General features: G+C 50.5%; 49 protein-coding genes and 1 pseudogene (1 of these 50 only partly in view). 38 read left to right on the top strand and 12 right to left on the bottom strand.

Annotated elements, in window-relative coordinates; translation table 11 throughout:
* Nucleotides 1-130: 130 nt before the first annotated feature.
* On the bottom strand, nt 131-892 hold the full coding sequence (locus ACJJJA_RS07170; protein ID WP_444888359.1) for a TlyA family RNA methyltransferase: 762 nt from the start codon (nt 890-892) through the stop codon (nt 131-133).
* A gap of 124 nt (nt 893-1,016) precedes the next feature.
* Here ACJJJA_RS07170 and nhaA point away from each other — a divergent pair, with 124 nt between their 5' ends.
* The 5 genes from nhaA (at nt 1,017) to ACJJJA_RS07195 (ending at nt 5,671) form a co-directional block, all read left to right on the top strand.
* On the top strand, nt 1,017-2,510 hold the full coding sequence (nhaA, locus tag ACJJJA_RS07175) for a Na+/H+ antiporter NhaA (protein WP_444888360.1): 1,494 nt from the start codon (nt 1,017-1,019) through the stop codon (nt 2,508-2,510).
* A gap of 97 nt (nt 2,511-2,607) precedes the next feature.
* Nucleotides 2,608-3,978 carry a hypothetical protein gene (locus ACJJJA_RS07180; RefSeq protein WP_444904150.1) on the top strand — a complete coding sequence of 457 codons (1,371 nt, stop codon included), beginning with the start codon at nt 2,608-2,610 and terminating at the stop codon, nt 3,976-3,978.
* A 9-nt stretch (nt 3,979-3,987) separates the two neighbouring features.
* Nucleotides 3,988-4,368, top strand: coding sequence for an MmcQ/YjbR family DNA-binding protein (locus ACJJJA_RS07185; protein WP_444885694.1), 381 nt, complete (start codon nt 3,988-3,990; stop codon nt 4,366-4,368).
* Nucleotides 4,369-4,407: 39 nt separating this feature from the next.
* Nucleotides 4,408-5,262, top strand: a complete 855-nt coding sequence (trxA, locus tag ACJJJA_RS07190; protein ID WP_252085049.1) for a thioredoxin — start codon at nt 4,408-4,410, stop codon at nt 5,260-5,262.
* 79 nt (nt 5,263-5,341) lie between these two features.
* Nucleotides 5,342-5,671 (top strand): YqfO family protein, encoded by a 330-nt coding sequence (locus tag ACJJJA_RS07195; RefSeq protein WP_444890953.1) that lies wholly within the window; start codon nt 5,342-5,344, stop codon nt 5,669-5,671.
* Between the two features lie 43 nt (nt 5,672-5,714).
* On the opposite strand, the gene ACJJJA_RS07200 is transcribed toward ACJJJA_RS07195, so the two are convergent.
* Together ACJJJA_RS07200 and ACJJJA_RS07205 are read right to left on the bottom strand one after the other, a co-directional pair.
* Entirely contained in the window at nt 5,715-6,242 is a 528-nt protein-coding gene (locus ACJJJA_RS07200; RefSeq protein ID WP_444904151.1) for a hypothetical protein, read from the bottom strand.
* Nucleotides 6,243-6,344: 102 nt separating this feature from the next.
* Entirely contained in the window at nt 6,345-6,884 is a 540-nt protein-coding gene (locus tag ACJJJA_RS07205) for an NUDIX hydrolase (RefSeq protein ID WP_252085052.1), read from the bottom strand.
* 102 nt (nt 6,885-6,986) lie between these two features.
* Between ACJJJA_RS07205 and ACJJJA_RS07210 the strand changes: the two genes are divergently transcribed.
* From ACJJJA_RS07210 to ACJJJA_RS07220, 3 genes are all read left to right on the top strand, one after another.
* Nucleotides 6,987-8,297, top strand: a complete 1,311-nt coding sequence (locus ACJJJA_RS07210) for an efflux RND transporter periplasmic adaptor subunit (RefSeq protein ID WP_444904152.1) — start codon at nt 6,987-6,989, stop codon at nt 8,295-8,297.
* 32 nt (nt 8,298-8,329) lie between these two features.
* Nucleotides 8,330-11,494 carry an efflux RND transporter permease subunit gene (locus tag ACJJJA_RS07215; protein WP_444904153.1) on the top strand — a complete coding sequence of 1,055 codons (3,165 nt, stop codon included), beginning with the start codon at nt 8,330-8,332 and terminating at the stop codon, nt 11,492-11,494.
* A 110-nt stretch (nt 11,495-11,604) separates the two neighbouring features.
* Nucleotides 11,605-12,216, top strand: coding sequence for an NUDIX hydrolase (locus ACJJJA_RS07220; protein ID WP_252085055.1), 612 nt, complete (start codon nt 11,605-11,607; stop codon nt 12,214-12,216).
* A gap of 61 nt (nt 12,217-12,277) precedes the next feature.
* On the opposite strand, the pseudogene ACJJJA_RS07225 reads toward ACJJJA_RS07220, so the two are convergent.
* A pseudogene (locus ACJJJA_RS07225) lies at nt 12,278-12,784 on the bottom strand (nuclear transport factor 2 family protein).
* Nucleotides 12,785-12,996: 212 nt separating this feature from the next.
* Between ACJJJA_RS07225 and ACJJJA_RS07230 the strand changes: the two are divergent.
* A complete protein-coding gene (locus ACJJJA_RS07230) occupies nt 12,997-14,037 on the top strand; it encodes a helix-turn-helix transcriptional regulator (RefSeq protein ID WP_444904154.1) in 1,041 nt (346 codons plus the stop codon).
* Between the two features lie 107 nt (nt 14,038-14,144).
* Here ACJJJA_RS07230 and ACJJJA_RS07235 read toward each other — a convergent pair whose 3' ends face one another.
* Complete coding sequence (locus tag ACJJJA_RS07235) at nt 14,145-15,023, bottom strand: LysR family transcriptional regulator (RefSeq protein ID WP_444904155.1); 879 nt, start codon at nt 15,021-15,023, stop codon at nt 14,145-14,147.
* A gap of 114 nt (nt 15,024-15,137) precedes the next feature.
* On the opposite strand from ACJJJA_RS07235, the gene ACJJJA_RS07240 reads away from it, so the two are divergent.
* Entirely contained in the window at nt 15,138-15,509 is a 372-nt protein-coding gene (locus tag ACJJJA_RS07240) for a nuclear transport factor 2 family protein (RefSeq protein WP_444904156.1), read from the top strand.
* 243 nt (nt 15,510-15,752) lie between these two features.
* Entirely contained in the window at nt 15,753-16,397 is a 645-nt protein-coding gene (locus tag ACJJJA_RS07245) for a hypothetical protein (protein ID WP_252085059.1), read from the top strand.
* A gap of 392 nt (nt 16,398-16,789) precedes the next feature.
* On the opposite strand, the gene ACJJJA_RS07250 is transcribed toward ACJJJA_RS07245, so the two are convergent.
* The 4 genes from ACJJJA_RS07250 to ACJJJA_RS07265 all read right to left on the bottom strand — a co-directional run bounded on the left by ACJJJA_RS07250 (nt 16,790) and on the right by ACJJJA_RS07265 (nt 19,268).
* Complete coding sequence (locus tag ACJJJA_RS07250; protein WP_444904157.1) at nt 16,790-17,293, bottom strand: nuclear transport factor 2 family protein; 504 nt, start codon at nt 17,291-17,293, stop codon at nt 16,790-16,792.
* Between the two features lie 36 nt (nt 17,294-17,329).
* Complete coding sequence (locus ACJJJA_RS07255) at nt 17,330-17,791, bottom strand: cupin domain-containing protein (protein ID WP_444888370.1); 462 nt, start codon at nt 17,789-17,791, stop codon at nt 17,330-17,332.
* The gene (locus ACJJJA_RS07260; protein WP_444888371.1) at nt 17,791-18,666 is read right to left on the bottom strand and encodes an SMP-30/gluconolactonase/LRE family protein; all 876 of its coding nucleotides are present in this window, start codon (nt 18,664-18,666) and stop codon (nt 17,791-17,793) included. The genes ACJJJA_RS07255 and ACJJJA_RS07260 overlap by 1 nt, the downstream gene beginning before the upstream one ends.
* Before the next feature lie 95 nt (nt 18,667-18,761).
* Entirely contained in the window at nt 18,762-19,268 is a 507-nt protein-coding gene (locus ACJJJA_RS07265) for a DoxX family protein (protein WP_444898777.1), read from the bottom strand.
* Nucleotides 19,269-19,698: 430 nt separating this feature from the next.
* Here ACJJJA_RS07265 and ACJJJA_RS07270 point away from each other — a divergent pair, with 430 nt between their 5' ends.
* The 6 genes from ACJJJA_RS07270 (at nt 19,699) to ACJJJA_RS07295 (ending at nt 26,996) form a co-directional block, all read left to right on the top strand.
* On the top strand, nt 19,699-20,484 hold the full coding sequence (locus ACJJJA_RS07270) for an SDR family NAD(P)-dependent oxidoreductase (RefSeq protein ID WP_252085065.1): 786 nt from the start codon (nt 19,699-19,701) through the stop codon (nt 20,482-20,484).
* Between the two features lie 121 nt (nt 20,485-20,605).
* Nucleotides 20,606-22,438 carry an ABCB family ABC transporter ATP-binding protein/permease gene (locus tag ACJJJA_RS07275; RefSeq protein ID WP_444888374.1) on the top strand — a complete coding sequence of 611 codons (1,833 nt, stop codon included), beginning with the start codon at nt 20,606-20,608 and terminating at the stop codon, nt 22,436-22,438.
* 72 nt (nt 22,439-22,510) lie between these two features.
* Nucleotides 22,511-24,229, top strand: a complete 1,719-nt coding sequence (locus ACJJJA_RS07280) for a DUF8614 domain-containing protein (protein WP_444904158.1) — start codon at nt 22,511-22,513, stop codon at nt 24,227-24,229.
* Between the two features lie 309 nt (nt 24,230-24,538).
* The gene (locus ACJJJA_RS07285; RefSeq protein WP_444904159.1) at nt 24,539-25,198 is read left to right on the top strand and encodes a glutathione S-transferase family protein; all 660 of its coding nucleotides are present in this window, start codon (nt 24,539-24,541) and stop codon (nt 25,196-25,198) included.
* A 265-nt stretch (nt 25,199-25,463) separates the two neighbouring features.
* Nucleotides 25,464-26,015, top strand: coding sequence for a hypothetical protein (locus ACJJJA_RS07290; protein ID WP_444885676.1), 552 nt, complete (start codon nt 25,464-25,466; stop codon nt 26,013-26,015).
* 198 nt (nt 26,016-26,213) lie between these two features.
* On the top strand, nt 26,214-26,996 hold the full coding sequence (locus ACJJJA_RS07295; RefSeq protein WP_444904160.1) for a PhzF family protein: 783 nt from the start codon (nt 26,214-26,216) through the stop codon (nt 26,994-26,996).
* Nucleotides 26,997-27,054: 58 nt separating this feature from the next.
* Here ACJJJA_RS07295 and ACJJJA_RS07300 read toward each other — a convergent pair whose 3' ends face one another.
* Nucleotides 27,055-29,640 carry a thrombospondin type 3 repeat-containing protein gene (locus tag ACJJJA_RS07300; RefSeq protein ID WP_444904161.1) on the bottom strand — a complete coding sequence of 862 codons (2,586 nt, stop codon included), beginning with the start codon at nt 29,638-29,640 and terminating at the stop codon, nt 27,055-27,057.
* A 602-nt stretch (nt 29,641-30,242) separates the two neighbouring features.
* On the opposite strand from ACJJJA_RS07300, the gene ACJJJA_RS07305 reads away from it, so the two are divergent.
* The 7 genes from ACJJJA_RS07305 to ACJJJA_RS07335 all read left to right on the top strand — a co-directional run bounded on the left by ACJJJA_RS07305 (nt 30,243) and on the right by ACJJJA_RS07335 (nt 39,281).
* Complete coding sequence (locus ACJJJA_RS07305; protein ID WP_444904162.1) at nt 30,243-31,709, top strand: AlkA N-terminal domain-containing protein; 1,467 nt, start codon at nt 30,243-30,245, stop codon at nt 31,707-31,709.
* Complete coding sequence (locus ACJJJA_RS07310) at nt 31,706-32,227, top strand: methylated-DNA--[protein]-cysteine S-methyltransferase (protein ID WP_444904163.1); 522 nt, start codon at nt 31,706-31,708, stop codon at nt 32,225-32,227. Before ACJJJA_RS07305 ends, ACJJJA_RS07310 begins: the two co-directional genes overlap by 4 nt.
* A gap of 98 nt (nt 32,228-32,325) precedes the next feature.
* Nucleotides 32,326-32,862, top strand: coding sequence for a gamma carbonic anhydrase family protein (locus tag ACJJJA_RS07315; protein WP_252085074.1), 537 nt, complete (start codon nt 32,326-32,328; stop codon nt 32,860-32,862).
* Nucleotides 32,855-33,070 (top strand): DUF1289 domain-containing protein, encoded by a 216-nt coding sequence (locus ACJJJA_RS07320; protein ID WP_108732299.1) that lies wholly within the window; start codon nt 32,855-32,857, stop codon nt 33,068-33,070. The genes ACJJJA_RS07315 and ACJJJA_RS07320 overlap by 8 nt, the downstream gene beginning before the upstream one ends.
* A 58-nt stretch (nt 33,071-33,128) precedes the next feature.
* The gene (dnaE, locus tag ACJJJA_RS07325) at nt 33,129-36,647 is read left to right on the top strand and encodes a DNA polymerase III subunit alpha (protein WP_444904164.1); all 3,519 of its coding nucleotides are present in this window, start codon (nt 33,129-33,131) and stop codon (nt 36,645-36,647) included.
* A gap of 92 nt (nt 36,648-36,739) precedes the next feature.
* A complete protein-coding gene (locus ACJJJA_RS07330) occupies nt 36,740-37,696 on the top strand; it encodes an acetyl-CoA carboxylase carboxyltransferase subunit alpha (RefSeq protein ID WP_252085077.1) in 957 nt (318 codons plus the stop codon).
* A gap of 325 nt (nt 37,697-38,021) precedes the next feature.
* A complete protein-coding gene (locus tag ACJJJA_RS07335) occupies nt 38,022-39,281 on the top strand; it encodes a sugar MFS transporter (protein WP_444904165.1) in 1,260 nt (419 codons plus the stop codon).
* Between the two features lie 180 nt (nt 39,282-39,461).
* On the opposite strand, the gene ACJJJA_RS07340 is transcribed toward ACJJJA_RS07335, so the two are convergent.
* Nucleotides 39,462-40,298 carry a LytR/AlgR family response regulator transcription factor gene (locus ACJJJA_RS07340; protein WP_444904166.1) on the bottom strand — a complete coding sequence of 279 codons (837 nt, stop codon included), beginning with the start codon at nt 40,296-40,298 and terminating at the stop codon, nt 39,462-39,464.
* On the bottom strand, nt 40,295-41,467 hold the full coding sequence (locus ACJJJA_RS07345; protein WP_444904167.1) for a sensor histidine kinase: 1,173 nt from the start codon (nt 41,465-41,467) through the stop codon (nt 40,295-40,297). Before ACJJJA_RS07345 ends, ACJJJA_RS07340 begins: the two co-directional genes overlap by 4 nt.
* Nucleotides 41,468-41,820: 353 nt before the next feature.
* Here ACJJJA_RS07345 and ACJJJA_RS07350 point away from each other — a divergent pair, with 353 nt between their 5' ends.
* From ACJJJA_RS07350 to rpoS, 14 genes are all read left to right on the top strand, one after another.
* On the top strand, nt 41,821-43,152 hold the full coding sequence (locus tag ACJJJA_RS07350; RefSeq protein WP_444904168.1) for a sugar MFS transporter: 1,332 nt from the start codon (nt 41,821-41,823) through the stop codon (nt 43,150-43,152).
* Between the two features lie 336 nt (nt 43,153-43,488).
* Nucleotides 43,489-46,035: a glycoside hydrolase family 3 protein gene (locus tag ACJJJA_RS07355; protein ID WP_444905233.1), complete on the top strand. Its 2,547-nt coding sequence runs from the start codon at nt 43,489-43,491 to the stop codon at nt 46,033-46,035.
* A gap of 199 nt (nt 46,036-46,234) precedes the next feature.
* On the top strand, nt 46,235-47,557 hold the full coding sequence (tilS, locus tag ACJJJA_RS07360) for a tRNA lysidine(34) synthetase TilS (protein ID WP_444904169.1): 1,323 nt from the start codon (nt 46,235-46,237) through the stop codon (nt 47,555-47,557).
* A 125-nt stretch (nt 47,558-47,682) separates the two neighbouring features.
* Nucleotides 47,683-49,317, top strand: a complete 1,635-nt coding sequence (gene pyrG / locus ACJJJA_RS07365) for a CTP synthase (RefSeq protein WP_252085084.1) — start codon at nt 47,683-47,685, stop codon at nt 49,315-49,317.
* A gap of 56 nt (nt 49,318-49,373) precedes the next feature.
* Nucleotides 49,374-50,219, top strand: a complete 846-nt coding sequence (gene kdsA, locus ACJJJA_RS07370) for a 3-deoxy-8-phosphooctulonate synthase (RefSeq protein WP_444888391.1) — start codon at nt 49,374-49,376, stop codon at nt 50,217-50,219.
* A gap of 226 nt (nt 50,220-50,445) precedes the next feature.
* Nucleotides 50,446-51,732 (top strand): phosphopyruvate hydratase, encoded by a 1,287-nt coding sequence (gene eno, locus ACJJJA_RS07375; RefSeq protein ID WP_444888392.1) that lies wholly within the window; start codon nt 50,446-50,448, stop codon nt 51,730-51,732.
* Between the two features lie 85 nt (nt 51,733-51,817).
* Nucleotides 51,818-52,105, top strand: coding sequence for a septum formation initiator family protein (locus ACJJJA_RS07380; protein WP_444898761.1), 288 nt, complete (start codon nt 51,818-51,820; stop codon nt 52,103-52,105).
* Nucleotides 52,102-52,821: a 2-C-methyl-D-erythritol 4-phosphate cytidylyltransferase gene (ispD, locus tag ACJJJA_RS07385; RefSeq protein WP_252085087.1), complete on the top strand. Its 720-nt coding sequence runs from the start codon at nt 52,102-52,104 to the stop codon at nt 52,819-52,821. The genes ACJJJA_RS07380 and ispD overlap by 4 nt, the downstream gene beginning before the upstream one ends.
* Nucleotides 52,821-53,306 (top strand): 2-C-methyl-D-erythritol 2,4-cyclodiphosphate synthase, encoded by a 486-nt coding sequence (gene ispF, locus ACJJJA_RS07390; RefSeq protein ID WP_444904170.1) that lies wholly within the window; start codon nt 52,821-52,823, stop codon nt 53,304-53,306. Before ispD ends, ispF begins: the two co-directional genes overlap by 1 nt.
* Entirely contained in the window at nt 53,296-54,261 is a 966-nt protein-coding gene (truD, locus tag ACJJJA_RS07395) for a tRNA pseudouridine(13) synthase TruD (RefSeq protein WP_444904171.1), read from the top strand. The genes ispF and truD overlap by 11 nt, the downstream gene beginning before the upstream one ends.
* 48 nt (nt 54,262-54,309) lie before the next feature.
* Nucleotides 54,310-54,981 (top strand): protein-L-isoaspartate(D-aspartate) O-methyltransferase, encoded by a 672-nt coding sequence (locus ACJJJA_RS07400; RefSeq protein ID WP_444885658.1) that lies wholly within the window; start codon nt 54,310-54,312, stop codon nt 54,979-54,981.
* Nucleotides 54,978-55,940 (top strand): DUF368 domain-containing protein, encoded by a 963-nt coding sequence (locus tag ACJJJA_RS07405; protein WP_444904172.1) that lies wholly within the window; start codon nt 54,978-54,980, stop codon nt 55,938-55,940. Before ACJJJA_RS07400 ends, ACJJJA_RS07405 begins: the two co-directional genes overlap by 4 nt.
* 221 nt (nt 55,941-56,161) lie before the next feature.
* Nucleotides 56,162-56,899 (top strand): peptidoglycan DD-metalloendopeptidase family protein, encoded by a 738-nt coding sequence (locus ACJJJA_RS07410; RefSeq protein WP_444904173.1) that lies wholly within the window; start codon nt 56,162-56,164, stop codon nt 56,897-56,899.
* Between the two features lie 202 nt (nt 56,900-57,101).
* A protein-coding gene (gene rpoS, locus ACJJJA_RS07415) for an RNA polymerase sigma factor RpoS (protein WP_252085093.1) crosses the window boundary here: on the top strand, nt 57,102-57,671 show its 5' portion. 480 nt of this gene lie beyond the right edge of the window; the window shows 570 of its 1,050 coding nt (coding positions 1-570); its start codon is at nt 57,102-57,104; the stop codon falls past the right edge of the window.

The following is a 57,671-nucleotide window of genomic DNA, read 5'->3' on the forward strand; positions in this document are numbered from 1 at the left end:
TTATTATTTTGAAACGTAATCGATAGGGCCCTCGAAATATGATGACCCTAGCGTAAATTAAAATTATGTCAGGATAGAGCGTTCAAGTGGATTCAGTGGTGTAATACTAAACTTTTTTTGTTCTCTTAGCTCATGCTTCTCTATGTGCAGCCCAGAGTAAGAATTCCCGGTTGCCATCGCCACCTTTAATTGGGCTGTCAATATATTCTTTAATCTCAAGTCCTAATTCATCACATAAATATGCAATTTTCTGGCGTACTTGTGGGTAGAGGTTTGCATCACGCACCACCCCCCCTTTACCAATGCCCTCAGGTCCCACCTCGAATTGTGGCTTTACCAGGGTCAACAGCTGGCCTTCGGGTTTTAGTAAAGAAGGCAGCTGCGGCAGTATCAACGTTTGGGAAATAAAGGATACATCCATCACGATGGCATCAAAGCCAGTATCTGCGAAAGGAGAAAGCTGTGATGCCTCTAAATAACGGGCATTAATTCCTTCGAAGAGGTGCATACGTGGATCATCTATTAGTTTTTGTGCTAGCTGATCTCGCCCTACATCTACCCCTACTACGGAAGTGGCGCCTCTCTGCAACAGGCAGTCACTAAAGCCTCCAGTAGAGCAGCCTACATCCAGGGCGTGCCAGCCCATAGGATTTAATCCTGTGTGATCGAGTATCGCGGCAAGTTTTAGGCCGGCGCGGGAAACATATTGATCTTCGGGTAGTGCAGTGACTTCTAAGGCGCAGTTCTCACTGACGGATTGCCCAGCTTTGCGCGCCAGCTCCATGGGGCCGCCCTCGGATAGCGTGACCCTGCCGGCTTCGACCAGTTTCTTGGCGTGGGTGCGGGAATTGGCGAGTTTTCTCTGTACTAGCAGTTGGTCCAAGCGGGTCATGTTTTGCTACTGGGTCCTGTCAAATGGTTAAGAATACTGTGGCCATGCTAACCTCTGGCTCCCATAGGTAGAAGTGCGGCTCCGTTTCTAGTCGGGCTACTCTTTACTAAAGAGGGGGTTGTCGATGGCAAAAAGCGTTCTGAATAAGTTCAAGATCCGCAAAGGAAAGGTTTTTGAGGCGCCTTTAGAACAGGCTTTTGGGCGCCTGGTGACACCTTTTGAAGAGTTTATCCACCGGCAGAGCAGCAGTGGTATTTTACTGATGCTTTCTGCGCTGGCGGCGCTCATTATCGCAAACTCCCCCCTGGAAGATGTCTACATAACCCTTTTGCATATGCCCATCAGTTTCACTGTGGGAAATTGGGAGTTTTCTTTATCGCTACACCACTGGATTAATGAAGGTCTAATGACGATCTTCTTTTTTTTAGTGGGCTTGGAGCTCAAGCGGGAATTTATGGTAGGGGAGCTGTCCGATTTACGCCATGCGGTACTACCTGTGATGGCGGCAATCGGTGGCATGGTGGTGCCGGCATTGATTTATGCAGCATTCAATGCTGGCGGTGAGGCGGAGCGCGGTTGGGGCATCCCCATGGCCACGGACATTGCTTTTGCCGTGGGCTGTATTGCCTTATTGGGTAATCGTGTGCCTCGCGCGGTTGTGACTTTCTTAGTGGCTCTGGCTATTGTTGATGACTTGGGCGCCATTCTGGTGATCGCTATCTGGTATACAGAGCAGGTAAATATGACCGCGCTGATCGCTGCGGGTTGCCTGGTTGTGATTATGTGGTTGCTGAAGGCGGCTGGCGTGCGTAACTCCCCCCCCTATGTATTTGTGGGCATTCTGCTGTGGTATGAATTTTATCTGGCCGGAGTTCACGCCACCATTGCGGGGGTAATAACTGCAATGGCGCTGCCGGCGAAGCCCAAGTACGATCCAGTGGCGTTTAGTACCTTTGTTAAAGATATTATCCGCAGCTTCGATCGCTGTTTCCGTCCCGGTGATAAAATCATTGCCAATGATGCCTTACGCGCACGGGTTATGGCCCTAGGCAGTGGCGTTAACCTGGCGCAGTCTCCTCTGCAGCGTATGGAAACCCGCCTGCACACTCCGGTTGGCTTTCTGGTGATTCCCATCTTTGCGCTCGCTAATGCAGGTATTCCCTTCGATAGCTTTACTAGCTCAAGTGCAGTTTTCAACCCGGTAACCCTGGGGGTAATCGCTGGGCTGGTATTCGGAAAGCTGATTGGGATTGTGGGGGCTACTTGGATCGGTTGGAAATTAGGCTTGGGCAGCTTACCTAAGTTGGCTAATTTTCAGCATATCATTGGCGTGGCATTACTCGGCGGTATCGGCTTTACTATGTCGATCTTTATTGCCGAATTGGCGTTCAGTTACCAGAACAACCTGCTGAATCAGGCCAAGGCAGGTATCTTGCTGGCTTCTGTAATTGCCGGTATCGCTGGTTTCCTGGTACTGCGCACTGCGCCGGTTACCGAAGAGTTTGATGTACAGACCGATGGTCGGGAACCTGAGCCTGCGGGGGGCAGTGAAGCTCAGCAAGAAGGCTTAGAGAAGCAAGATAGCTCCGCTCAGGAAAATCCCGGTCGTCAACGTTGAGGGGCTTCCCGGCCTGGTCCTGCCATAGCAGGCCGTTTTGGGGTTTTCCCGGCTGAGTAAACTTCCAGATGTGAAATAAATTTCAAGAGAAATAATAATGAAACAAGTACTAAAGGCGGTGTGTCTGTTGCCAATTCTGGCTGCACCTCTATTTCTTGTCGCCTGCGAGGGTAAAGCGCGATCAGAGGATAAGTTACGAGAAGCAGTAGAGGTTAAAGGGCAAAAAACTGCAATAGAAGGGAAAGGGGATATGTCCATGGATACAGTGGCCAGGGACTATGTTGCCCTGGTGTTGGAATTGGGTAATCACGACAAGAGTTATGTCGATGCCTATTATGGCCCGGCTCAGTGGCGAGAGCAGGCGGAGCAGAGCCAGGCCAGCCCGGCGGATATTGCCAAACGCGGTAACTCCCTCATCGCTCTGCTACCCGAAGAGGGCGTGGCGGATGGTTCCCTTGACGGCCTGCGTCTACACTACCTGCGAACTCAACTGGCTGCGCTGGTGGCTCATGCCCGCAGCCTTGCTGGCGAAAGCGAGCGCAACTTTGCCAAAGAAGCGCGCGAGCTTTATGACACCGAGCCCCCCAGGCAAAATTTCACTAGTTTTGATCCACTCTTGCAGGAGTTGGATGAGCTGTTGCCCGGCAATGAGCCCCTAAGTGCGCGAGTGCAGGCGTTTCGGCAGCAGTATGAAATCCCAGTGGACAAGCTCCAAGAGGTTTTTGATGCAGCCATTGCGGAGTGTCGCAAGCGCACCAAGCAGTATATTCCGCTGCCACAGGATGAAAATTTTGCCCTTGAATATGTCAGTGACAAACCCTGGAGCGGTTACAACTGGTATCAGGGAGGGGCGCATAGCCTGATACAGGTGAACAGTGGCTTGCCGATTACCATTGATCGAGCGATCGACCTTGGCTGCCATGAAGGCTACCCGGGCCATCACACCTATAACGCGCTGTTGGAGCAAACGCTGGTGGAAGACCGTGGCTGGGTGGAATACAGCGTGTATCCGCTGTTCAGTCCCCAATCTCTGATTGCCGAGGGCAGTGCCAATTACGGTATCGACCTGGCCTTTCCTGGGGAGGAAAAAAACCGCTTCGAGATGGAGGTACTTTATCCCCTCGCCGGGTTGGACCCACAAAGTGCGCAAAAGTATGAGCGGGTGATGGGACTGGTGGATAAGCTCAGTTTTGCCGGCAATGAAATTGCTCGGCAGTATATCGATGGTGAAATTGCCCCAGACCAAGTTGCGGCACTGTTTGAGAAATACACGCTGATGAGCCCGGCCAAGGCAAAGCAGCGCAAGGATTTTGTCGATGCCTACGGTGCCTATGTCATTAATTACAACTGGGGCAAAAAACTGGTAGCTGATTATGTGGAGCGAGATACAAGCAGTGCACAAGAGCGCTGGCAGCGTTTCGCTAAGCTGTTGTCGTCGCCACGCTTACCCTCTTCGCTAGACTGGTAGGCGCTAACAATGCACAAGGCGGAACTGCGGAGTTATTTACTTGCGCGACCAGAGGCGATTGAGGACTTCCCCTTTGGTCCCGATGTTGCGGTGTACAAGATTAAGGGGCGTATGTTCGCGACTCTCAGCCGCTACCGCGAGGTAGATGCGACCAATTTAAAGTGTGATCCCGATGAGGCTCAGGCCCTGCGGGATATCTTCCCTGGCGTACTGCCGGGTTACCATATGAACAAGAAGCACTGGAATACTGTATTGCTCGATGGCACAGTGCCGGATTATGAAATTGAGCGGATGGCGGATCGCTCCTATGGCCTTGTGGTTAAGGGGCTGCGTAAAATTGAGCGGCAATCCCTTGAGCTGGCTTATGGCACGGATACCCTCTACCGCTAGAAACTCAGCAGATTAGCAAGACATTACTCAGGAGAGTTTGTGAACGATTTTATTGTCGATGTAACGGCAGAAAACGCCCAGCAGGTACTCATTGAAGAATCCATGAATCGCCCGGTTCTGGTGGATTTCTGGGCCGATTGGTGCGAGCCGTGCAAACAGCTGATGCCGGTTTTGGAAAAGCTCGCGAATGAATATGCGGGCCAGTTCCTCCTGGCAAAAGTGAATGCCGACACCGAGCAGATGATCGCCGGCCAGCTGGGGGTACGCAGCTTACCTACAGTTATGCTGCTCAAAGAGGGGCAGCCGGTAGATGGCTTTGCCGGGGTGCAGCCGGAAAGCCAGATTCGTGAAATGCTCGATAAATATCTGCCCAAACCCTGGGACATCAAATTGCAGCAGGCCCAGGCGCTGATAGGTGAGGGCAAGGTGGATGAAGCCCTGCCGTTGCTGCGCCAGGCTTACGCTGAATCCTCCGAGCGGGTGGATATCGCCAAACACTTGGCGGCGTTGCTGCTAGATCAAAACCGCGCTGCGGAAGCAGAAACCGTGCTCAGCAAAATTCTGCTGGCGGATCAGGATGCAGAATACCAGCGCCTGATGGCCCAGTTGGAGCTAAAACAACAGGCGGCGGATACCCCCGAGATTCAGGCGCTGCAGAAGGCCCTGGAGCAGAACCCGCAGGATTATGATTCCGCCTATAAGCTGGCGGTACAGTACAGTCAGGCCAATCGTCACGAGGAAGCCCTGGAGCTGTTGTTGGATATCCTGCGCAAGGATATGAATTTTGCCGATGGCGCGGCCAAGCAGGCATTTCTCGATATGGTGAAAAGCTTGGGTGCCGGCGACCCCATCGCCACCCAATATCAGCGCAAGCTGATGACGTTGATGTTCTAGACGTTTCAATCGTATTGCACTGTAAAGGGGCCTTGAAGGCCCCTTTACTTTATACACCGTTGAATAGTGAATCAGCAGAATGCATAAGCTCTGTATCTATATACCCTCAAGTCATCTGGAAGTTGTCAAGCAAGCTCTGTTTAACGCCGGAGCTGGCAGAATCGGCGACTACGACAGTTGTTGCTGGCAGGTATTGGGTGTCGGTCAGTTCCGGCCACTAGCGGGCAGTCAGCCGTTTATTGGTGAGTCCGGGCAGATAGAGCAGGTAGAGGAATATCGGGTTGAGATGGCGTGTGCCGATGAGTCTGTGGATGCAGCACTTGAAGCCCTCTACCAGGCACATCCTTACGAGGAGCCGGCCTTTGACCTTTGGCGCCTGGATGAGCGTTGTGGCGGCAAAATTCGCTAGTGACAGGATATAAACAGTATCCTGCCATTCGCGAGAGAGGGCTTTAAAGGTTATCCAGTGCCTGCTGGCGCTGCTGACTGTTTTCTTTTAGCGCTTGAACCTCTTTCAAAATCTGTGAAATCCGGCTATCGCCCTCACGGTTCTCCTGCAATAGCTGTGCCTGGGGGCCTTGTGGCTGAGCATCGTTGCTGGGTGTGGAGGGCAGGGTATTGATGGGTTTTATCCGATGTATACGTACATGAGTATCCAGGCCCTCGGGTATCGAATCAGAGAAGTGCCAATTGCCCTCACTGTCCCGCCAGCTAAATACCTCCCTGGCCTGTTTATGTTGCTCTTCTGGCAAAAGGCCACTGGATTCCACCAGGGTTTCCAGTTGCTCGGCAGATTTCTGAGTACTGTCGCTCACCGCTTGAATGGCGCGTTGGCCTTGCTGGCGAACTGCGCCCAGAGTCTGCTGATCGGGAAGCCAGTCTTGGGGAGACATAATCGGTTTGCCATCGGGGCCGGGAATCAACATGGGTAAGCCCACGCCTACTAATAACAGTACCGCAAGCATATAGGCGTATTTCATTGGAATATCCTTTTTAAATGTACTCAGGTGGGTGAGTGCTTCTCCCACCCAGAGTCCTCTTCCAGTGCACTATCTTCAGCTTGGCTCGCGCTGTAGCTACCACTATAGCTTCCGCGAAATAACGCCCCGGTGCAGCTGGTATTGCCCCTGTTCCGTGTCGGTGAAATAGTGCTTGAGAGTTTTATGCATAATCGGGAAGGCAATTTCAGCCCAGGGGATTTCTTCCTGGCGAAATAGTGACACTTCTAGTGACTCCGGCCCGGGGCCAAAATTCGTATCGGTGAGCTCTCCGCGATACATCAGGTAAACCTGATTGATATGCGGAATGTCATAAATTGAATAAAGCTCGTCCACACGAATGCTGGCACGTGCTTCTTCCCAGGACTCGCGCAAAGCACCTTCTTCACTGGTTTCACCGTTTTCCATAAAGCCGGCGGGCAGGGTCCAGAGTCCCAGGCGCGGCTCAATGGCGCGTTTACACAGTAAGACCCGGTCTTCCAGGTAGGGTAAAACACCGACAATCACACGCGGGTTGATGTAGTGGATGGTGCCGCAATTGCCACAGAGGTGGCGAGGGCGGTCATCGCCTTGGGGGATGGAAAATGTGACGGCATTACTGCCGCATTGGCTACAAAATTTCATGGCGTCAGTATACCCATGCAAGATTCCAGCGCCAGCTTCCAGCTTTTTGACGCCTATAGTTGTTAAAGGTGTTGAAGTTCATAGGGCGGTGCCAGCTTTACTATGGCGCGTATTTTATTTTTTTGGCTTGTGCTGATCGCCCTGGCGGCCTGTGGCGGCAAAGACGATAAGCAAAAGGCACCGCCACCGCCTCCTGTAGAGGTGCTGGTGGTGCGAGAACAGCCAGTGATTCCGCGCTTTGAATTTGTCGGCCGGGTGGAGGCCACCGATGAGTATAAGGTGCGCCCCCGCGTGCAAGGTTATATCCAGAGTCGCGATTTTAGAGAGGGGGAAACGGTTAAGAAAGGGCGCCTGCTATTTGAAATAGATCCGCGCCCATTTATCGCTGAATTGGATAACCAAAGTGCCAATTTGGAGCGCGCTGAGGCAACTCTACGGATCGCTGAACGCAATTATCGACGTGGTCGCAAGTTGGTCGCTACAGGTGCTATCAGCCAAGTGCAGATGGATGAATTACTGGGCACTTTTGAGGAGGCGAAGTCACAGGTCGATGCAGATCGGGCCAAAGTGGAAAGTGCCCGCCTAGACCTCTCCTACACAAAGATTTACGCGCCACTTACCGGCCGCATTGGTCGTACCCAGTTTACTGAGGGTTCTCTGGTGGGACCTGATTCGGACCCGCTCACTACCATCGTTAAGATGGACCCAATCTATGTGTTGTTTGAGGTTCCTGAAAACCAACTCTATGCCGTACAGGTGGATGCCGAGCGCCGCCGCCGGGAGGGGTTGCCGCCAACGAGGCTGGATGTGCGTATAGAGCTGCCGGATGGTAATTTTTACCCCTATCAGGGCCGGATTGTATTTATCGATAACCAGATAGACCCCAACACCGGCTCCGTAGCGGTACGCGCACTCTTTCCCAATCCGGGCAGCCTACTGGTGCAAGGGCAATTTGCTCGGGTCTCAATCCGTTTGTATACCGGCAGTGAGGCACTTAAACCGCTGGTGCCGCAATCTGCAGTGCTGGAGGACATGCAGGGGCGTTACCTCTTTGTGCTGGGTAAGAAAAATATTGCTGAAAAACGCTATGTCACTTTGGGGCAGCGGGAGGGGGAGCTTTGGGCGGTCAACCATGGGTTGGTTGCTGGGGAGTCGGTCATCGTTAACGGTCTGCAGCGGGTTGTTGCCGGTAAGCCAGTGACCCCTCAAAACACGCCACGAAACCCCTACGACGCATCAGAAAAGCCGGCGGAGCCCGCAAGTGGTGGCGCTTCTCCCGTAGGTAAGCAAAATACCAAACAGCCTATAGGCTTCGGGCAGGGGACACTGCTCCCCGATGACATGGAACTTCCTGAAGGTGTGGAGGAGGGCGAACGCCACCGATACGAGGGACAAGAGCATGATTATAAATAGCCCGCCTGAAATGGGGGGGGCTTAGCGAATTTATGATCAGTGCCTTTTGCATACGGCGGCCCCGTTTCGCCTTTGTCATCTCCATACTGATCTCTCTTGCGGGTATTCTCTCGTTGCCATTATTACCGGTGGCGCAATTTCCAGAAATTACTCCAGCCACAATAAACGTCGCAGCCAATTACGCCGGGGCCAGTGCTGAAGTTGTGCGCGATAGTGTTGCCGTGCCCATCGAATCCCAAGTGAATGGCGTGGAAGGCATGGATTATATGTCCTCCACCAGTGGCAACGATGGCTCTTACAGTCTCACGGTAACGTTTAAATCTGGTTATGACGATGATATCGCTCAGGTCAATGTACAGAACCGTGTGGAGCAGGCCACGCCGCAATTGCCAGAGGATGTAAAGCGCGATGGTGTGGTGGTTTCCAAGCAAAGCACCACTTTGCTATTGGTCGTGAACTTATTTTCTCCTGAGCAGAAATTCGATGAACTTTTCCTAGCCAATTACGCAGAAATTTATTTGAAGGATGAGCTGGCGCGCGTATTGGGTGTGAGCAGCGTAGTTATTTTTGGCTCGCGCAATTACGCCATGCGCCTGTGGCTGGACCCGAATAGGATGGCGTCCCTGGACGTTACCACCGAGGATGTTATCAGCGCGGTACGGGCACAAAATGTGCAGGTAGCGGCTGGGCAGATTGGCTCGCCGCCCATTCGCAAGGACCAGCAATTTCAATACAACATCCTGGTGCAGGGGCGCCTGGTGAATCCCAAGGAATTTGAGGAAATTACTATTCGCGCCAAACCCGATGGCGCCATGGTAAAAGTGAAAGATGTGGCGCGGGTGGAATTGGGCAGTGAGTCCTATTCCTCCTATGGGCAATTGGATAACCAGGCTTCGGCAGTGATCGGCGTTTATCAGTTGCCGGAAGCCAATGCCATTGAAGTGGCTGACGGCATCAAGGCCAAGGTCAAAGAGCTTTCCCAGCGTTTTCCAGATGGCCTAAAGGCAGAGATCCTCTACGACACCACTCTGTTTGTTCAGGCCTCTATCAAAGAGGTGGTGCAGACCCTATTTATTGCCCTGATCTTGGTGATCGCGGTGGTCTTCCTGTTTTTACAGGATTGGCGCTCCACCCTGATCCCCGCTATTGCCATCCCTGTTTCACTGGTGGGCACTTTTGCATTGATGCTGGCGTTTGGTATGACTATTAATACCATCACCTTGTTTGCGCTGATTCTGGCGATTGGCATAGTGGTTGATGATGCGATTATTGTGGTGGAAAACACCCAGCGACTGATGAGTGACGGCCTAACGCCAAAGGAGGCTGCGTTGCAGTCTATGCGTGAGGTTACTGGGCCGGTCATTGCCACTACGCTGGTGTTGTTTGCGGTGTTTGTACCGGTCATGTTGATGCCGGGTATCACCGGAAAAATGTATCAGCAATTTGCGGTTACTATTTCTATGTCGGTCGCGATTTCCTCCCTTAATGCGCTTACCCTGAGCCCGGCACTTTGCGCCAGTATTTTAAAAGTGGGTAAGGAAGGCGAAGTTGCCGGAGTGAAAGAGACCGGGGTATTTGGTTTTTTCAACCGAGGGCTGCATCGCTCCACCAATTTTTATGTGGGCATGGTAAAAGCCTGCGTAAAGATTCCGCTAATCGGAATTATCTCCGTTATCGGTATTTTCCTGCTGGCCTTTTGGTTATTTAGTAGTATCCCCACTGGCTTTATCCCGGACGAGGACCAGGGCACGTTTATGCTACACGTGCAATTGCCGGATGGTTCCTCCCTGGAGCGCACGGGCCCGGTGGTGAATCAGGTTACAGACATATTATTGGAAGAACCCGGTATGGCCCATGTGGTGGGTGTGCCCGGCTATAACCTGCTTACCAACAGTGTCTCATCTAATACCGCAATGATGTTTGCGGTGTTAAAACCCTGGGATGACCGCACCAGTGAAGAGGATCACCAGTTCGCCATTATGCAGCGGGCACAGAAAAAACTGGCGCAGATACCCAACGCACAGATTATGCCTTTTGTCATACCACCCCTGCCGGGTATCGGTACCGTGGGAGGGTTTGAATTTGTGCTGGAGGATTTGCAGGGGCGTAGTATTACAGAATTATCACAAGTAATGATTGATCTGTTGGGCGCGGCCAATCAGCGATCGGAAATTTCCCAGGCCTTCACCAGTTTCCAGGCGGCTACCCCTCAGTTGGAATTAAAGATCGATAAAGAAAAAGCGCACGTACTTGGTGTGCCGTTGCCAGAGGTTTATTCGACATTGCAGACTTTTCTGGGCGGATATTACATAAACGACTTTAATTTATATGGCAAAGTATTCCGAGTGATCGCCCAGGCAGATGCGCAGTTTCGCGATGACGAACAAAATCTGGCGGGCTTCTATGTGCGCGCCAACAGTGGTGGTCTGGTGCCGATTACCTCGGTCTCCACTATTGAGCCGGTTGTGGCACCACAAACCATCACCCGCTACAACCTCTATAACAGCGTGACGATTAATGGCGCTCCAGCGTCGGGTTACTCCAGTGGTCAGGCCATGGATGCCATGGAGGAGCTGGCCTCCAGGCTGCCGGAAGGCTACGGCTATGAATGGACCGGGATTAGTTTACAGGAGGTTACCTCAGGCAATCTGGCTCCCATCCTGTTCAGTTTGGCCATAATATTTGTGTACCTGTTTTTGGTGGCCCAGTATGAGAGCTGGAGTATTCCTATTGCGGTGCTCTTGTGCGTGCCTATTGCGATTTGCGGTGCCATGTTGGTGGTGTGGCTGGCCGGATCTATCAATAATCTCTATACCCAGATCGGTTTGGTATTGTTAATTGGTATGGCGGCAAAGAGCGCAATTTTGATTGTTGAGTTCGCCTGTGTGGAACGGGATAAAGGCAAGTCTATTGCTGAGTCTGCGATTTCCGCCACCCGCTTGCGTTTCCGGGCAGTATTGATGACGGCTATGTCGTTTATTCTCGGAGTGATACCGTTGCTGGTAGCCACAGGCGCGGGTGCCGTAAGCCGTATTTCCCTGGGGTTGGTCGTGTTTGGCGGTATGCTCGCAGCCAGCCTGTTTGCCACTTTACTGGTGCCGGTGTACTACGCGTTGGTGCAGGCGATTCGTGAGAAGCTCAAAGGGGGCTATACGCCCCAGTCCCAGCTGGATGCAGCTTCGGCTGAGCGGCAGTAACTGGCTGGGAGCCGCAAATGGAGATTGCGGTATACAACTCGGTGTTATCACCGGGAATCGGTATGATGAACGTTAGGGAGCCTTTGTTGTATGAGGCGGGATAAGTGGATATGTTATCGATTATCGAAAAGAAAATTTCCCAGCAAATAGAAGAGCTGGAGGCTGGCGTACCAACAGGGCCAGAATTGTATGGCCATGCCGCAGTGTTGATTGCTCTTACCGAAGAGCCAGACCCCCATGTAGTGCTGACTAAGCGCGCAGATACACTATCTACCCATTCCGGAGAAGTTTCCCTACCGGGCGGGCGTTGGGATGCCACCGACCCCTCCCTGCAATATACCGCCCTGCGCGAAGCTCAAGAGGAAGTGGACCTGCCTATGAATCAGGTGCGGATGCTCGGCCCTCTGTGGCCACGCACTACTCGCTGGCAGGTACATGTCACTCCCTGGGTGGGGGTGATCTCACCGGATACCCATCTCAGGCCCAACCCTGGTGAGCTGGATGCAATTTTTCGTGTGCCGTTGTCGTTTTTTCTTGACGATCCCCGTATCCGCACTGACCGAATCACAATCGATAATCAAGCTATTTATCTACCCGCCTACCAGTTTGGCGACTATGAAATCTGGGGCTTTACTGCCGGAGTATTAACCGAGTTCCTGGTAAGAATACTGGGCGCTTCTATTGGGCGCAGGGATGATGTGCCATTACGTACATTGAATTAGCCCTGCTCTAGAAGAATGTTTCACGGATTCGGATTTTTTGATACTCGTTATATTGGTAGCTTTAATCTAATATCAGTTCACCCAAGTCTTTCCAGGCATCCTCTAAAAGACTTAACTGGTCACGAGTATTGGGATCAGCAGTAAGTATGGGAAAATCAGGATCATTCGGTAGCTTAGCAATAACTCCACGGCGGCATTGAAATAGCCAGCTGCCGTCTACCTTGACTAATTTATCATGGTATTCTGCGGCTACGGCAACGCGATAACCAGAGCGAGTCACTAAAATAAATACTGTAGTTGCTTTGCCTGAGGCAGATTGCCCATCTTCTGAAATATGATGTAATGGCGAACAGGTAATATGCCGGCTACCCAGTTTGTTGTGGATGACTGCATAGCGCTCTAGTTTTTCTCTTCCTCAGATTACTCGATTGCCATGCTCGAAGCGACCGTCAAGTGTAAAAAGTGACGCCCAACCTCGGGCATCACAGTTATCGATAGTTAAAGTGTAGCGAGCAAGTAGGTCGCTAATTGCGAATCGGTCTCTGAATAGCTGAAGTTCACTCATCATTTTATCCACTGATTATTTCGCTTCACTATTTATGAAAATAGCTCCTAAGCCGTGTTTCTGGAGATCACTTACAGGTGCAGCTTCTCCAGCCTGTACCCTGGTGTAGAAAAAATTAGGATGCCGCCGAAATAACTTTTGGGTACAAAGAGGCTTTCAAAAATCTATTATTCTTGCTTAATACCATAAATGGGCAGCTTAAGGATAAGCATGTCATGCAGACTGATGTTTCGATGGATCGCGATAAGACTCCGTTTTTTGACTGGATGGCCAGGACAGATGATTTTGTAGTTAATGAACGCTGGCGCCGCTGGAAGGAGCTGATGGAGGCTGGTCTACCTTACCGCTGTGAATTGTTGCTCAAGTCTCATCATAACAGCGCGTATTATGGGGAATTTGCAGTATCTTCCAATCCTGAAACGGGAGATTCATTTGCTCGAGCCTGCTTCTCTGGGAATTCTTTTCATCGAGCAAGCAATCACTTGAGTGATGGGTATGCCAATTATACATTGATATATCTTTTATCTGGCCGTGGTGCTATACAGCGTGGGAGTTATTTTACCCCGATGAATCCCGGTGGACTCTACTTGGTTGATCTGGCGCAGACAATTACTCATGATTTGGTTCATGAAAGTCGCTCGCTATTGTGTCGCATTCCCCGTGAGAAGCTCGAGGGGTTTCGTTCAGGTCCCAAGGATAACTGTCCTCTGACCATAGATGGTAGCAGTGGTCCCGGCCTCTTATTACGTAATTATCTTTTGCTGTTTCCCCAGGCCAAACAAAGGTGCACCTTTGCTTCTTCCAGCTTTCTCTTTAATCCGATAGCCGAATTAATTATTGCCTGTATCCAGGAGAGTCGTGGCAATTTGCAGGCGGAGTCGGAAACTCCGAGTCGCTTAAAGTCTATTTTTCAACAGGCTTGCAGGCTGATTCAAAAACACTGTTGTGACTCGGATTTGTCCGCGCCACAGCTGGCAGCGTCATTGGATATCTCAACCTCCTATTTACATAGAGCGCTGCGTTTTCATAATACCTCTTATATTAACTTGGTGAGACGTGCCAGGGTGGAGGCCGCATCCGCACAGTTATTGGCAGCCGGGAAAAATGCAAGTATTTTACAGGTGGCGTTCAATTGTGGATTTAACGGCACCAGCCAGTTTTCCCGGGCATTCAAAGAGGAGCTGGGTCTTAGCGCTTCTGAGTTTGTAAAGCGCTCTTTTGTGGAGCGGGAAAGAACTCTGGCACTTGAAAATTGACACTATCTTTAGGGGTTTTTCTTTTCATTTATAATGAGTTTTATCGGATACTAAGGCTAAGGTCCTACCTCTATTCGATAGCCCCTAAGTCGAAGATAACTCGTAAACTAGTGATAAGATGACATTAATGTTCTCAAAATCTTGGTGAAGTGTTGAACCTTTGGCGGAGGCCTTTTAGAAAAAAGGTGCATATAGTGAACGGGAGTTGAAGCTATTGTGACTAGATGCCTTAAGGAGTCTTCTCTAACCAATTTTTCTGTAACAATGTCTGGTAGTCTTGCAACCCCTAAACTCATTGTTGTCATTTGTAAAATGTTATGTAGTGAGTTGCAGCGTATCTTGGGAATAACTCGAATCTCTTTTTTACTACCCAGCTGATATTTCACCGGGGTGCCTTGCCAATCATTGATGATATGTTGCCAGTTGCGTAATTCGGTAAGATCGTCAGGTATTCCTCCCTGTTGCTCTATATATCCTCTACTCGCATAGAGGCTTTCCCGGAGTATTCCCAGCTTTGACACTTTGGCGGATTGCATATCCAGGTTGCCTACCCGAATTGCCAAGTCTACTTGGGAATCAATCAAATTCATTGGGGCATCATCCGCCAGTAAACGAACCCCCAGCTGTGGATGCTGCTCGTTAAGCTGTCTAATTGCAGGGACTATAACCGGCTCGCAGAGCGCGTGGGGAGCTGTGATTGTCAGTGTGCCCGAGAGTTCTTTGTTATTACTTTTTAAATCGGCCAGGGCGTTGTTGTAGATATCCCGGATCTCGCGACAGTGAGCGTAGAATTGGGTTCCTGTCTCCGTCAGTGAAAGCGAGCGGGTGCTCCGGTAAAGCAACCTTGTACCGAGATCTTCTTCCAATCTAGTCACTGCCTGGCTAATTGCCGACTTGGTACGTACCAGCTTGTCTGCTGCGGCAGTAAAGCTGCGGGCCTCAACTACGGCTAAAAATATTTGCATGTCCTCTAGACTGGGTTTCATAGTTTAATTTCACTAAACACTAATTTGATTGAATGTGTGTTTATCACAGGCGGTGCGTTAGGGCAATATGCTTGTGGAAGTTAAAGATCAAGCCTTTATCAAGAGGAGTTGGATATGAACAAGATACTTATTGAGAAAACTATTGTGGCCAGCGAACAGTGGAAGTCGTTTTTTAATCAAGGGAATGCTGAGGGCTGCGCTTCAATGTATGAACAGAATGCTCAAATGAATGCCAGGCCGTTTGGTGTATTTCTAGGTCGGGAGCAGATAAAAGCTTTCTGGCAAAACCTAGTGGCTCAGGGATTCTCTGATGTGGCTTATCAAGATACCGAGATTGAGGTAGTTGATGGTTCCTCAACAGTTCTTACCAGTAAGTGGAAGATGAACAATGCGCAAGGAGTTATCACTCGGGAACTATGGGTCCTGCAAGAGGATGGAACCATGCGCCTGCGCGAGGATGACTTTGAGGCTATAGAACCAAGCTGAAGGTAACAGTATAAATACTTCTGATTTTCGCTGCTAACTAGCAGTATCGCCAATGCTCGCTGGCCAAGAATTTTTGGTCAGTTTTAATGAATAGATATTTTATAGGTGTTAAGTGTAACAAAAACAGATCCACCCTCGACTAAACGGTGCTTTTTCAATTAAAGGGTGTGTAGTTTTCTTTGAGAATTAAAAAGCAGTTTTTAATTTTTTAATTAAATTGGGTTAACGTAAAGGATATACAGGATGCCAGAATATCATCATAAGTTTCAGTGTAATAAGTGTGGTATTTTTGTGGTTGAAAATGGTTCTCCGTTACCTCCTCCGGTGATGGAACATGCCTATTACCATGCCCATAATGTTATCAGTCAGTTTGGTCCTATCTACAAGGGAATAGCCCCTAAGCGCCGGCCAATGTTGCATTGCCAAAAATATGTCAAATATATTCAGACAGTACCGAAGGCTGGCTCTGCCCAAAATTTAGGGAATCAGGCCGTCAATAAAGTTAGAACACTAGCCAGGGACCGTGGCGGAAATGGTTCGAACACACCGAGTATGGTAGCAGTTATGTACGACAGTGTATTAGAACAGTGGTTTGAAGGATCAACAGGGAATGGAACCAGTCGAGGATATATCCCGAATACGATTTGGAACACTATTCCGGCAGAACTGGATGTAGACCGATATATCTTTGGTCGAACCTGTGCTGAGGTAGACTGCCTGAGAAGGGCATTCAGTCAGCGGCGTAAATCAGGAGAAAACAGTCAATCTATCAAAAATAGTATTTTTGCGGCTCGTCAGCCCAATAAGCACAAAGGGAAATCGGATAGAAGGCCTCCTTGTGGTGCATGTAAGGCATGGATAGCCAGAGCTGGGGCTAAAGCATATTAATTCTTTTATTTTATTATCGAGACATTGCGGCTTAGCATAGTGAGTGGGGGCCGATCATCAATGTGTTTCTACTCGCTGCACTAAGTGTACTGACGGATGCGCAATTGAAGCCCTATTTCTAGTCAATGATTAGCCCTCTGAGGCTGGAGTGGGAGGCTTTTTTATTACATTCCCTGAATTTAGGCAGATTGCAATATCAGAGCCAATTGCGTTAAGCCTGGATAGATACTGATTGAAGTGATTATCTCTCCACAAGGCAAACATAGAATACAGCAAATCTTATTTCTGTTTTGGTCAGGTGCTGAATCATTGTTTTCTTTTTGATTTTCCATATTCTTGCAGTATGGCTAGTGCTCGTGTAGCTGTCATAGGGGCTTCGACAATTGGTGTCATCAATGCCTGATGGGTTCGCCCAGTTGCTGCCATGCATCTAATAAGGGTTTTATTACATGTGCAGTTTGCTGATCTGCATTGAGTAATGAAAATTCTGGATCTTCAGGTAAACCAGAAGCGATGGCACTTCGGCGCAGGAATAGCCGATCACCATTAACCTTCACAAGTTCATCGTCATACTGGCCCGCCATTACCACGCAATAACCCGTGCGATTTGCTGCAATAACCACTGTGGTTGCTTTTCCCTTGGCGGTCGCCCTATCGAGAGAAACAACATAAAGATATGAAGACGTGATATGTTGGGTACCCAAACGGCTGTGGACAAGCAGGTATTCATAAAGTTTTTGCCGCCCTTTAATCATCAAACTACCGTTTTCAAAGCGACCATTTTCGGTAAATAGCGAGGCACAGGCCTTGGCGTCGTGATTATCTATAGTGAGAGTAAACTTTGACAGCAAATCGAAAATTGCCAGTTTCTCATAAATAATATTCTCATCCTCCATAATAATTTATATGTTCTTTCACTATAGCTATGGTATTTAGGGGCAGAACTGGCTTTCAGGAATTGAAAGAGGGGTGTTGACAGAAAGTATCAATACCTTTGTCGATTCTTTGGAGGATGGGTTAAGCGCTTTGTGACCCTGTTGATTTAACGGCACTCCCTCCAGTGGTAAATCTCCACCAAAGTGCACATCACCTGGTTGGTAGGTTACACAAACCCCATCTTTTGTTGTTGTTCTCCATCGGCCGGATAAGGTAATGACCCATTGTGGACTGGGGGTTGGGTGAAAATCACTTTCCCAGCTGGGAGGTAAGATGGCAAACTCACTGTTTATTACCTCTGGCAAATCTTTGTAGTGATATTCTGGATTGGGGTTGGAATATTGGATTAATGTAAAGCCAGTTAAATAGTGCTCTGTTGTCCTGGAAATATGACTTTTGTCAGTCCAAAGGTGGTAGTACTTTTGCTGGGTTTCATGGTTTGTTTTCATGTTTTTCATTAAGTTTCAAGATAGTAAATGGCATTATCTGAAGTGGCGTATAGCCTTCCTTCTGCCATTGCTATGTTTACAAAGTTAATATTCTCAGAACTTTCGTAGAGGCACTGCAAGTTTTCTCCTTGTGCTGAACAGGTCATCAACTTATTTAAGCAGGTAAATACTAGCTGTTTGTTCTCTTCAATAATTATTCCATCGATAAAACCCTGTGGGGGTATTTTGATGATTGTTTCTGTTTGAACATTGCTTGACCCACAGCTGAGCTGGAGGGTGAATATAATTTGTTCATGGTTGGGGGCGTAAAAAGGCTTTTCTTTTGTGATACTGCAGTTATCAACTAGAAACAAAGTTTCTTGATTGCGGGAGAGTGCAAGCCCGTGAGGAACAATAAATTCATCGCCCAGGCAAAATAATTGCGATGCTTGTACATCATAGGAGTATAATCCGGTGGGTAATTCGCTTTGTGGTTTAAACCCCTGGTAGTAACCATAATCGGGGTCGGTAAAGAAAAAGTGGGAGTTTGCTTGGACAATCTTGTTAGGTGAGTTAAAGGGTAGTCCTTTAAAGTTATCAACAATAATCTCTCGGCAAAAGCTATTTAAATTTATGCGGCTAATACATCCAGGACTATCATGGAATCCCTGCTCAGCCACTAGCAGGTGATTTTTATCAGCTGCCAGGCACATACCATTAGCCATATTGCTTCGCTCAATTACCGTATGTATAGACCTGTCTTTAAAATCAAAATAACGAATGGCCGATGGAGTTCGATAATCACTTGAAGGTTTGGAGGTGAAATATAATCTCTTTTGCCAATCGACCCATACGAGGCCTTCATGTGCATCGGTTTCAATTAGTGGGTGAAGGCTATATTGCATAGATTTACCCTTTAAGTTTGTTGTTCATTGCTAAAGAGGCCTATCGCCTAGACGCTTGTAATTTTCCAAACCGATAATTTTTTCTTCGCAGTAACTCACTGGCTTAAAAATCTAATAATAGCAGAGCTGGATTTTCTTAAATGTGCATCTAAGGACCACTTTCTACCACCCGTTAACACGAACGATAGGCAGATAAATGACCAAAATAAGGGGTATTCCCATCCACCATAAACGGTTTGCTCTACACCATTAATAACAATGCCGCTAGTATGGTCAGCCCAGGAGAAGCCGGCGAGATAGTGACGCCCTGAAAACAAGGCGATGAGCAAATAAAGTGACGTTCCTATTGCTGCGAAACGAGTGAATAGGCCAAAAGTGAAACCAATAAATGCGGCAAATGCGCAAAGCCCAGATATAACTACCATGATGCTGGAGAAACCTATAGCTGTGAAATATTGAACGACTTCTTCGTAAGTCTTGGCGCCTAGAAGTCCGAATTTTTCAGCAAAATGGTGAGTAAAGTTAAGCCCAATATAAATACGTATCAGCGCTAGTTGTAAATCGGCGGGGTTGCGATAAGGCTTTTCCATTAATTTTTGCATTGAGCTTTCTCTTTTGATTTCTGTCCATGGCATCTAATCTATTTTACTGAAATCACACTTTTAACGAGGCTTAGTTTTCTTGCGGTCGTATATTTACATGTCTTTCATATGTTCTTTATGGAGGCATGAAAATATTCTTTGGCCGATTTGTTGGTTGGCATATCGCACGGTGATACTAGGCTTTTATATAGCTAACCTAAAATTAAGGAATTCCTTCATAATTCTTTAGGCTGCTTTGAAAGCTAGAAGGCTGATGTTGAAGGTTGCAACTGCTGGGTTTCAGCTCTTGCAAAGGCCATTGGCCAGGAGTTTTGTCTAACCTCTACAGCCTTAGGGGTCCACAAATGTATTACGGAATTTTTCAGGGACTCCTTAACTATAAGTACTCTCTTCATCAATACAGTAATTATCGACTTTGGCAGTGCCGACTATGGGAAAACTAAGCAACAAAGTCGCCATTGTTGTTGGCGGTAATGAAGGTATCGGTGATGGGACTACTCATCGCTTTGCGGAGGAGGGCGCCAAGGTGGCTATTTTGGCGCGCCGCGCTTTGGAGGGGCGAAAGGTGGAGCAGTCCATTCGTTCTTCCGGCGGAGAAGCTACTTATATCCCCTGCGATGTCACCGATAACAAGTTAGTCAGTCAAGCAGTGATGGAGACAATCAGTTGCTATGGGGCAATCAATATCCTGTTTTACGGTGCAGGGACGGGTGCGCCGAATATGTTCCCCTACGAGGGCTTACAGGAGTGGGAGGAGGTTTTTAAAGTCAACCTGACTGGCTGTTTTCTGATGTGTAAAGCGGTTTGGCCCTACCTGATTGGCGCAGGGGGTGGTGCCATTATTAATGTGTCTTCGCTTGCTGCGCAGAGTGCGCCAACCGATACGCAATTGGAGCAGGTTAGTTTCCTGCCATCAGCTTCTTACTATGCCTCGAAAGCAGGGGTGGAAGCCTTTACTCGTTATATTGCCGGAATTGGGGCACGTCACAATATCAGAGCCAATTGCTTGCGGCCTGGGCAGATACTGACTGAGGCGGTTACCTCTCCAGAGGGCAAGCATGTCTTTACTAACTTCTTAGAGCCCGCGCAGATGCTGAAGGGGCCGGGATACCCGCTCGATGTTGCTAATGCTGCTGTGTTTTTGGCGTCAGATGACTCTCGCTTTATCACGGCAGAAACGATTAATGTGGATGGAGGCTTGGTAGCCAAGGTTTGAGATTTGCTGCTCAACTTTTGGTTTAGGGGTGCTGCATCCAATCGGTTTCTGCGATTGAGCGTCTATATAACCCTTTAAGTCTATTTATAATAGGCGGCTATTTTTCCTTCCGGAACTGATTATGCCGAGACCCAAGTCCACTGTTTCTCTGGACGAGGTGCACTGGGGTGCGCTGAAAACCCTGTTCCCCTACTTATTGGAGTTTCGCCGGGCTGTCGCCCTGGCAATTTTGTGCCTGATTGGGGCAAAAATTGCGGGGGTCACTTTACCCTTTATCCTCAAGCATATCGTCGACAATCTGGATAAAACCGGTGGTGTTGCCCAAGCCATAGCTCTGCCACTGGGGCTGTTATTGGCTTATGGTGCGGTGCGATTCTCCAGCACTCTGTTTGGTGAGTTGCGGGATACCATCTTTGGCCGGGTGACGGAACGGGCTCAGCGTCGAGTTGGCCTGGAGGTATTTCGGCACCTACACAAGTTGGATATGGACTTTCACTTGGATCGGCGTACCGGGGGGCTCTCTCGGGATATTGAAAGGGGCAATAGCGGCATCGGCTTTTTGATGCGCTTTATGGTGTTCAATATCGTACCCACTCTGCTTGAGATCGCCATGGTAGCGGGCTTGCTCTGGTGGAATTACAGCGGCGTGTTTGCTCTGGTAGTGCTGGTCGCCGTTATTGTTTATATCGGCTTCTCTGTCGTGGCCACAGAGTGGCGCACCCGTTTTGTACGCGCCCTGAATGAAGCCGAATCCCAGGCCAGCAGTCGTTCGGTAGACAGCTTGCTCAACTATGAGACGGTGAAATATTTTGCCAATGAGCGGCATGAAGCGAATCACTACGATCGTGAGCTGGCGGTATGGGAGCGGGCCCGGCGTAAAAACCGCCTATCGCTATTTAGCCTGAACACTGGCCAGGCACTGATTATTGCCTCTGCCATGTGCGCAGCGATGGTTTTGGCGGCGGTAGGCGTGACCAAAGGGCAGATGACCATCGGAGATTTTGTCCTGGTTAACGCCTTTATGATGCAAATTTTTATCCCGCTGAATTTTCTCGGTTTTGTCTATCGGGAAATGAAAGGTGCCCTGGCCAATATTGAAAAGATGTTCTCTTTGCTCAGGGTTAAGCCAGCGGTGGCCGATCAGTCCGAGGCCTCAGATTTGCAAGTGCAGGAAGGGCGAATTGAATTTGATGCAGTGCGCTTTGGCTACAAAGACAATCGTGAAATTCTACGCCAAGTTAGCTTCTCCGTGCTGCCACGCCAGAAAGTGGCGATTGTGGGAGCCAGCGGGGCCGGTAAGTCGACCCTGTTTAAGTTGTTGTTCCGCTTTTATGATGTAAGTGATGGGTCGATTCGCATTGATGGCCAGGATATTCGTACGGTCAGTCAGGAATCCTTGCGTCGCGCTATTGGTGTGGTGCCCCAGGATGCGGTGTTATTCAACCAATCAATCAAAGAAAATGTGCGTTATGGGCGGGTGGATGCCACTGATGAGGAAGTGATGGCTGCAATTCATCATGCTCACCTGTCGGATTTTGTCCGCCAGCTGCCCCAGGGGGTGGATACTCTGGTTGGTGAGCGCGGCCTTAAGCTATCCGGTGGTGAAAAACAGCGGGTTGCCATAGCGCGGGCGCTGCTCAAAAAACCACCGATTATGATTTTTGATGAAGCCACCTCCTCTCTGGACAGTCGTTCGGAACGCAGTATTGTCGCCTCTCTGAAAGAAATTGCCCGCGAACAGACCACACTGGTGATCGCCCACCGTCTTTCGACAATTGTGGATGCCGATAAGATTTTGGTCATGGATCAAGGCCAGATCGTTGAGCAGGGTTCCCACAGCCAGCTTCTGGAGGAAGGCGGGCACTATGCGACCCTGTGGCGCATGCAGCAGCAGGAGCGTACGGCTGGAATAGGAGAGGAAACTCCTGTGGCTTCTCAGGTGGCGGAGCCATAAAAGCCTGTCTTGATAATTGTGTGTAGCCAGACTAATGTGGCGCCGAAACAAAAAAATGATAGGCAGAGCGATATGACCATTCCCTTTCACACTACCAAGATCGCTGCCGCACTGCTGGCCATGGCGCTGGTGGGCGGCTGTAGCAAAGACAAACAGGCCGAGGAAATCCGTAAAGATGAAGCGGAGGCACAGATTGTAGAATCTGAGACGGTCACACCGCCCGCAGGCCAAGCCATAGAAAACGCTGATAAGCGTTTTAATATTTATGTACCGGTAGAACTTACCGCTGATATGAGTAATCTTAGCGAGAATCAGCGTAAGATGATCGGCCTGTTGATTGATGCCAGCCGGATTATGGATCGACTGTTCTGGTTGCAGTCCTACGGCCCAGCAGAAGTGCTGCTGCCTGATATCGAAGACAACCGCGCGCGCAAGTTTGCCGAGATTAATTACGGTCCTTGGGATCGCCTCAATGACAATAAGCCGTTTATCACTGGCTACGGTCTCAAACCCCTGGGTGCCAACTTCTATCCGGCAGATATGACTCGCGAAGAGTTTGAGAACTGGGACCAACCTGGAAAAGATGGCCTCTACTCTCTGGTGCGCCGCAACGATGCCGGTAAGCTGGAATTAATCCCCTACAGCAAAGCCTACAATGCTGACCTGAAGAAGGCAGCGGATATCCTGCGCCAGGCAGCCGCGCTGGCGGAAAGTAAAGAATTCGCCAACTATCTGGACATGCGTGCCGACGCGCTGCTCAATGATAATTTCCGTCCCAGCGATATGGCATGGATGGACATGAAGGAAAATGATATCGACGTAGTGATCGGCCCCATTGAAAACTACGAAGATCAAATGTTTGCCTATCGCACGGCTTACGAGTCTTACGTACTCCTCAAAGATAAAGAGTGGAGTAAGAAGCTGGCCAAGTTTGCTGCGCTGTTGCCTGAATTACAGGAAGGCTTGCCGGTAGAAGAAAAGTACAAGGCCGAAGAGCCGGGTACCGATTCTGATCTGAATGCGTACGATGTACTTTTCTACGCAGGTCACAGCAATGCGGGTTCCAAGACGATTGCCATTAACCTGCCTAACGATGAAGAAGTTCAGCTGGCGAAAGGCACTCGTCGCCTGCAGCTGAAAAACGCTATGCGTGCCAAGTTTGACAAGATCCTGGTGCCCATCAGCGATGTATTGATTGCTCCAGATCAGCGCAAGCACATCACATTCCCCGCTTTCTTTGCCAATACCATGTTCCACGAGGTGGCGCACGGCCTGGGTATTAAGAAGACTGTGACCGGCGGAGCAAATGTACGCCAGGTGTTGAAGGAGACTTCTTCCTCTCTGGAAGAAGGCAAAGCCGATATTCTCGGCCTTTATATGGTGACCCGCTTGCATGAGAAAGGCGAGATCCAAGAGGGCGAGCTGATGGATAACTACGTTACCTTCCTCGCTGGTATTTTTCGCAGCGTGCGCTTCGGTGCAGCCAGTGCCCACGGTAAGGCCAATATGATGCGCTTTAACTTCTTCAAAGAGCAGGGCGCCTTTACCCGCGATCCGAAAACCGGTCAATACAGTGTGGATTTCGAAAAAATGCAGCAGGCCATGACCAACCTGTCGCGCCTGATCCTGACTATTCAGGGTGATGGTAACTACGAGCAGGCCAAAACTCTGCTCGCTGAAAAAGGGGTTATCGGTCCTGAGTTGCAGGCTGATCTGGATCGATTGGCAGAGGCGGATATACCCGTGGATGTTACTTTCATCCAGGGTAAAGAAGTTCTTGGCTTGAAGTAAAACTAAGCAAATTTTCACCTTAAAAACCCGGCATTTGCCGGGTTTTTTATTTTTACCTGGAATAAACTCTTAGGGAAAAAGTAGGGGAAAGTTTAGATGCAACTTATATTGAGTATCAGATGTTGCTTTTACGGAGACTCTTTTATCGTTTGATAGAAAAAGCTAAGTGATTAATCACAAAAAATGAGGAGGTTTACATTGAAGAAACACTACAGTAGGTTGATCATCATTTTGGATTTATAGTTGAGTCTATTTAATTACCCTGTTATCTGTTTTAAAGACCGTATCTAAAAATTTTAAGGGAAAAACATGGAACGTATTTTATACACTGGTACTAAAAATGCCTCCAGCTGGGCTTTTCGGGCATGGCTACCTTTTAGGGAGCTGGGTATTGAATTTGAAGAGCAGGTTGTTGATATTCGCAAGCCGCAGCGCTTTGAAAATCTTCGCCGGATTGGTGAGATATCTCCCGCTGTTTCAGTACCCGTATTGGTTGAAAACCAGAGTGTTATTTTTGATTCCCTAGCCATTATGGAATATGCCAACGATATTGGCGGCGGAAGTTTACTTCCCTCAGATCCTTTGGCCAAGGCTAGAGCACGTTCTTTCTTAAGTTGGCAACATTCGGGTCTCTCAGGGCTGTGTCCACGACTTTCTTTTGAAAGCGCTTTTTATCAGGATAAGCGTCAGATGACCCAGTCTGAGCAGGCAGATGCGGAGCGACTGTTTCACTGCTGGGAGCAAGAATTAGCCCATAGTGGTGGCCCTTACCTTTGTGGTGATCTCTCCCTCGCAGATCTGGTACTGGTGCCCACGGTTATCAGGTTGTATGCCCATAGCCCGGAAATGTGCGATTGGCCCCGGGCTCATCAATGGGTAATGAGGCTTCTGGCAAGAGAGAGTGTGGAAGAGTGGATGTCGGAAGCCAAAAGCTTGCCGCCGGTAATTCTGGATGACTACCGAAGGTAAAGAGGAGAGAGGCTTTCCGTATTGGTTTCCTCACTCAATGGGTACTTTAGGAACTAGTTCTTGTGCCTCTTTGTGTCGTCCTCAAATGGCGTATATAACCTGAAAAATGAAGGAAGCTGCGTATTTTCTGTGGGAAGATCCGCAAATGTGAACCTATAGATTATCCAAGAAAAAAAGACGACTAGAATAGGGTTTGATATACGTCAGATTTGCCCAGTGGAATTGGGCGGTCCATATCTAAAAATTAAGGATAATTATTAGAACTATGAAAATACCAGCCCTGGTTCTTGCCTTCTTCTTTAGTCAGTATGTACAGGCGTCTTGTCAATTAGAGGAATATGAACGTTTTCTAAACACCCAGAGTTTGGTGATGTTGGAGGCGTCCGTACAGTTGTTTGAAGAAGATAAAGATAAATTCAAAATAATAAAGCCGTTTGTGAAGTTGGAAGTTAGAAATAACAAGCTGAAAGTCTATATCGCCAAGAAACTTAGTGAGTTGAATCCCGAGGTGTTAAATCTAAAGGGGCCAATTGCAAACTATGTGCCCAGTGTGTCTGTTCAGATAATGCCGGATGGGTCAATACGGGATAAGGTTGACCTTGCTATGTCCAAGGATAAATTTTATAGAAGTGAAAAGTCGGCCATGAAGCCGATTGAAAAATTATACCTCTATCATGACGGCATGACGGAGCTTGAGAAAAAACGCTTTCTCTCGGCCAGGAATTCCTTGAGTGCACACATGGAAACCAATGAGCAGTTTGAGTTTATGAAGCGGGCTTTCACTACCTCCCTGGCAAGTGTTTGCCCTTTGGATTGATAGAGTTCTGGAGTATGCGGTATGGATAAGGTGAAAATTTAACTTAACATTTAAAGCCGGGTTTATACTTAAAGGGGCACTAAGTTGTCCCTTTTTTATATTTGTTAAATTTGTGCTGCATTGTATATGTTGCCTGTAATAGAGACGCTACTAGTAGTAATCTAGTTGTTATTTTATAGTTGGGAAGTTTAGAAGAATATGGAAATTAATATTTATCAGGTAGATGCCTTTGCATCCAGTATGTATTCTGGTAATCCGGCCGCGGTTTGTCCACTTGATGAGTGGCTCACAGATATACAGATGCAGAATATTGCTGAAGAAAATAACTTATCTGAAACGGCTTTTTTTGTTCCAGAGGGAGAGGGTTATAGGCTGCGATGGTTTACACCTGAAGCTGAGGTGGATCTCTGTGGTCATGCCACCCTGGCAGCAGCCCATGTTTTGTTTAAACATTTATCGTACGCAAAGCCTGTTATCAACTTCGAAACTCGCAGTGGCTTGTTAAAAGTGGGGCTCTGCGAAGGCGGCTATAAAATGCGATTTCCTATCAGTATCCCTGCCCCAACGGAATGTCCCTCAGGTTTGGCTGAGGCTTTAAGTGTGGTTCCTGTGAAAACTTTGGCTGCCTTTGACTATATCGTGGTATTGGATAGCGAGACTCAACTAAAGAGCGTTAAGCCTAATTTCATGTTGCTAGCTGAGCTCGATTTGAGGGGGGTGGTGATTACCGCACCGGGAGATCACTGTGATTTTGTCAGTCGCTGTTTTTTTCCCAAGCTGCGAGTCAATGAAGACCCAGTAACAGGATCTGCACATTGCGAGTTGGCACCCTATTGGAGTCAGGTTTTGGGTAAGTCACATCTCAATGCAATGCAGCTATCAAAGAGGCGCGGAGTGCTCACCTGTGAGGTTGTAGGTGATGAGGTTATTCTTATCGGCCAAGCCGTTGACTATATGCGCGGTCAAATATCGTTTCAATAAACCTTTTTAAACATAAAGCCCCGGAACTCGGGGCTTTATTGTTTTTATAAGGGCTTTACTACGGCAGGCTTAAAGGAACCGCACAGGCGAGATAGATATCCAGCTTGTTATTGGTGAGCTCCAATCCGCCAAGCGTCAGGCGTACCTGGTTAAAGTCTGCCTGAGTATTTGCCAGTAACAGGCGGTGATTCTGGGCACCATTGACCTTAAATGGAGCCAACCTATAACCGCTGATGCTTTCACCTGTAGCAGTTTCGTCCAGATAGGTACTGATGGTAATGCTGTTGAGGTAGATAAGATCCAGTACTGAGCTCGTATTTTCCACCAGGAAGCTAAGCAGGTAGCGACCACTTTTCACGTTACTGTGGTTGACCTGGATATAAGTGCTGCCTCCAGCGCCACTCGCAACTTCCATTCTGGCGGCATCGGAGAGTATTCCATTGCCTACTTTGGCCAATGAAACTACTGAGCAGCCATCGCAGGGAGCATTGATACCATGTTCCAGCTCTGTGCTAGCGCCATCCATTATTTCAAGCCCCTCGAAGGAAGTGCATGAAAGGACAGTATCGTAGTCACAGGCGTCACCAATGCCGTCCTGATCCGAGTCTTCTCCATTCGGGTTCCAGGTTTGAGGGCAGTTATCTGAGGTGTTTTCCACACCATCGTTATCTACGTCGGGGTCGCAGGCGTCGCCCTGTCCGTCTCCATCACTATCCGTTTGCGTTGGATTGGAAATAGCTGGGCAGTTATCTGCGCTGTCATCCAGGGTGTCATTATCGATATCACTATCGCAGGCGTCGCCGTTGCCATCTTCATCCCCGTCTTCCTGCTCTGGGTTTGGCACATTCGGGCAGTTGTCTAAGGTGTCCTCGATACTATCTCCATCGACATCGTTGTCACAATGATCACCACTTCCGTCGCCGTCACTATCGCTTTGATCATTGGGAACGAAGGGACAGTTATCTTGTTCATTCGTCGTACCATCGCCATCCCGGTCATTGTCACAAATGTCTCCCAGGCCATCGTTGTCCTGGTCTGATTGATTCGGGTTCGCTACTGCGGGGCAATTGTCCACACCATCGTCGAAGCTATCGTTATCTGCATCGGTATTGGTATCGCAGGCATCCCCGACGCCGTCCCCATCATGATCCTCCTGGAGTGTGTTGGGGTTATGGGGACAATTGTCACTGCTATTTATGATGCCATCGTTATCCAGATCGGGGTCGCAGGCGTCACCGAGGTAGTCTGCGTCGCTATCCTTTTGATGGGCATTGGGGTCGAAGCGACAGTTATCGATCAGGTCGATGATACCGTCGTTATCATCGTCGCTGTCACAGATATCGCCGATCTGGTCACTATCGTTATTGGCTTGGTCTCGATTGGGAATGGCAGGGCAGTTATCTTCTGTGTTGGCACTGCCGTCACCATCCTTATCGCTGTCACAGGCGTCACCAATACCGTCTCCGTCTCGGTCGAATTGGCTGGTATTGGCAATGCTTACACAGTTGTCGACATAGTCAGTAATTAAATCCCCGTCGATATCAGAGTTGTTATCACAGGCATCGCCGAAGCTGTCACCGTCGGTATCTACCTGGTCCTCATTGGCCACGAGGGGGCAATTGTCTGCATCGTTGTCTACCCCATCGCCATCCCGGTCGGAGTCACATAGGTCGCCTCTGCCATCTCTATCGGTGTCGGTTTGATCTGCATTGGCATCGACGGGACAATTATCGGCATGGTCTTCAATGCCATCCGCATCATCATCGCTATCGCATAGATCGCCCTTTCCATCGGAGTCGATATCACTTTGGTCGGTATTGGCGATAGAAGGACAATTATCAGCTTCATTATCAATGCCGTCGTTATCGAGGTCCGGATCGCAGACATTGCCTAATCCATCGTTGTCCTGATCCTCTTGTGCTGGGTTTGGTTTGCCAGGACAGTTGTCACTGATATCTTCGATGCTATCACCGTCATCGTCGTTATCGCAGGCGTTGCCCGTGCCGTCGTTGTCGGTATCCACTTGATCTTCGTTGGGCACTTGCGGGCAGTTGTCTACACCATCATCCAGGCCATCATTGTCGGTATCACTGTCGCTGTCACATAGATCGCCAATGCCGTCATTGTCTTGATCGGTTTGGTCTGGGTTGGAGACGGTAGGGCAGTTATCGAGGCTATTGGTGAAGTCATCGCCATCGAGGTCGTTATCGCAGCTGTCACCGACACCATCGCCATCCATGTCACTCTGTTCATGGTTGGCGTTTGCAGGACAGTTATCCGAATCGTTGACTACTTCATCACCATCGAGATCTTCATCGCAGGCATTGCCAACTTTATCGCCGTCACTATCTGCCTGATCGATGTTGGCGATTTGTGGGCAGTTATCTTCTAAGTCCAGGTGATTATCATTGTCATCATCGTTGTCACAGGCATCACCGCTACCGTCGCTGTCGAGGTCATCTTGGGAGGGATTGCTGATGCTGGGGCAGTTATCGTCGGAATTGCGAACGCCATCTCCATCACTGTCTGTCACATTGGAGCCCGGGGGGAAGTTATCGGCGGCTCGGGCTTTTCCTTTGTCCGATCCGCAGGCACTCAATAGCAGTAGCGAAAGAAAAAATACAATTAACGATATTTTTGACATGCTTTGAAATCTCTGGAAACAAATACTTTTTTGTTATCTGTTGGGGAAGAACTGTCATTTGCTACGAGAAAATAGAAGTGAAAATAAGTGCCCACTTCTTGAAGGTTGCTTCCCTATAGATGTAATTGGTGGAGTAAATATCTGATTTTTATTTCTTATCAGAATAGATAGGCCACCGAATTTCGATGTGGATAAATATGTGTGATTTCTCTGAATAAAGGTAATGATTGAAAAAATAATGGCAGTTTATTTTTTTAGTTTTCTTGTTGGCAGTGAGGGAGGTGAAAATGCCTGCACATTTGTGCTGAGAAATTTTCAACTTGTTGCCGGTGTGTATTTTTGATGGGGAATAAGCGGAAAGACGTTGATAGTTTTGAAAATTTCTTGTGAGCTGTAAAGAGTAATCAGGTGCGTAAATTAATCGGGTAACCGGATATAGTCCTTGCCGCGGCAAACGTTGGTTATGTGAATTTATTTCTCATGATAACGAAGGCTTGAGTCTTGTTATGACTATCGGGTCTATGGCTTTTGGGTCAGTTCCGTTTTTGACTAGTTTCCAAGGCAGCGTGGAAATACACTGGAGGTCAGATTCGGGAGGGTAAATGAAAATTGATGCGGCAATTTGTTCCAGTGCGCGGCTTGCCCGTGATCGGCGTTTTGATGGGCGTTTTTTTACGGCGGTGAAGACGACAGGTATCTTCTGTCGACCCATCTGCCCCGCTCGGCCACCGTTGGAGCGCAATGTCACTTATTTTGAAACTGCGGCGGAGGCGGCCAATGCGGGCTTTAGGCCCTGCCTGCGCTGTCGCCCCGATTCTGCGCCGGGCAGTCCAGCTTGGGGATTGGTTTCGACCACCGTGCAGCGCGCTTTAAAACTGATGCGCAGTGAGCGCGAGCCTCAGTCTGTGGAGCGACTGGCAGAGCGTCTCGGGGTCAGCAGCCGCTATTTGCGCCGTCTGTTCTCTGAGCACTTGGGGGTAAGCCCCTTGGCGGTTTGGCAAACCGAGCGGGCACTGTTTGCTTTTCGTTTACTGCGAGATACGGACTTGCCTATTGCTGAAATAGCCTACGAGGCTGGTTTTAACAGTTTGAGACGCTTTAACGGTGTATTCAAACAGATCTACAAACGCACCCCATCCGACGTTCGCAGGGAGGGACACGCAGTGCGCGCGGAGAAGGCGAGTGCGACTCGGGTGCGGTTGTACCTGGATTACCGCCCGCCGTTAGATTGGCAACAACTCCTGGCTTTCTTGGGAACTCGCGCTTTGGCGGGGGTAGAGCAGGTGGAGGGAGAGGTCTATTCACGCAGTTTCGAACTGGATGCTTGTCGCGGCGTGATGGAGGTTTCCCACGATCCGGAACGAAATCGCCTGGTAGTGGAGGTTTTTGGTCAGGAAGGTGGGGCAGGGTTATATCTATTGAACCAGCGCCTGCGCCGGCTGTTTGATCTGGATGCGGATATTGAGGAGATCCAGACGGTATTAAATGAAGATCCACTGCTGGCGGATCAGTTGGCGAAGAATCCGGGCCTGCGATTGCCCGGTGCCTGGGACCCATTCGAATATGCACTGCGGGCGATTCTCGGTCAGCAGATCAGTGTCGCGGCGGCGACCACTATTGCCGGACGAATAGTGGCCCGCTACGGGGAGTCGTTTGTAGACGATGCTGGCAGAGAGCGGTTTTTATTCCCAACGGCCGAGCGTCTCGCTGAGGCGGACTTTGCCGATCTGGGCTTGACCCGGGCTCGGATGAAAACCCTACAGGAGTTTGTCGCCGCAACTTTGGATGGCCGTGTGAGTTTTGCCGATCAGTCCCTGGAGGATTGGTGCAGCCAGGCCACAGCACTGCCGGGTATTGGCGATTGGACGGCGCATTATATCGCTATGCGTGGCCTGTCGATGCCGGACGCTTTCCCCGCGTCGGATTTGGGTATTCTACAAGCCCTGGGCAGTGATGGTGAAAAGGCAAAACCCAAGCAGGTCCTGGAGCGGGCAGAGCAGTGGCGGCCTTGGCGGGCATATGGAGCCATTTTGTTGTGGCAGTCCCTGAAATCTGGAGAGAAAAAATGATTGTTTATGAGAGTTACACCACGGAATTGGGGGATGTTGCCATCGCGGCCTGCGAACAGGAGAGAGAGGGTCTCTCCCGAGGCATAGTTGCACTCCAGTTTTATGACGATGAACGACCATTGCGTTTGGGGGCCGGTTGGCAGCGGGGCGCCTCGGAGCTGACAGATTTGGCCGCCCAGCAGTTGCGGGAATATATCGCCGGCCAGCGCAAAAGCTTTGATCTGCCACTGGCGCCAAAGGGTACTGAATTTCAGCGCCGGGTTTGGGATGCCCTGTTGCAAATTCCCTTTGGCGAAACCCGCAGTTACAGCCAGCAAGCCCAGTGGTTGGGCCAGCCACGGGCTATTCGCGCGGTGGCGCGGGCCAATGGTGCGAATCCGATTGCCATCGTTATTCCCTGCCACCGTGTAATCGGAGCCAATGGCAGCCTTACCGGCTACGCCGGCGGCCTGTCTTTGAAAGCGCGCTTGCTCACCCTTGAGGGCGCCAACTTTGTCCAGCAGGGCGAGCTGCTCTAGCTGGTCATATTGGGAAAAGCGCAATCATCTCTCCCTAGCCACGGCCTCTTTGGCGCGAGATAATGAGCGGTTCATAATCATATCGAGCCGGAGGCCAAATGCTGTACAGATTGGGGGATAAACAGCCACAACTGGAAGGTGAGGGCCACTATATTGCGCCCGGTGCCCATGTGATTGGAGATGTGCGTATGCTCGCTCACAGCTCCGTATGGTTTAACGCGGTGGTGCGCGGCGACTGTGCGCCGATCACTATCGGTGAATACAGTAACGTACAGGATGGCTCGGTACTGCATGCCGATGTGGGTGTGCCATTAACCATCGGCACCGGTGTCACCGTAGGCCATAAAGTGATGCTGCACGGCTGTGATATTGGTGATTACAGCCTGATTGGTATCAATGCCGTGATCTTAAACCGGGCCAAAATCGGCAAGTGCTGTATCATTGGCGCCAATGCGCTGGTGACCGAGGGCACAGAAATTCCCGATTACTCTATGGTGCTGGGCTCTCCCGGCAAGGTAGTAAAATCTCTCGATCCCGCCACCTACGAGCTGCTCAAAGCCAGCAGCGATCACTATGCGGCCAACGGCAAACATTTCGCCAGTGAACTGGTCCCGCTTGAGGCTAAAGATGTCTGAACAACCGGTAAAAACCGTGGAGCCGAAAGAGCGCCCGGTGAAATCCCCCTGTATCTCCGTATGTGCCCTGAATGAGCAGGACCTGTGCGAGGGCTGTTTTCGCAGTGGTAACGAAATCAGCCGCTGGGGCTCCATGAACAATGATGAGCGCCGTGCAGTGTTAAAGCTCTGCACCGAGCGCGCGCGGCAAATGGGCCGAATCTGGTAAACAATCGATAGCGCTTTGTCGGGGCCGGGCCTCGCAGGGCCCGGAACTAAATGCGACTATGACCCAACCCTTTGTCCACCTAAGAATTCACTCCGAATTTTCCCTGATCGATGGCCTGGTAAGAATCAAGCCGGCCATCGCCCGCGCACAGGAGCTGGAAATGCCAGCCCTGGCGATTACCGACCAGTGCAACCTCTACGGGCAGATTAAATTCTACCGGGCCTGTTTGGGCTCCGGTATCAAGCCGATTACTGCAGCGGATTTTTGGCTCAGCGAAGGCGGTGAGGGTAAGCCGACGCTGATCACGCTCTATGCGATGAACACTGATGGCTACCGCAATATTACCGAGCTGATTTCCCGCGCCTGGATGGAAGGCCAGTACCACGGTAACGCCTATATCAAACGCGAATGGGTTAAGGAGTACAGCGAAGGGGTGCTGATGCTGTCCGGTGCCAAGTACGGCGATGTGGGCCGTGCACTGGTAGCGGGGCGCCGCGCCCAGGCAGAGGAGCTGGCACGGGAGTGGGCGGAGTTATTTCCCGGCCGCTACTACCTGGAGTTACAGCGCACCGGTCGCGCCGGCGATGAAGACTATCTGCACTCGGCAGTGGATTTGGCGCAGGCATTAAATTTGCCAGTGGTGGCCACCAACGATGTGCGCTTTATGGAGGAGAGCGAGTTTGAGGCCCACGAGGTGCGCGTGTGTATTCACGAAGGTCGCGCCCTCGATGACCCTCGCCGCGAGCGCCGTTATTCCGCCGAACAGTATTTCCGCACGCCGGAAGAGATGTGGGAACTGTTTGGCGATATCCCCGAAGCCCTGCAAAACACCGTGGAGATTGCCAAGCGCTGTTCGGCGCCAATCCAGCTGGGTAAATACTTCCTGCCGGAATACCCGATTCCCGAGGGTATGACCGAAGACCAGTTCTTCGAAAAGGTCTCTTACGAGGGTATGGAGCGGCGCCTGGAAACTATCCTGGACAAGTCCGCCGCTGACTATGCCGAGCGCCGCAAGGTCTATGAAGACCGCCTGCGTTTTGAGCTGGATATCATTATCCAGATGGGATTTCCGGGTTACTTCCTGATCGTAATGGACTTTATCCAGTGGGCCAAAGACCACGATATCCCGGTGGGCCCGGGGCGGGGTTCCGGTGCCGGCTCTCTGGTGGCTTACTCGCTGGACATTACCGATCTGGACCCGCTGCAATACGATCTGCTGTTCGAACGATTCCTGAACCCGGAGCGGGTGTCGATGCCCGACTTCGATATCGACTTCTGTATGGAGAAGCGCGACCGGGTAATTGGCTACGTTGCGGATAACTATGGCCGCCAGGCGGTGAGCCAGATCATTACTTTCGGAACCATGGCCGCGAAGGCGGTGGTGCGAGATGTGGCGCGGGTGCAGGGCAAGTCCTACGGCCTCGCAGACAAGCTGTCGAAGATGATCCCCCCCGATGTAGGTATGACCCTGCAGAAGGCCTTCGACCAGGAAGAGATATTGCGCGAGTTCCTCGAAAGCGATGACGAGGGCCAGGAAATCTGGGAGATGGCCCTGCAGCTCGAAGGGGTGTCCCGTAACGTGGGCAAGCACGCGGGTGGTGTGGTTATCGCCCCCACCAAGCTCACCGACTTCGCACCGCTCTATTGTGATGAGACCGGTGCAGGCCTGGTGACCCAGTTTGATAAAAACGATGTGGAAGATGCGGGCCTGGTGAAGTTCGACTTCCTCGGCCTGCGGACGCTGACCATCATCGACTGGGCCAAGCGCATGGTGGATGAGACGCGAGCGCGCGAGGGGCTGGAACCTCTGGATATCGCCGCGCTGCCACTGGACGATGATGAAACCTTCAAGATGCTCAAGCGGGCAGAGACCACTGCGGTATTCCAGTTGGAATCCCGGGGGATGAAGGACCTGATCAAGCGCCTACAGCCGGACAACCTGGAAGATATGATCGCCCTGGTGGCCCTGTTCCGCCCAGGTCCGCTGCAATCGGGCATGGTGGATGACTTTATTAACCGTAAGCACGGTCGCGCCCAGGTGGCCTACCCGGATGCTAAATACCAGCACGAGAAACTGCAACCGATCCTGGAGCCCACATACGGCGTGATCGTCTACCAGGAACAGGTGATGCAGATCGCCCAGGAGTTGGCGGGCTATACCCTCGGTGGCGCTGACCTGTTGCGCCGGGCGATGGGTAAAAAGAAACCGGAGGAAATGGCCAAACAGAGGGCCACTTTTGAAAATGGGGCAAAAGAGCAAGGAATTGACCCCGAACTTGCGATTAAGATCTTCGACCTGGTAGAGAAGTTCGCAGGCTATGGTTTTAACAAGTCGCACTCTGCGGCTTACGCACTGGTGTCATACCAGACCGCTTGGCTGAAAGCGCACTATCCCGCCCAGTTTATGGCGGCGACCATGTCTTCGGATATGGATAAGACCGATAAGGTGGTGACCTTTATCGAAGAGTGTCGCGCCATGGAGCTGGTGCTGGTGCCGCCGGATGTGAATCTGGGTAGCTTCCAGTTCTCGGTGGATATCGATAACCGCATTATTTACGGTCTCGGTGCCATCAAGGGCCTGGGTGAGGGGCCGATTGAAAATATTATTGCGGCGCGGGAAGAGGGCGGTCCCTTTACCGATCTGTTCGATTTCTGCTCGCGTGTCGATCCGCGCAAGGTGAATAAGCGCGCACTGGAGGCGCTGGTGCGCTCTGGTGCCTTCGACAGCATTGGGCCGGATACTGGCGGCAGTGATGGCTTGGATTATTCCCGCGCGGTGCTGTTTAACGCGCTGGATGAAGCGGTGAAGGCGGCGGAACAGCAAAAGGCTAATGCCAATGCAGGCATGATGGATTTGTTCGGTGAGGTGGTGCCCCAATCTTCCGATGGTGATGTGTACGAGGACTTCCGTCGCACTCGCTGCTGGAGTATTCGCGAGCGCTTGGAGGGTGAGAAAAACACCCTGGGTCTGTATCTCACCGGCCACCCCATTGACGAATATGCCGGTGAGTTACAGCACCTGGTGAAGGCGCGAATCGCCGACTTAAAACCTGGCCGCGAAGCGCAAAAAGTGGCGGGCCTGGTGGTTGCCATGCGGGTGATGAAGACCAAGCGTGGCGATTCCATGGCTATTGTTACCCTGGATGATCGCAGCGGCCGTATTGAGGCGGCCATGTTCAGCGAGGCATTTGGCGAACACCGCGACAAGCTGGCTAAGGATGCGCTGCTGGTACTCGAAGGCCCCGTGGCCAATGACGATTACAGCGGCGGTCTGAAAATGACCGTGAATGGGGTTTCCACCTTGGATGAGCTGCGTCAGAGCCGGGTGACCGGTGTGCGTCTGCAAGTCGATACCGGTGTTGTGGCCCCTGGGTTAGCCAAGCGTCTGGCCTCGTGTTTGCAGCCCTATACCGGTGGCCAGTGCGGGGTCAGCCTGGAAGTGTTGCGCCACGATGCGCGAGGTCTCTACCGCCTGCCTCCACAGTGGAATGTGGAGCCGAATGATCAGATGGTTCAGTCCCTGCGGGAGTTGCTGGGACGTGAGCGGGTGGCACTTCAATACGCTGAGCGGCGTTAAAGTCTACTGGGCTCGACTGGTCGGTTCTGTACAGTTAAGCTATGTCGCTGTGATTGCCCAGAGGCATGGAAAAGAGTTAAGGCGCAGATTTCATGAATTTCAACTTTCTCGAGTTTGAGCAGCCGATTGCAGAGCTGGAAAGCAAAATTAAAGAGTTGCAGCTGGTCGGGGACGACAATGAGCTGAATATCGCCGATGAAGTGACCCGGCTGCGGGATAAGAGCAGAACTCTGACCGAGTCCATCTACGCAGACCTGAGTCCCTGGCAAGTGGTCCAGGTGGCCAGGCACCCGCAGCGTCCATACTCCAAGGATTATATTGAGCGGCTATTCACCGATTGGGACGAGCTGCACGGCGATCGTCATTTTGGTGATGACAAGGCGATTATTACTGGTATCGCACGCTTGAATGGCAAGCCAGTAGCCGTGATCGGTGAAGAAAAAGGCCGCTCTGTGAACGAGAAGGTTGCGCGTAACTTCGGTATGCCTAAGCCGGAGGGCTACCGCAAAGCTTTGCGCATTATGGAAATGGCCGAGCGTTTTAAAATGCCGGTGCTGACTTTGATCGATACTCCAGGGGCTTACCCCGGAATCGATAGTGAAGAGCGCGGCATCAGTGAGGCCATTGCCCAGAACCTGGCGGTGATGTCCCGTTTGCGCACGCCGATTATTTGTACCGTGATTGGTGAGGGTTCTTCCGGTGGTGCTCTGGCAATTGGTGTTGGTGATCAGCTCAATATGCTGCAGTACTCCACCTACTTTGTGATTTCTCCGGAGGGCTGCGCCAATATTATTTGGAAGACCGTAGAGAAGGCTCCACTGGCTGCCGAGGCTATGGGGGTGACTTCCAGTGTGTTGGAGGAGTTAGGTATTGTGGATGAAACCATCCCAGAGCCCCTCGGCGGTGCGCACCGAGATCCGGATGCCATGGCTGAGAGCCTGAAGGAGCGCCTCGGTGAACAACTGGAACAGTTGAGTGCTATTCCTATTGATGAGTTGCTGGAAAAGCGCTACCAGCGCCTGATGAGCTACGGCAATATCGTTTCTTAATATCCTTAAAAGGGCAGTCCCGATCATGGCGCTGCCCTTTTTTCTTTCTTTAGAGTCCAGTTTCTTTTTACGAGATCTACTCTATATTTGGCGATTCCCCATTTGTTGGGTTGCTTGTTCCTCTTCTGTTATTTGTTTGTCCCGCTAGTTGAGCGTGCCCAGGGCACTTTACACTGTCCCTACTGCCCCCATTTTTAACCCCCTTTGTCGAAAACCGCTGCGTCGTATCTGTGCCTCCATGGTAGAAAGCAAAAAGAATAACAAGTGTTTAAGTGCTGGCTTGCCATTTACGGTTTAGTTGCGGCAGAAGTTTCGGGAATCAAATATGGCAATTTTGCAGAGGAATACGGCAACGGATGCTGTGCAGTTGCAAGCTGGTGATCAAGCGGGACAAAAATTTGCGCTGGTAGCTTTGACCTCACTGTTTTTTATGTGGGGATTTATTACCTGTTTGAACGATATCCTGATTCCCTATCTCAAGGGGATTTTTGAGCTGAATTATGCCCAGGCGATGCTGGTGCAATTCTGTTTTTTTGGGGCTTATTTTTTGGTTTCCCTGCCGGCGGGTAGTCTGGTGAGTAAGATTGGTTACCAAAAAGGTATCGTCACCGGCCTTACTATCGCGGTATTGGGTTGCTTACTATTTATTCCTGCGGAGCGCATGGAGGTCTATGGGCTTTTCCTAGGGGCCCTGTTTATTCTCGCTTCCGGTATCACTATCTTACAGGTATCGGCAAACCCCTATGTTGCCGCCTTGGGAAATGAGCGCACGGCACCCAGCCGACTAACCTTGACCCAGGGCTTTAATGCACTAGGTACCACCGTAGCCCCACAATTCGGTGCATTATTAATTCTCCCAGCTGCGGGAGTTGCCGTCGGTGCAGTCAGTGCCTCGGTGATCGAAGTGCCCTACCTGATTCTGGCGGCTACCCTAGCCGTGTTGGCCCTGGTTTTTGCGTTTTTGAACCTGCCGTCTATTGTCAGCAATACTTCACAGACCCCATCGGAGGTAGGTGAAGCTTCGGCCTGGAATTATCTCCATCTCGTATTAGGGGCGGTAGCGATTTTCGTTTATGTCGGCGCGGAAGTTTCTATCGGCAGTTTCCTGGTGAACTTTATTGCCGAAGACTCCATAGCAGGTCTCGACGAATCCGAGGCGGCCTTTTATATATCTCTCTATTGGGGTGGGGCCATGGTTGGGCGTTTTGCCGGTGCCTTGATTATGCGCTTTATTTCTGCTGGCAAAGTGCTCGCGATATGCTCTATCGGCTCCTGTGTACTGCTGTTGATTACTGTTACGGGTAGCGGCTATCTGGCGATGTGGGCGGTACTGGCTGTGGGTCTGTGCAACTCTATTATGTTCCCGACTATCTTTAGTTTGGCGCTGGCCAAGCTGGGTCCATCGACCAGTCAGGGCTCCGGAATCTTATGCCTGGCCATTGTAGGCGGTGCTATTGTGCCGTTGTTACAGGGGCTTCTGGCTGACCAAATTGGTATCCAATTGGCGTTCGTTCTGCCGATCTTCTGTTACCTCTATATTCTCTACTACGGTCTCTCAGGACACCGTACAGATAAACGCGCTTAAGTTTTCTTTTCTTCTCTTCTGAGCTCGTTTAGCCGGTATTTTTTGCCGGCTTTTTTTTGTAAAGAAAGGGGCTCTCTGTATTAACTGGATGGCGTGGATCAGATATTGCTTAGGTTGGTTATTTTGCTGGTATACCGGCGAGTCCCTGCCGGTATTGAGTGGCGTTGAAGGGCAAGCTGTTTAGGAGGCTTCTGAAGCTATGCGTCGGTTGGCTTCGAGAAATTCCTTGATCGGTAGGCGATAGTTACGGCTGACTTTGACTTTAGCGCCGCTCATTAAGGTGAGAAAGTACTCTCCTTTAGTTAGTACTTTGATGTGTACGATATAGTTGAGATTCACCAGGGTGGAGCGGTGAATACGCTTAAAATTATCCGGGCACAGCTGTTTTTGCAGGTCTTTGATGGTGCTGCGCATAACATGGGTTTCCCCTTTTACATGCACACACATGTAGTCACCGGCGGCATCTATCCACTCGATATCCTTCTGATTGACCATAGTAATACTGCCGCGATCCTTAATCGCCAGGCGATTGTTGATCACTGGGGTGCGAGTCTCAGAGGCTTGTCCCTTGGTTGAACTCATTTCCTCAATAGAGCGCAGCAGCCGGTTTTTTTCTTCCTGGTGGATGTCTTTTTTGCCGGCATGTGCCAATTGCAAGCGCTGGCGCGCGCGATCAAGGGCGGTTTCTAGGCGAGCGTTATCCAGGGGCTTTAAAACATAATCGACAGCGTGAACCTCAAAGGCTTTAAGGGCATATTCGTCGAAAGCGGTGGCGAATATTACCAGTGGCATGGTGTCGGCTTGTAGACGACTGACCACATCAAAGCCGTTCATCCCGGGCATTTGCACATCCAGAACCAATAGGTCTGGACTGTATTCAGATACGGCTTGCAACGCCTCGCGCCCATTGCGGCAGCAGGCGGCAATTTCTATATCCGGGAATTCCTCAAACATGCTTTGCAGCAGGCGCAGGGCTAGGGGTTCGTCGTCCACCAGCACGACAGTGAGTTTGTTCATTGGACTTCTCCCTGTGTTTTATTGGTGGGGTGCGTGGATTTTTCCAGCGGTATATCGATTCGTATCGACATGCCGCAATCAGGTTTTTCCTGTTGCTCTATACGGTAATTTTGTGGGTAGAGGCTGGAAAGTCGCTCCCGTACATTCTTCAGTCCAACACCGGTGGAACTTGCTTGGAAATTTCTCTCGCCGGCGCAGTCTTTGGAACAGCCTGAATCCTGTACCTCCAGCAGTAGGCGCTCACCGGTACTTTTCGCATGAATTCCGATGGTGCCTCCCATTTCATTGGGGGCGATGGCATATTTTACTGAATTCTCTACCAGTGGTTGTAGCAACATACTGGGTACCAGTGCTTGCCGGGCTGTTTCAGCGACATTGAGATCTACAGCCAAACGGTCAGCAAAGCGGGTTTTTTCAATCTCCAGATAGAGGAGTGCTGCTTTGACTTCCTGTTCAAGTTCTACTTTTTGCATAGGGCTCTCTTTTAGGGAGAGGCGCAGGAAATCACTGAGTCGTACAACCATTTCGCGGGCCTCATCGGCCTGTTGAAAGCGAATTAGAGCATTAATGGAATTTAGTGTATTGAACAAAAAGTGGGGATTGAGCTGATAGCGCAACATTTTAAGCTGGGCCTCATTAGCGATAGCCTCTGCCTGGAGTCTACGAAGTTGCTCGCGCTCGTTGTCCGCGGCCACTTCAAGCATTTTTTTGTGTTCCCCTTGCAGCAGTATGTGGTATTTAACCCCACAGTAAAGTGCACTCCAAAAAAGAAAGACAAAGAGGGAGGCATAATACCAGCCGCCGAATTCAGACCAGATGGAGTGCTCCCCGCTCAAGCGGATATAGGCCTCCATGCGCACCAGGGTCCAGATGCCGGAAATCACCGCAACGGCGAGTAGATAGATGACTGTGCGAACGGCCAGTTCAGAGTCCCAGGCGATATCAAAAATAGGTCTTAGGAATACCGAGAGAACAAAAGCCACAGCGCACTGGAAAATAGTATTTGCTGGCTCGAAGCTTGGCCACTCAGTGGGTGAATGCCAGAGAGTCAGGGAGAGGAATGTCACCAACAAAATGCCAATCCAGCTGACCAGCTGTAATTTCCAAAACCAGCGGGTCGAAGGAATTTCCGCAGTTGCATTCCAGTATTGACGGGTAGAGTACTGCATGATGTCCCGTATATTTAATTTTGTGAAAATGACGGGATAGACGCTCATCATCGCGTTCATTATTATCCGGAAGATATTACCTTGGCTTACCGGTGCCCGCCAGTGGGCCTGTGCGCTAGGATTCCAGCTTAGCCCTTATTTAGTCCTTTTTGTCGCTTTTCGGGGTGATTAGTCAAGTTACTTTCGGCAATCTGGACCCATAAGATAACTTTCATTGAGTGAAAGTGTTTTTTATTAAGGGTTATAAAAAATTGCACATTTTGTCCTTAATTTTCCGCTGGCGACTCAAAAGCGTTTAGGAAGAACAGTATAATCGCCAAGAAACGAGTTTGAAATTTGGGGATCGGTTTCCAATGCGCCAGATGTTGCCCGATTCGAGTCTTCACTCGAACGAAATGGCTGTTTGTGATTCAGATGCCCAGGCTCAAGAGGGGCGCTCTCCAGGGTATTTAAATCTTGCAGCGTTGACTTCGCTTTTCCTTCTGTGGGGTTTTATCACCGGGCTGAATGATGTTCTGGTGCCACATCTTAAAAATGTTTTTGAGCTGAGTTATACCCGCGCTGTCCTGGTACAGTTTTACTTTTTTGCAGCCTATTTTCTGGTTTCCGTTCCTGCTGGGTTGCTGTTGCGTAGAGTTGGTTATCAGTTGGGGTTGGTCTTTGGTTTATTAGTGGCTTGTGCTGGTTGCCTGGTTTTTATTCCTGCTGCGCGCCTGCAAATCTATGAAGTGTTTTTATTGGGGCTTTTTGTACTGGCTTCTGGTATTACAGTATTGCAGGTATCAGCAAATCCCTACGTTATTGCTTTGGGTAGTGCCAAAACGGCTCCAAGCCGTTTAAACCTAACCCAAGCATTTAACTCTCTGGGAACTACCTTGGCGCCGGTTGCCGGTGGTGCCGTTTTTTTTGCCGCGATTTCAATGGGCGCCGATCCCGATACGGCAACTAGTGTCGATGAATTTCGCGCTAGGGAGGCGGCCCTGGTGGAAAAACCCTATTTCTGGTTGGCGGTAGTGCTGTTGATGATGGTGGCTTTTTTCTCCTGGATTCGCCTGCCGGCGATCCCCGAACACTGCCTTTCACACAGTACAAACCCGTCTCGCAGTGAGACTTTTTCCATCTGGCGCTTTCCCAGGTTGACGCTGGGGGCAATTGGTATTTTTGCCTATGTAGGTGCCGAGGTGGCTATAGGAAGTTTCCTGGTTAGCTTCTTTAGTGAATCCTCTGTTGCTGAAATGCAGTTATTTGAAGCGGCAAAGTATGTTTCCTACTACTGGGGTGGCGCTATGGTAGGCCGCTTTGCTGGGGCTTTATTGCTGCGCTATGTCTCTGCGGGAAAAACACTGGCGGTGTGTTCGCTAGGTTCCGTAGTGCTTATCTTGGTGGCGATGCTCTCCTCTGGTTATCTGGCTGTATGGTCGATTGTCGCTGTGGGGATTTGCAACTCCATTATGTTTCCAACCATATTCAGCCTGGCGCTGCGAGGTTTGGGTCAGTACACCAGTCAGGGCAGCGGTATCCTGTGCATGGCCATTGTTGGCGGTGCGGTTATTCCATTGCTTCAGGGAATGCTCGCGGATGAAGCGGGTATTCAGATTTCTTTTTTAGTACCGCTGCTGTGCTACTGCTATATCGCTTATTACGGTGCTTTTTCTCCGACCCTGCGTGGCGCTGCGATGGAGTAGTGGGCAAAATCAGTTGAAACTTTGCACCAGGCTATTTTTTAAGTAGTCCGGCTAGAAAATGTTTTCCGCCTTGTCTGTGATTTAGCCCAATCCATCGGATTTCTATTGGCGCTCCTCGGCAAGTATTGCACTTTGCTCCGTTGATACCGTTGCGTGGAATACCTGAAATCCAATCGGGGCCTAATTGGCTGTGGCTGGAGTGTGGGATTTACACTGAAATAATAATATCTGTGTTACTCATTCTGGTAGCTATGGAATTGGTAGGACAGAAGGATTCGCGTGGGAAAACTTTGGGAGTTATCCGTGAAATTAAAAAAACGATTTTCACTGAGCTTAATGCTCTGTGTTTCGGCACTTGTTGGCTGTCAGCCGCAGGGGGAAGAAGTTCCGTCAAAAGAGGATAACTCCCAGATAAGCAGTGGCGGTAGCCTGGAAAACTGGCCGCTACTCGAGCCCGCGTTTCCACGCAGCGAAATGCTGGAAGCGCGTATTTCCGAAATTATGTCGCGCATGTCTTTGGAAGAGAAGGTGGGGCAAATGATTCAGGCGGAGATCCGCCACGTCACCCCTGAAGATGTTAAGAAATATCACTTAGGCTCTGTGCTAAATGGTGGGGGAGCCTTTCCAAACAACGATAAGTTTGCCACGCCTCAAGATTGGCTTGCGCTTTCCGATGCCTTTTTCAAGGCTTCCATGGACACTTCAGATGGCGGTGTTGCTATTCCCCTGATTTGGGGCTCCGATGCGGTGCACGGTCACAATAATGTTATTGGGGCAACTCTTTTTCCCCACAATATTGGCCTCGGGGCGGCGAAGGATGCTGAGCTGATCGAGCGTATTGGTCGCGCGACCGCCCGCGAGGTCGCTGTTACCGGTATCGACTGGACTTTTGCCCCCACTGTGGCGGTAGTGCGGGATGACCGCTGGGGACGCACTTATGAAAGTTATTCTGAAGATCCGGCTGTAGTGGCTGACTATGCGGAAGCCATGGTGAAAGGGTTGCAGGGTGGCAAGAACGAAGCCGATTTTCTGCGCGGGGAAAACCTGGTCGCCACGGCTAAGCATTTTGTCGGTGACGGTGGAACTACACGTGGAATCGACCGCGGGGATAACGCTGTGCCTGAAAAGGAGCTGGCAGAAGTACATGCGGCAGGTTACCTGACCGCTTTGCCCGCTGGTGTGCAAACGGTAATGGCTTCTTTTAATAGTTGGAATGGTGAGAAGCTGCATGGCCATCAATACTTGCTGACAGATGTCTTGAAGGAGCGTTTGGGTTTCGATGGATTTGTAGTCGGGGACTGGAATGGTCACAGTTTCGTACCGGGTTGCACTCTGGAAAGTTGTGCCGCGGCAATTAACGCCGGTCTGGACATGTTTATGGTGCCTGCGGATTGGAAGGCCCTCTACAACAATACCTTGGCTCAGGCGAAGAGCGGTGAAATCTCCACTGAGCGTTTGAATGATGCGGTGCGCCGCATACTGCGAGTGAAACTTCGCGCCGGCTTGTTCGAGCGTAATATGCCCCTAGCGGGCAAGGCTGGTATTCTCGGCAATGCCGAGCACCGCGCTATCGCCAGAGAGGCAGTGCGGAAGTCTTTGGTGTTAATGAAAAACAATGATCAATTGTTGCCGCTAACCGCGAAGCAGAATGTTCTAGTCGTCGGCGATGGGGCCGACAACCTCTCCAAACAAAGTGGTGGTTGGACAATATCCTGGCAGGGCACTGGTAATACCCGTGAAGATTTTCCCGGTGCTACTTCCATCTTTGAGGGCATCGCCGCAGCCGTAAAGAGCGTGGGTGGTGAAGCCATACTGAGTGAGGATGGAAGCTTTACCGATGCCAGCTTTGCCAATGGCAAGGCACCCCAGGTGGCTATTGCCATTTATGGTGAAGAACCCTACGCGGAATGGCATGGTGATATCACAAATCTGGAATACCAGCGCGGTAACAAGAAAGATCTGGCACTGTTGAAGAAATTGCGTGAACAGGAAATTCCAGTTGTCAGTGTTTTCCTGTCCGGTCGCCCGCTTTGGGTGAACAGTGAATTAAATGCATCGGATGCTTTTGTGGCCGCTTGGCTGCCGGGATCTGAGGGTGCTGGTGTGGCCGATGTATTATTCCGAGGTGCCAAAGGTGAGATTCGATACGATTTCACTGGTAAGTTGCCCTTTAGCTGGCCGATGTACACCAATCAAACGGTTTTGAATCCATACCACGAGCACTACGATCCCCTGTTTGCTTTGGGTTACGGCTTGAGTGTGAATGAGGAATCCCTGGTCAGCAACGACTTGCCTGAGACCAGCGAAAATATGGCTGCGGGTGGACTGGAGGATGCTTGGTTATTGGTTTCCCGTCCGCGCGCTCCCTGGGTATTGAATATTGCCGAGGACGGAGCCAAGGCTGTTCCAGTGAATGGCAACCGTGTGGCCAGTGGTGAGGATAACAATATCGTTGTGACTGCGATTGATATGTCTTCTCAAGAAGATGCGCGTTTGATCGAGTGGAAAGGTTTGCGCCCCGGTGCCGTGCAGTTGTCTGCGGAGTATATGCAGAACTTGGATATTTATTTGGAGGAGGGCTCAGCCTTGAGTCTGAATATTCGCGTTGATCAGAAGCTGCGTGAACCGTTACAAGCGGCGGTGACCTGTGGAGAGGGCTGTATTGCCAGAGTGCCGCTGCAAGCCACTCTGAAAACCATGCCGCTGAATAACTGGACCCGTCTCTCGGTGGACCTGCAATGCTTCGCCAAAGCTGGCGCTGACTTTAGCAAGGTTTTCAGTGCCTTCCGCTTGGAGAGTGAGGGGGTCGCAGCGATAGCCGTAGCCAATGTTCGATTGGTACCCGATGCGGCAGCTTCTGCTGATATTCGCTGTGCGGGTTAGTGACTTTTATCTCTAGCCGTTTTTGGTAATTAAATGCCCGGGTCTGTAAAAATTGAGGTCTGGGCTACACCTCTCTTTTAAGTGATTGAGTTGCTGAAGAGCTGTAGCTCTGCAATATCCCGCTTCCCGCTCAGAAGTCCATCAACTCAAGTTGCCAGCACCGGTATACTGTGTCGATCTCAGTTCCAGGGTATAGGCAGTGACCTCCAAATCCGCAACAAATTCTCTACCGCAACTTATAAAGTCTTTGATGCAGCGCCACCCGGCTCTGGGACAGCTATGGGTTGGATTTTCTGGTGGCTTGGATTCCACTGTCTTGCTGCATCTTCTCAACCAGAATGGTATCCCCGTTAAGGCAGTGCATGTGCACCACGGCCTAAGTAGTAATGCAGAGCGCTGGCTTGGCCACTGCGAAGCTGTTGCCCGTGAGCTGCAAGTGCCTTTTGTTGCGGTGCGTGTGCAAGTCGATAGAAGCGGTGGTGGGATAGAGCAAGGGGCGCGTAAGGCTCGCTACAAGGCTTTTGATTCGGTGATGTCCTCCGGTGATCAAATTTTGCTCGGTCACCATGGGGATGATCAGGCAGAAACCTTTCTATATAGACTAATGCGGGGAGCGGGCGTCCTTGGGCTTTCGGGTATGGCGGAGAGTCGGCCGTTGGGTGAGGGTAAATCCTTACTTCGCCCTTTGTTGTCAGTGGGGCGCCGTGAGCTGGAAGCCTGGGCCCTTGAACACGGGCTCAGCTGGATTGAGGATGAGAGTAATGCTGATGAGGCTTTTGAGCGCAACTATTTACGCCGACAGGTCATGCCTGTTTTATCCACCCGTTGGTCGGCACGGCAGAGTATTCAGCGGGCTGCAGATAATCTTAGGGAATCTGCATTACTGCTAGAGGAGTTGGCGCTTGCTGACTTGCAGATCTGTGATATCAGGCGAGAGAGGTTAGGGGAGAGTCTCTTTTTAGCGACGTTCACGAATTTAAGTATTGCGCGGCGCAAAAATCTACTGCGCGGTTGGGTGTTGCTGCAGGGTGGTATGGCACCTGAATCCGTGGTTCTGCAAGAAGCTTTGGTGCAAATTGAGAAAGCGAGTGCGGATGCCCAAGTGGAAGTACGACTGGGTGGGTGTGTAGTGCGACGCTTTCAGCAGCGCCTCTATCTGACCCCTGTCATGGAGCCCTTTTCTACCACCGAAGAAAGCCTTCAATGGGATGGCGTGTCAGTACTACTGTTGCCCAGAGGTGGTGTACTGGAATCGGTGCAGGGTTGGCCCCAGGGGGTATATGAAGTGAAATACCGCCGGGGCGGTGAGCGCGTCCAGCCTCTCGACCGACTTCGCTCCCAGACTCTCAAGAAGGTGTTGCAGGAGAGGGCGTTGGAACCCTGGCTGCGAGACCGGATACCGCTCGTGTATCTGGATGGAGAGCTGGTGGCAGTTGCCGATTTATTCTGCTGTAAGGCGGGCTGCTCCACTTTGCCAGTAGCACCTTCGGTGAAACCGCCCAGCTGGCGGTTTTTCGATTGAGCAGAGAGGGGTTTTCTGCTACCCTGGCGCCCCGTCTCAAAGGCACCGGGAGAAGCTGGATTATCCGCCCGGGCCAGCCCTGTAAGCTCGACATTCATCGAGCGCTCAACTGACCAAGGTTTTGCATGACGCGCTATATTTTTGTAACTGGTGGCGTGGTTTCCTCGTTGGGGAAAGGTATCGCCTCCGCCTCTTTGGCCGCCATTCTCGAGGCTCGTGGCCTCAAGGTTACCATCCTCAAACTGGACCCCTACATCAACGTAGACCCGGGTACCATGAGCCCCTTCCAGCACGGTGAGGTGTATGTCACCGAGGATGGTGCCGAGACTGACCTGGACCTGGGTCACTACGAACGCTTTATCCGTACCCGGATGTCCAAGCGTAACAACTTCACCACCGGCCGCGTGTACGAGACCGTACTGCGCAAAGAGCGCCGTGGTGACTACCTGGGTGGCACCGTACAGGTGATCCCCCATATTACCGATGAGATCAAGCGCCGCGTTGTAGAAGGTGGCCGCGATGTCGACGTCGCTATTGTTGAAATCGGTGGCACTGTAGGTGATATCGAATCCCAACCGTTCCTGGAATCTGTGCGTCAGCTGCGTGTGGAAATGGGCACCAATCGCGCCCTGTTGATCCACCTGAGCTATGTGCCTTTTCTTGCCACTGCTGGGGAAACCAAGACCAAGCCGACTCAGCACTCTGTTAAAGAGTTGCGTTCTATCGGCTTGCAGCCGGATATTCTGCTGTGCCGTTCCGAGCGCGAGATCGATGAGGACTCCCGCCGCAAGATCGCACTGTTTACCAATGTTGAAGAGCGCGCTGTTGTACCGCTGCCCGATGCCAAGACCATCTACGGCGTACCGCGTCTTCTGCACAGTTACGGTCTTGACGATATCGTTGTGGAAAAACTGCAGCTGGAATGCCAAGCACCAGACCTTTCCGAGTGGGACGAAGTGGTCGATGGCAAGCTAAACCCGCAGCACGAAGTGAAAATTGCCATGGTTGGCAAATACATGGAGTTGCTGGATGCCTATAAGTCCCTGATCGAGTCCCTGACCCACGCGGGAATCAAGCACCGCTGCAAAGTGGATATCGACTTTATCAACGCTGAAGACGTTGAGGGTGAGAACGGCATTGACCTGATCAAGGATGCCGATGCAATCCTGGTTCCCGGTGGATTTGGTGAGCGCGGTTTAGAGGGCAAGCTTGAATCTGTTCGCTACGCTCGTGAAAACAATATTCCTTACCTGGGCATCTGCCTCGGTTTACAGTCTGTGGTTATCGAGTTCGCGCGCAATGTGCTTGGCCTCGAAGGTGCCAACAGTACTGAATTTAATACCAAAACCCCGCACCCTGTTATCGGCCTGATCACTGAGTGGATCGATAGCGAAGGCAATATCGAGAAGCGCGACGAGCAGTCCGACCTGGGTGGCACCATGCGTTTGGGCGGCCAGGAGTGTCGCTTGGCTAAAGACACCAAGGCTCGCGATATTTACGGTGCAGACGTCATTGTAGAGCGCCACCGCCACCGCTACGAAGTTAATAACAACTACGTTGATCGCCTGCAGCAGGCCGGTTTGAAAATTGGCGGCTGGTCTGCAGACGATACCCTGGTAGAAATGGTTGAATTGCCGAACCATCCCTGGTTCGTTGCTTGCCAGTTCCACCCGGAATTTACTTCAACCCCGCGCGACGGCCATCCGCTGTTCGAAAGCTTTGTTGCCGCCGCAATGAAGCAGCGTGAAAACCAGGGTTAATCAGTAATCCGCCCCCCGGTCTCTGTGACTGGGGGTGAGATGACAGGGAGCTGACAGTGAAAACAATTGAAGTCGGAAATATTCAGGTCGCCAACGATAAGCCCTTTGTGCTTTTTGGCGGTATGAATGTACTGGAATCCCGCGACCTGGCGATGCAGGTGGCTGAGCACTATGTAAAAGTCACTGAAAAACTGGGTATTCCCTATGTTTTTAAAGCGTCTTTTGACAAGGCCAATCGCTCTTCCATCAACTCCTATCGCGGACCGGGAATGGAAGAAGGCCTGAAGATTTTTCAGGAAATCAAAGATACCTTTAAGGTTCCCTTGATTACTGATGTCCACGAAGTACATCAGGCTGCTCCGGTTGCCGAAGTCGTGGATATTATCCAGCTGCCGGCCTTCCTGGCCCGCCAGACTGATCTGGTCGCCGCTATGGCAGCAACTGGTGCTGTGATCAACGTCAAAAAGCCCCAGTTTATGAGCCCGCCGCAAGTTAAAAATGTGGTGGAGAAATTTGCTGAGTGCGGCAACGAAAATATTCTTTTGTGTGAGCGCGGTGCCTGTTTTGGCTACGACAACCTGGTTGTTGATATGTTGGGCTTTAGCACCATGATCAATGCCTCCGGTGGTGCGCCGCTGATTTTTGACGTCACCCACTCACTGCAAATGCGCGATCCTTCCGGCGCAGCCTCCGGTGGTCGCCGTGCACAGGTCACTGAGCTGGGCCGCGCAGGTTTGGCTATCGGGATTGCCGGCCTGTTCCTGGAAGCACATCCGAATCCAGACAAAGCATTGTGTGATGGCCCCAGTGCATTGCCACTGGAGAAGCTGGAACCATTCCTCGCACAGATGAAAGCTGTGGATGATTTAATCAAAGGCTTTGCGCCTCTGGATACTGAATAAAAGTAAGAAATACATAGCGCGCGCCCTTTTTGGGCGCTTGGTACTTATTCTGTAGCTATTATTTATGGAAGCTACGATTAGAGATTCTCACAAAAAACTGTGAGAAAAAGTTTCACAAGAGTAAGAACCCTTAACTGTTGTGTGCAGCTATTGGTAAATTTCTTTCAGTAATTACCTTTTTAATAAGTAACAAGTTTAGTTAGTACTAATACGGAGCCCATTGTTAATGAGCAAGATTGTCGCTGTTAAAGCCTACGAAGTGCTGGATTCCCGCGGTAACCCTACCGTCGAAGCCGATGTAATCCTGGAAGACGGTTCCATTGGCTCTGCTTGCGCTCCTTCTGGCGCCTCCACTGGTTCTCGTGAAGCTCTGGAATTGCGCGATGGTGATAAGAGTCGTTACCTGGGCAAAGGCGTATTGAAAGCTGTTGAGAATATCAACACGACTATCGCCGATCTGTTGAAAGGTATGGATGCTACCGATCAACGCGCTTTGGATAAGGCGATGATCGATGCCGACGGTACTGAAAACAAAGCTAATCTGGGCGCTAATGCTATTTTGGCGGTTTCACTGGCGGCCGCTAAAGCCGCTGCAGCTTCCAAAAAAATCCCCCTGTATCAGCACATTGCTGAGGTAAACGGCACTCCGGGTGAATACTCCATGCCGGTTCCGATGATGAATATCCTCAACGGTGGTGAGCACGCCGATAACAATGTGGATATCCAGGAATTTATGGTTCAGCCCGTTAAAGCTGAATCTTTTGCCGAAGCCCTGCGCCAGGGTGCTGAGATCTTCCACTCCCTGAAAAAAGTACTGTCCAGCAACAGCCTGAATACGGCAGTTGGCGATGAAGGTGGTTTTGCTCCGAACTTACCATCCAACGAAGCCGCTCTGAAGGTCATTGCAGAAGCGGTAGAAAAGGCCGGTTACACCTTGGGTGATGACATTACCCTGGCTCTGGACTGTGCTTCTTCCGAGTTCTACAAAGATGGCAAGTACGATTTGGCTGGCGAAGGCAAGCAGTTCGACAGCGAAGGTTTCGCCAGCTATTTGGCTGAGTTGTCCGCCAACTATCCGATCCTGTCTATCGAAGACGGTATGGACGAGAGCGATTGGGACGGCTGGAAAATTCTCACCGACAAGATAGGTGAAAAAGTACAGCTGGTAGGCGATGATTTGTTCGTAACCAACACCAAGATACTAAAAGAAGGTATCGAGAAAGGCGTGGGTAACTCTATCCTGATCAAGTTCAACCAGATCGGCTCTTTGTCCGAAACTCTGGACGCGATTAAGATGGCAAAAGATGCAGGTTACACCGCTGTAATCTCTCACCGCTCTGGTGAAACCGAAGACACCACCATTGCTGACCTGGCTGTAGCTACCGCTGCTGGCCAAATCAAAACCGGCTCCCTGTGTCGCTCCGACCGCGTAGCTAAGTACAATCGTCTGCTGCGTATTGAAGCTGAGCTGAACGGTTCCGCTCCTTACCGTGGCCGTGCTGAATTCAAATAATCAATATTTGAATCGCACATTGGTATTGCAGAGGGATTCCTCTGCAATACCTATAATACGAACAAGCGAAATATCGTAATCTCGTATGAAATGGCTTCTGGGAATTCTTACCTTTATTCTGCTTGCCACTCAGTATCGTCTCTGGGTTGGTGATGGCAGTTTCGCCGAAGTTACCCGTCTCAAACGACAGCTTGCTCAGCAACAGGAAAAAAATGCAGCTTTAGCGCGGGAAAATCGCCAGTTGTTGAGAGAAGTACGAAGCCTGAAAGTGGGCACTGATGGTGTCGAAGCCAAGGCACGCTATGATTTGGGATTGATTAAGGAAGGGGAAACCCTGTTTATCTTCCTGGACTCGGAAGAGGCTAAAAAGTGATTACAGATTATTGGGTGGTTGTGCCCGCTGCGGGTGTTGGTAAACGCATGGGAGCCGATCGCCCCAAGCAGTATTTACCATTACTGGGGCGCCCTTTATTGTCCCTAACCCTGCGGAATATTTTAAGTTGGCCGGGACTTGCTGGTGTTGTTGTGGCCCTATCAAAGGATGATGAATTTTTCCCGCACTTGAAAGAAGCCTCTCACCCATTAATGCACACTGTAATTGGTGGCGCTGAGCGAGCGGATTCTGTCCTCTCAGCCCTGGAATTTCTCGCTCAACGGGAACATGGCGACACCCCAGTGCTTGTACATGATGCCGCTCGGCCATGTGTTGCAATGGAAGACATTAGTGCATTGTTGCACAGCCAGGTTGCACAGACCGCGCTGTTGGCGCGTCAGGCCAGCGATACTGTAAAGAGAGGGTCTGAGATAAGCGGTGTTCAATGTGTTGAACAAACCCTGGATCGCAAACAGATATGGCTTGCGCAGACCCCTCAGCGAGCGCCTCTTGCACTACTTCGCTCCTGCCTCAGTCAAGCATTGCAGCAAGGTGAAGCTGTTACAGATGAGGCAAGTGCGTTGGAAATTTTTGGTCACTCTCCGCAACTTGTTGAAGGTCGGAGTGACAATATCAAAGTGACCCACCCCACCGATATCGTAATGGCAGAGACCATTTTACGTCTACGCTACGCTCCCACCGAGGATTATCGATAGTGAGTTTTAGAATTGGCCAGGGCTTTGACGTGCATGCGTTTGGCCCTGGCGATCATGTTGTGCTTGGTGGAGCAAAAATTCCCCATAGCTTTGGTTTAAAAGCCCATTCCGATGGGGACGTGTTATTGCATGCACTTTGCGATGCGCTTCTTGGTGCTTTGGCTCTCGGTGATATCGGTCATCATTTCCCCGATACGGATGAGCGTTTTAGTGGCGCGGATAGTCGCGCCCTTTTGCAACATGTTATGACCCTAATTAAGGAAAGGGGATATCGCCTGGTGAATGCTGATACCACTCTCATTGCGCAGGCTCCCAAGATGGCTCCTCATATAGAAACCATGCGCGGCTATATTGCTGCGGATTGCGGTGTGGATATCGCCGATATTAGTGTGAAAGCAACGACTACGGAGAAGCTTGGCTTTACCGGGCGGAGTGAAGGAATTGCGGTCCAGGCCACTGTTTTACTTGAGCGATATGATGTCTGAAGTCTGGAATCTAAATTGGCCCCGCGCTTTGGGTAGGGCGGCAATCTCTGCTGATTTTCGTACTGTTGCGGAAGATTTTGTTGTCGATGAGATGGCTTTTCCCGAACCTACAGAGGACGGGGAGCATGTGTACCTGCATATTAAGAAGCGGGGGGCCAATACTGTCTGGGTGGCAAAACAGCTAGCCAAACTCGCCGGAGTGCGCCCTCTGGATGTCAGCTACTTTGGGTTGAAGGATCGACATGCCGTAACCACGCAGTGGTTTAGTGTTTGGCTCGGACAGAAGCCAGAGGCAGATTGGTCGCAGATCAATAGTGAAGAAGTTTCACTTCTGAGGTTTTTTCGAGGCGGCCGTAAACTACGTCGCGGGGAGCATGTAGGCAATCGGTTTAAAATTCGCCTGCGCAATGTAAGCGGTGATCGAGCGGCTGCGGAAGAGGTGCTTAAACAGATAGGCGGCGGAGTGCCAAATTACTTCGGTGAGCAGCGCTTTGGTATCGATGGCGGCAACCTGGACCTGGCGCGTCACCTGGCGGAAGAAGAGGGACGCTGTCGTAAGAATGAAAAGGCCTTTGCCATGTCGGCTGCGCGCAGTTGGCTGTTTAATCAGGTATTGGCAGAAAGAATCACTCAAGGCTGCTGGCAGCAAAGTATTGAGGGTGAGCCACAAAGTGAGCCCAGTGGTCCTTTGTGGGGGCGCGGTAGAAACCTCGCCACAGGTCCTCAAGGCGAATTGGAGCAGCAAGTACTAGAGAAGTGGCTGAGCTGGTGTAACTGGCTGGAACATTGCGGGCTCAAGCAAGAGCGAAGATCATTGGCCCTACGTCCAGAGGCTTTTCGTTTTGAGTGGCAGTCTGATGACCTCCTCTTGGAATTTGCGTTGCCGCCTGGGGCATTCGCAACAGCCTTGCTAAGGGAGGTGGCACAGCTGGTCAATGTGAACTCGGACACATAAAATTTGTGGTTGAAAGCGAGAGTTATACAGGGGATGGAATAAAAGCTTATGGACCGCTTGAGACACGAAGGCTTGGGAATGACCTCCCAGCGAACTCGCAATCGCCTGATCCAACGCTTGAGGGATGAGGGCATTAGCAATGAAGAAGTCCTCGATGTGATGGCTTCAACCCCCAGGCACCTTTTTCTGGATGAAGCCCTGGCGATCCGCGCCTATGAGGATACAGCTCTGCCAATTGGCTATGGCCAGACAATATCCCAACCTTACATTGTTGCCCGCATGACAGAGTTGCTGCTGAGCAGGGCCAAATCCCTGCATAGGGTTTTAGAAGTTGGTACGGGTTCCGGCTACCAAACCGCAATTCTTTCTAGGCTGGTTGAACAACTTTTTTCTGTTGAGCGTGTCGAACCCTTGCTCGATAAGGCCCGCCAGCGTCTTAACGAGTTGGGATATCAGAATATTGAATACAATCTCAGTAGTGGTGGTTTTGGCTGGCCGGAAAAAGGGCCTTATGATGCAATCCTGGCAGCAGCGGCTCCCTCAACGGTTCCCGATGAACTCAAGCAACAGTTGGGACCAAATGGCGTGCTGGTTATTCCTGTGGGTTCGGAGCAACAGCACCTGATGATGATCTCTCGTCGCCAGGATACCGATCAGTTCGATGTGGAAAAGCTAGAAGCAGTGCGGTTTGTGCCGCTGCTTAGTGGTGTGGTTCGATGAAATTTAGAGAGCTCTTTAAGAGCCGGTACCCGGGTGTAGTGCTGCGTGGTATGGGAATGGGTGCTGCAGATGTTGTTCCGGGGGTTTCCGGGGGGACCATTGCTTTTATTACAGGGATCTACCAGGAGTTACTCGACTCTTTGAGCCGGATAGGACCTCACTGTATTACGATAATGCGGGAGGAAGGGCTATCAGCGACTTGGAAGCACATCAATGGCAGCTTCCTGTTATCCCTGTTTTTAGGGGTGTTGATCAGTATCTTCAGCCTGGCGAGGATTATTAGCGGCCTTTTGGAGCAATATCCTATTCTCGTCTGGTCTTTCTTTTTTGGCCTAGTGCTGGCTTCTACCTTCCCTATTCTTCGCAATATCCCCAGGTGGTCTCTTTCGACAGCGGTCTTTCTCTTTCTAGGCATCGCGCTGGCAGTTGTTGTCAGTGAGCTTCGCCCTGGGGACATCCCAGCTACGCCACTTACTTTATTTTTATCTGGAGCATTGGCAATTTGTGCCATGGCTTTGCCCGGAATTTCAGGTGCCTTTATCCTGCTTATGATTGGGATTTATCCCAAGGTGCTCACTGCAGTACATGAGCTGCAATTGTCGAATTTATTGTACTTTGCGGTTGGGGCCGCTCTGGGGTTAATGCTTTTTAGCCGATTGCTTTCCTGGTTGATGCACAAATATGTCGCTCGCACATTGGCTTTTCTTGCAGGGATCTTATTAGGTAGCCTGAAAATAATTTGGCCCTGGAAGCTACCAATCAATGGTGCCGAAACTGTTTCCAGTAAGCTTGCGCCATTACTCGCCAATACATCCCCGTCGAACTTTATGGCCCAGACAGGTGAGAATGCGAATCTGGGGCCTGCGATTATTGCCGCTTTGGTTGCTGCGGTACTGGTTCTCGCGGTGGACTATTTCGGAGGGGGGCATCGAGGTAAATCCTACGCCACACCGCAATAAGATCTGGAATATCTCGGTATGGCAGCTTTTTATGAAGCTTTTCCAATGATTTTTAGAGCTTTTCTTTAGACACTTTTTCCATAAATGCCGTGGTCTGATGTAAAAAGAGAATAATGGAATGTCATCTTTTACGACAAGTTGAGGCCCATTTTTGGCGGAACAATAAGCTTAATATTGGTCATTTTTTGACTTTGATGTTAAAAATATTAGGCGTCTGTGTCGTGGCTATAGCCCTGGTTTCCTGTGCTGGCCACAGAGCACCGAGTAGTTCCCTAAATCAGCCTCCAAGTATCCGTCTCAATCATCATACTGTGAGCCGCGGGGATACCCTGTATTCTATTGCCTGGCGTTACGGTCAGGATTTCCGCAAGCTGGCGGCTATCAATGGCATTAAGCCTCCCTATAATATTTATCCCGGCCAACGCTTACTGTTGAATGGTAAAGTGCCGCGTCAAGTCGCCTCAAGCTCCCCTGTAGCCAGAAAAAAAACTGTGGCTAAGCCTGTGCCCACAAAAAAAGCTATTCCCGCCAAGAATAAAAAATCTTTAACGAGAAGCTCTACGCGCCAGAAGCCTCAAAGTAAGCGAACAGGGGCGATTCACTGGCGTTGGCCTGTCCGTGGACAAGTCATCAGTAAGTTCCGCTCTGGAGACCCCTTGCGGAAGGGTGTTGATATCGCCGGTGAAAAGGGAGAATCTGTATCGGCAGCAGCTGATGGCACTGTTATCTACGCTGGCAGTGCACTGAGAGGGTATGGAAAACTGCTGATCGTTAAGCACAGCGATGTTTACTTGAGTGCTTATGCCCACAATCACCGACTGCTGGTGAAAGAGGGTAGTAAGGTCAAAGCTGGACAACGGATAGCGGAACTGGGTTCGAGTGGTACCAACCGCGACAAGCTCCACTTTGAAATACGAAAAAACGGTCAGCCAGTGGACCCTCTCGCGTATCTGCCTTAAGTCGGGAGAGTGCTCTAAAGCTCTGCAAATAAAAATGGACTTTTAACTAATACCACTTGGGGTGGTCACAGCAATCGTGGCGACCAAATGGTCAAGCCGATTCTGTGGCTGTCGCACATGTGTACTTGATTGGTCGTTTTTTAGACCGATTCTGGTCTCATGCTATGCGGTTGATATTGGCAAAGTACAAGGAGCAGGGGAAATGGAAGCACAACGGCAAGACCAGTCCATGACTGGCCAGGCAGAAGACTTTCCTCCTGAGTTGGCGGTAGAGAATGATGAGCAGAAACTAAATTCCGAAAAAGGTAAAAGTAGTGGCCGTACGCGGAGAAATGCGGCAAAAAATAACTCCGTTTCCTCCCCCACAGAGAAGAGTCGGGTTAGCAGGTTGGATGGCGATGGCCATTTACAGAAGAACCTGGATGCCACCCAGCTCTATCTCAATGAAATAGGCTTTTCCCCCCTACTGACCGCTGAAGAAGAGGTTTATTACGCACGCAAGGCCTTGCGTGGTGATGCTGCATCAAGAAAGCGTATGATCGAGAGTAACCTACGCCTTGTTGTAAAAATCGCCCGTCGCTACGTTAGTCGTGGCCTCGCATTGTTAGACCTAATCGAAGAGGGCAACTTGGGGTTAATTCGCGCTGTTGAGAAGTTTGATCCGGAGCGAGGTTTCCGCTTTTCTACTTATGCTACTTGGTGGATACGTCAGACAATAGAACGAGCCATTATGAATCAGACTCGCACTATTCGCCTGCCAATCCATGTAGTA

The sequence above is a fragment of the Microbulbifer mixtoriginis (SeqCode) genome, assembly GCF_052466865.1.

Bases quoted from the DNA above. Each gene is read 5' to 3' on its own strand.
- ACJJJA_RS07180 (WP_444904150.1), top strand. From the start codon at position 2,608: ATGAAACAAGTACTAAAGGCGGTGTGTCTGTTGCCAATTCTGGCTGCA.
- ACJJJA_RS07270 (WP_252085065.1), top strand. From the start codon at position 19,699: ATGGGAAAACTAAGCAACAAAGTCGCCATTGTTGTTGGCGGTAATGAA.
- ACJJJA_RS07260 (WP_444888371.1), bottom strand. From the start codon at position 18,666: ATGCAATATAGCCTTCACCCACTAATTGAAACCGATGCACATGAAGGC.
- ACJJJA_RS07380 (WP_444898761.1), top strand. From the start codon at position 51,818: ATGAAATGGCTTCTGGGAATTCTTACCTTTATTCTGCTTGCCACTCAG.
- ACJJJA_RS07240 (WP_444904156.1), top strand. From the start codon at position 15,138: ATGAACAAGATACTTATTGAGAAAACTATTGTGGCCAGCGAACAGTGG.
- ACJJJA_RS07305 (WP_444904162.1), top strand. From the start codon at position 30,243: ATGAAAATTGATGCGGCAATTTGTTCCAGTGCGCGGCTTGCCCGTGAT.
- eno (WP_444888392.1), top strand. From the start codon at position 50,446: ATGAGCAAGATTGTCGCTGTTAAAGCCTACGAAGTGCTGGATTCCCGC.
- ACJJJA_RS07185 (WP_444885694.1), top strand. From the start codon at position 3,988: ATGCACAAGGCGGAACTGCGGAGTTATTTACTTGCGCGACCAGAGGCG.
- ACJJJA_RS07265 (WP_444898777.1), bottom strand. From the start codon at position 19,268: ATGCAAAAATTAATGGAAAAGCCTTATCGCAACCCCGCCGATTTACAA.
- ACJJJA_RS07340 (WP_444904166.1), bottom strand. From the start codon at position 40,298: ATGAACAAACTCACTGTCGTGCTGGTGGACGACGAACCCCTAGCCCTG.
- ACJJJA_RS07300 (WP_444904161.1), bottom strand. From the start codon at position 29,640: ATGTCAAAAATATCGTTAATTGTATTTTTTCTTTCGCTACTGCTATTG.
- truD (WP_444904171.1), top strand. From the start codon at position 53,296: ATGATGTCTGAAGTCTGGAATCTAAATTGGCCCCGCGCTTTGGGTAGG.
- ACJJJA_RS07290 (WP_444885676.1), top strand. From the start codon at position 25,464: ATGAAAATACCAGCCCTGGTTCTTGCCTTCTTCTTTAGTCAGTATGTA.
- dnaE (WP_444904164.1), top strand. From the start codon at position 33,129: ATGACCCAACCCTTTGTCCACCTAAGAATTCACTCCGAATTTTCCCTG.
- nhaA (WP_444888360.1), top strand. From the start codon at position 1,017: ATGGCAAAAAGCGTTCTGAATAAGTTCAAGATCCGCAAAGGAAAGGTT.
- ACJJJA_RS07330 (WP_252085077.1), top strand. From the start codon at position 36,740: ATGAATTTCAACTTTCTCGAGTTTGAGCAGCCGATTGCAGAGCTGGAA.
- ACJJJA_RS07310 (WP_444904163.1), top strand. From the start codon at position 31,706: ATGATTGTTTATGAGAGTTACACCACGGAATTGGGGGATGTTGCCATC.
- ACJJJA_RS07350 (WP_444904168.1), top strand. From the start codon at position 41,821: ATGCGCCAGATGTTGCCCGATTCGAGTCTTCACTCGAACGAAATGGCT.
- ACJJJA_RS07345 (WP_444904167.1), bottom strand. From the start codon at position 41,467: ATGCAGTACTCTACCCGTCAATACTGGAATGCAACTGCGGAAATTCCT.
- ACJJJA_RS07275 (WP_444888374.1), top strand. From the start codon at position 20,606: ATGCCGAGACCCAAGTCCACTGTTTCTCTGGACGAGGTGCACTGGGGT.
- ACJJJA_RS07320 (WP_108732299.1), top strand. From the start codon at position 32,855: ATGTCTGAACAACCGGTAAAAACCGTGGAGCCGAAAGAGCGCCCGGTG.
- ACJJJA_RS07245 (WP_252085059.1), top strand. From the start codon at position 15,753: ATGCCAGAATATCATCATAAGTTTCAGTGTAATAAGTGTGGTATTTTT.
- ACJJJA_RS07405 (WP_444904172.1), top strand. From the start codon at position 54,978: ATGAAATTTAGAGAGCTCTTTAAGAGCCGGTACCCGGGTGTAGTGCTG.
- ACJJJA_RS07285 (WP_444904159.1), top strand. From the start codon at position 24,539: ATGGAACGTATTTTATACACTGGTACTAAAAATGCCTCCAGCTGGGCT.
- ACJJJA_RS07170 (WP_444888359.1), bottom strand. From the start codon at position 892: ATGACCCGCTTGGACCAACTGCTAGTACAGAGAAAACTCGCCAATTCC.
- ACJJJA_RS07355 (WP_444905233.1), top strand. From the start codon at position 43,489: ATGCTCTGTGTTTCGGCACTTGTTGGCTGTCAGCCGCAGGGGGAAGAA.
- ACJJJA_RS07220 (WP_252085055.1), top strand. From the start codon at position 11,605: ATGTTATCGATTATCGAAAAGAAAATTTCCCAGCAAATAGAAGAGCTG.
- ACJJJA_RS07215 (WP_444904153.1), top strand. From the start codon at position 8,330: ATGATCAGTGCCTTTTGCATACGGCGGCCCCGTTTCGCCTTTGTCATC.
- ACJJJA_RS07335 (WP_444904165.1), top strand. From the start codon at position 38,022: ATGGCAATTTTGCAGAGGAATACGGCAACGGATGCTGTGCAGTTGCAA.
- ACJJJA_RS07250 (WP_444904157.1), bottom strand. From the start codon at position 17,293: ATGGAGGATGAGAATATTATTTATGAGAAACTGGCAATTTTCGATTTG.
- ACJJJA_RS07210 (WP_444904152.1), top strand. From the start codon at position 6,987: ATGGCGCGTATTTTATTTTTTTGGCTTGTGCTGATCGCCCTGGCGGCC.
- ACJJJA_RS07230 (WP_444904154.1), top strand. From the start codon at position 12,997: ATGCAGACTGATGTTTCGATGGATCGCGATAAGACTCCGTTTTTTGAC.
- ACJJJA_RS07200 (WP_444904151.1), bottom strand. From the start codon at position 6,242: ATGAAATACGCCTATATGCTTGCGGTACTGTTATTAGTAGGCGTGGGC.
- pyrG (WP_252085084.1), top strand. From the start codon at position 47,683: ATGACGCGCTATATTTTTGTAACTGGTGGCGTGGTTTCCTCGTTGGGG.
- ACJJJA_RS07400 (WP_444885658.1), top strand. From the start codon at position 54,310: ATGGACCGCTTGAGACACGAAGGCTTGGGAATGACCTCCCAGCGAACT.
- ACJJJA_RS07195 (WP_444890953.1), top strand. From the start codon at position 5,342: ATGCATAAGCTCTGTATCTATATACCCTCAAGTCATCTGGAAGTTGTC.
- ACJJJA_RS07255 (WP_444888370.1), bottom strand. From the start codon at position 17,791: ATGAAAAACATGAAAACAAACCATGAAACCCAGCAAAAGTACTACCAC.
- ACJJJA_RS07235 (WP_444904155.1), bottom strand. From the start codon at position 15,023: ATGAAACCCAGTCTAGAGGACATGCAAATATTTTTAGCCGTAGTTGAG.
- ACJJJA_RS07295 (WP_444904160.1), top strand. From the start codon at position 26,214: ATGGAAATTAATATTTATCAGGTAGATGCCTTTGCATCCAGTATGTAT.
- ACJJJA_RS07205 (WP_252085052.1), bottom strand. From the start codon at position 6,884: ATGAAATTTTGTAGCCAATGCGGCAGTAATGCCGTCACATTTTCCATC.
- ACJJJA_RS07315 (WP_252085074.1), top strand. From the start codon at position 32,326: ATGCTGTACAGATTGGGGGATAAACAGCCACAACTGGAAGGTGAGGGC.
- ACJJJA_RS07280 (WP_444904158.1), top strand. From the start codon at position 22,511: ATGACCATTCCCTTTCACACTACCAAGATCGCTGCCGCACTGCTGGCC.